Raw genomic sequence first — 57671 nt, forward strand, 5'->3', positions numbered from 1 at the left:
TTATGTGAAAACTTACCCCAAACTAATATGGCGCATTATGACGCCGATGGGGAGTGGAGAGAGTCCATTCCATTAATGAGTATAAACTCCAAAAAAAGGCCACATACTGGGCCTTTTGTTTTAATCGGACTAAGTTACGGGGCGCTGCACTTTGCGTAATCACTATGACGCGGTGAGCCTGAGTATAAGTGCATGTATAGCGTAAACTGATTTACATCACGCCAGATATTATTCGTCGCTGGTGGGCACAGAGATTGTTCTATGTAGCCTTTTAGCGCCTGCCCCGTTAATGCCAATTCTGAGGGAATGCGAATGAACACGTTTATGTCGTCTTTACTTATTTTCATATGCGAAAATTGCCAACTGCCTACCATGTATTGCTTAGTAAAGTAGCGATTGAGGCGTTTTTCTGATTCTTCACTCAGCACTAAGTTAGCGGGAGTAGCTGTATCTTTCAAAAGTGCCCACGCACTCAGCAATGAAATTGTCATCGCGAGCAAAAAAGTCAAAATCACCATAGGCGACAGCTTGGTCTTTGGCTTACTCTGTTGTTGCTGCTGTTTAGCTCTAGACTCGACAATTTTCAGCCAGTCAGCATGTTTAAGCGTCCGTTGTGTCATCGTTTCTCTCCGTTTTCATATGCTGATATTTAAGCGTTGTAATATGGAGTAAAGATGGAGTGAATAAACATCAGACCAGTGCCAATTGAGGGTATAAGATAGATCGAAAAATTCTTTATTGTGGGTGAAAGAATAATTTTAAAATTCGCGTCTTTTCTTACGAGAGTTACTTAATTTTAGGTTGGTATCGAATAAGTAAGTGCCAACATTTTAATCGTAAATCGGATGGTATTCGTATTCAGTCTTGATTTACTCCACTATTGACTAAATTAAGTACTAGTCGGTCTTTCACTGACTCTGCGTTCAACATATTCACGGGACAAACTATGCAATTTATTAATAACAAGCTAGACAGCGCTGTTCGCAAGCCAATCTCGTTGGCTGTCGGTGCCGCGCTTCTTTCAACTATTTCAATTCACGCACAGGCAGAAAGTAATAACACTGAAGCTAAAGACAGTGTTGAAGTTATAGAGATCACAGGTACCAGAAGAAGTCTGCGCAGTGTGGCTGAAAGTACCGTTCCGGTCGATGTCATTTCGCTAGATGATATGCAAAGTACAGGTCAGCTGGAGCTAAGCCAGGTACTCACGACGCTGGTGCCAAGTTTTAACTTTCCTAATTCAACACTCGCGGATGGTACTGATCACGCGCGTCCTGCTGTGCTTCGCGGGTTAGCACCAGACCATACTTTAGTACTTGTAAATGGTAAACGCCGCCACGCAGGTGCATTATTGAATTTAAATGGTACAGTTGGTCGTGGCTCAACAGCTGTGGATTTGAATACCATTCCTGCTGCCGCAATCAAACGTGTTGAGGTCTTACGTGATGGTGCTGCTGCACAGTACGGCTCAGATGCAATTGCGGGAGTGATTAACATCGTACTTAAAGATGCAGAAGAAGGCGGTAGTATAAGCGTTACCTATGGTGAACACGATACCCAGATGGCAGGTGTTCCTGACTTATTAGCCACCCGTACAGATGCTTCGGGCGATTTAGATTTTGTATTAGGTGATGACCGCAAACGCAATGACGGCGGCACCACAACCATTGGTGCTAATATTGGTTTTGCGCTAGGCAATGATGGCTTTATTAATCTTTCAGCCGAATATAGAGACAAAAAGCCAACGAATCGTTCGGGCTTTGATCCAAGAGAACAATATGCTCGTGACGACAACGGTCAATTGGACGCTCGAGAGTTTACTTTTGACCGCTACAATCATCGTTTTGGTAAAGCTGAAGTGGAAGACTTTGCGCTCTTTTTCAATGCTGGCTACAACTTAGATACTGATACAGAGCTTTATTCATTTGGTAGTTACTCAACACGAGAAGGTAACTCTGGTGGGTTTTATCGCCGTGCAAAAGACAGCCGTAATCTAACTGCGGTTTATCCAGACGGTTTCTTACCGCAAATTGTCAGTGATGTTGATGATTACTCATTCGCTATTGGCGTAAAAGGAACTCGCGGTGATTGGGACTATGATATTAGCAGCAACTATGGCGTGAATGACTTTGGTTTGGGAGTTGTAAACAGCCTAAACACCTCAATGGGCGTAACCAGTCCAACTGAATTTAATAATGGCGCGTTGATTTATTCACAGTGGTTAGTGAATGCGGACGCGAAAACAGCATTGGATTTGGGTTTACCAGACGATGTTTTTTTCACCGTTGGTGCTGAATATCGCCGTGAAAATTACGAAATTGAAGTTGGTGACGAGGCGTCTTATCTAACGGTGCTTGATGCCGAAGGTAATCCTGTGGCCGCTGGTGGTGCGCAAGTACTGGCCGGGTTTTCACCGGCAAGTGCGGTAGATGAATCTCGCCACAATATCGCTTTATTTGCAGAGTTCGATACGTATCTAACACAAGACTGGAATATCGTCTTGGCTGGTCGTTTCGAGGATTATAGCGACTTTGGCAGCACCTTTACTAGCAAACTTGCATCGCGCTATGTGGTTTCAGACAACCTATCGTTACGTGGTGCGATAAGTACCGGTTTCAGAGCACCTTCATTAGCTCAAACATCATATAAATCAGTAGCAACCGTATTTGAAAATGGCGTACCGAGTGAAGTTGGACATTTTCCGGTTGATACGCCTGCTGCTAAAGCACTCGGTGCTCGCGAGCTAGAAGCTGAAGAGTCAGTGAATGCTACTGTGGGTTTTGTGTACACACTTGATGCGTTCTCATTCACGGTAGATGCGTATCGAATTGATATTGATGACCGCATTGTACTCTCTGAGAATCTAAATGGTCCTGAGGTTATTGATATTTTACGCCAAGCAGGCGAGCTTAACACACAAAGTGTCAGGTACTTCACAAATGCCATCGACTCTCGCACTCAAGGTGTTGATATCGTTGCGACGTACAGCTTTGACCTCTCTGACTTTGGTGATTTGAGATTAAGTGCTGCGGTCAATATTAACGATACCGAAGTAACGGATGTCAAAGCGAACCCAGCAGAGCTAGAAGCCTTAGGTGACAGCTATGAATATTTTGCTCGTCGTGAAATAGCTCGATTTGAAGATGGTACACCAAAAGATAAATGGAACTTAGCAGCAATTTGGCAGTTTGGTGATTGGCAAACAACCCTACGCGCAACACGTTATGGTGAAACAACTGATTCTTCAAGCTCGGTTACAGGTGATGAAGTATTAGATGCCAAATGGATTACAGATTTGGAAGTGGCCTATAATTTAGGTGACAACTGGAAATTCGCCGTCGGCGCGAACAACCTGTTTGACCAGTATCCTCAAGATACGGTGAGTAATATTGGTTTTACAACATTTAACCAAATCTTCCCTTACTCAGCGTTCTCGGCATACAACACTGATGGCCGTTTCGTATATGGCAATATTAGCTATCGCTTTTAAATATGATTTGAAGTAATCAATGGCCAAGCAAACGCTTGGCCTTTTTTTATTTATAATTGCTATCTACCGCATGGGGAAGGTTTATTTGGATACACAGACCACCGAACTTTCCTGACTTAAGCCTAATTGTTCCATTCATTGCCTCTACTATGCTTTTACAAATAGAAAGACCTAGCCCTGATCCCCCTGTTGCCCGGCTTCTTGAAGCTTCAACACGGTACAGGCGTTCAAATAATTTGTTTTGCTCGCGCTCCAGTACCCCAGGTGAGCTATCATCAACTTGTAAGAAGAATCCAAATTTATTAACCACAGCTTTAAAGCGCACTTTGCCAGGGACATCTGTATATAAACAGGCATTTTTTGCTAGGTTATCAATCACTCGGTCTAGCTTTGGCTTATCGATATGAATATCCATATCGTCAACGTGAATGTCAGCAATAAATTGCAACTTATTACTAGTTACTAACCTCTCAACATCATACACATAGCTTTGTATTACAGTTTTGGCATCGTAAAGCTGAGGGTGGATCACTAAAGCATTATGATCTGCTTGGGAAAGCTGGTAGACATTAGATATCAGGTCGTTAAGTTGATTTATCTTATTGTTTATTTTTGCATAAGCGATGGTGCTGTCATCTATCAGGTTATGCTCCATGGCTTCAATGTGAAGTTTTAGTACACTTAAAGGCGTACGAAGCTCATGAGAAATATCAGCCAGCATTTTGTCTTTTTGTGCAATGTTTGATTGATACATTTTGGCTTTCAAAGTTGCACTTCTATGTTTTGCTATAAAAAAGCCGATAAAGAAAGTCCCCATTAAAAAAACGGCGATAGCAGTGACTAACCACATTTGTGTAGAAAGCTTAGCATTTTTAAGGTTAATTTCTGTTATAGCCTGCTTGGCCTGAGCTTTTTCAAGTTCCTGAGATTGGATTAAGGCATCAATACTAGCTTTGTAAGTACTTACCTGTTTTTGTAAGTAGTCAGCATGGATGTTCGATTGCAGCTCTGCAGCTGAATACATAAATTGGTACGCATCCGCAAAGTTGCCGTCAAGTGCTAAGGCTTGTGCTTTTAAATGGTGATATTTTTCTTGCAGTACTTCAGCTGCTTCAATTTTTATTAATTTATCGAGTGTGGGCAGTAATGTTTTTGCTTCTTTCAGTTCAGCTCTTGCAAGTCTGACTTCAAGCTCTGTAAGAAAGGCATAAAATTGTTGTAACGTGGAACTCGTTTGTGTTGCATATTCAATCGCAGATAGTGCCTCTGTTAATGCACTGTCTAGCTCAGATTTAGTAATATAAATCAATGCCGCGGTTCGATGTGCGCGACTGAGCGACACCCGAGCATCTAATTGGCGTAAAAGTTCGATGGCCTCGTTAATTTGAAGTAGTGCCTCATCAGCTTTACTGTTTTTGAATTTTAATTCCCCTAACCGCAGTGCTGTACCAGCAACATTACGTAGCTCCTTGGATGCTTTATCTGCTATCAACGCTTGTTGAAAGAAATACTCCGCATTTTCCTTGTCCCCCAAACGCACAGAAATATCTCCAAGGTTGTAAAAATTGGCACCTTGCTTTTCATACTGGTCTGTTCCTTTAAGCAGTTCATATGCCTTTAGATGATACTGCATTGATTGTGCGAGCAGGTTCCTGTGATCAGCGACAACTCCTAAGTTATTATAGGTTTGTGCAATCAAGTTTGGCTTGTTCATTGACTGTGCTGAGTCTAATGCTTTTAAATAAAAGTCTTCAGCAAGTGCTAATTTGCTGATGCTGCGATAGTTGATGCCGATCTCTCGGTATAGCTCATATTTTCTTATCTCAGTTAGGAAGAATTGCTTTTCAATAAAGTTAAGCGTTGATATCGATTTTTCGTATAAATCTTGCTTTCTATATATCATCGCTTGAAGAAAAATAGCTTGGTAGCGTGTTTCATCATTTTCGGTATTACTCAGCTCTTTGATTTTTTCAAGCGCTTCGGTGTACTGACCGGCAATTTCTAGTGCTTGTACTTCTTTTATCGTTATATTTTCAGCATTACAACTCAGCGCAAAAAATATAAGCACTGCAAGCGTGAGATTCTTAAATAGAGTCATCTTTTAAGTTCATATCGTTTTTGTCTGTCATGCAGCATTACACAAAAAAGTGAGGTAAATATGGAAAGTGTAAAGGGGGTTTACAGTGACAATTGATGTTTATCAATCATGCGCTAATAATATGATGAACAAGACTTGGAATATTCTCAGAACAAAATTTTACTAAGTAAGTTAGTAAAAATGTGACCTGTCGTAGATTTAGTTAGTAAAATTTTGGTTTGTAAAAGTGGCTTAAGTCAAAAGTGAGTATTTTTGAGCTAGGATCTTTGATCTTCATAAAAAGATCGGGATCGTTTGTTGTTGGGTTAATAAAATCCTGATCCAAATTTGATTGTTGTTAGTAAAAACATGATCTGTTTAGCAAGGGTTAGTAAATAGGTGATCTGAGACTGATAAGCTAGTAAAAACCTGATCTAATAATCTCAAGCTCTGAAAAGGGCCTTGCGGCCCTTACTGATTTTGGAACTAAATAAATCAAATGTTAGAACTGGTTCATAGTGTTGGCTTCACCGCCAGCTTTTAGTGCATTTTCGCCAGAGAAGTATTCTTTGTGAGTGTCACCTATATTAGAACCAGCTAAGTCTTGGTGTTTAACTGATGCTTGCTCGCGACGGATTTCTTGTCGTTGCACATCGCGTACATAGGCAAGCATACCCGCGTCACCAAAATAGCCCTCAGCCAGAATATCGGTGCTTAGCGCTGCTGTATGATAAGTTGGCAGTGTAATTAGATGGTGGAAAATCCCCGCTTCTCTTGCGGAATCCCGCTGGAAGTTTTGCACCAGTCTATCAGCTTCTGTAGCTAATTCGGTTGTGTCTAATTCTGGCGCCATCAATACCTTCGCATCTGTGCTTAGATCAGGGTATGCTGATAAGTCTTTACCTTGTTCTTGCCATTGCTGGTATACCTGCTCGCGGAATTTTAATGTCCAGTTGAACGATGGTGAGTTGTTGTACACAAGCTTAGCGTTAGGCACTTGCTCGCGAACTCGGTTAACCAGCTCGGCAATTTGCTCGATATTTGGTTTTTCGGTTTCAATCCATAATAGATCTGCACCTGATTGCAAGCTAGTTACACAGTCTAGGACCACACGATCTTTTTCTGTACCTGCTTTGAATTGATATAGGCCGTTATCCAAGCGAACCGGTTTTTGTAATTCGCCACCCAGCTTAATTGCCATTTCACCTTCTTGTAAATCAGCGGCTGAGGTCACAGGCGTTGTGTCTAAGTAGCTGGTGTATTGACTCGCAAGGTCGCCAGCAGCTTTTGAGACTGGTACTTTTTGCGTCAAGCTTGCACCCAATGAGTCGGTACGGGCAACGATCACGCCATCTTCAACACCAAGTTCAAGGAATGCGTATCGCACAGCGCTAATCTTAGCTAAAAAATCCTCATGGGGAACCGTTACTTTACCTGCTTGGTGGCCACACTGTTTTGCGTCCGATACTTGGTTTTCGATTTGAATAGCACAAGCACCCGCTTCAATCATTTGTTTAGCTAATAGGTAGGTTGCTTCTTCGTTACCAAAACCGGCATCAATATCTGCAATGATAGGCACTACATGGGTTTCGAAATTATCGATTTTGTTAAGGATCTCGGTTGTGTCTTGGCCTTTGGCTTTTGCTGCATCAAGCTCTTTGTAGAGATGGTCTAACTCTCGCGCATCGGCTTGCTTGAGGAAGGTGTAGATCTCTTCAATCAAAGCTGGAACTGCTGTTTTTTCGTGCATACTTTGGTCTGGCAGTGGGCCAAACTCTGAGCGCAGCGCAGCAACCATCCAGCCACTTAAGTATACGTAAGAGCGTTTCGTGGTTTTGTTGTGACGCTTTACTGCCATCATCATTTGTTGCGCTGTAAAGCCGTGCCAACAACCAAGGGATTGCGTATATTGGCTGCTATCAGCATCGTATGCTGCCATATCTTCACGCATCACCTTGGCTGTATATTTTGCGATGTCCAAACCGGTTTTGAAGCGGTTTTGTAGGTGCATACGGCTGGCATACTCAGGACTGATAGACTGCCAAGTTTTTCCTTGGCTTTGACATAGACTAGAGAAATGATCTAACTGAGTTTGATACTGAGACATAATTAGCTTCCTTCGAACGGGTACTATAAATCAAATTAAGTTCTGGTTGTTTGTTACACGAAGCCACCTGATGTGAGAGTGGTTGGCTGCGGGCTTAATTAAACACTAGGCCGATAAATTAGATTTTTTAAATTTATAGTTATTATTGCGAGTATATTTTTTGTGAATGAGGAAAGGGGTTCGTTTTTCCAAAAATTGTTTTATGTTTGATCTATCCCGTTCAAAAAATGTTAATCAAGGACTCTCCATGAGCAAGTATGTCACTTATTCAGGCTTCCAAATTGCGACTCCTCTGGCGCAGTTTGTCGAGCAATCTTTACTTCCCGGCACCGGGATAGCGGTCAATCAATTTTGGCAAGGTGTTGCGGATATTTTTTCGGCACTTGGTAAGCAAAACCAAGCGTTACTCAACAAGCGTGATACCCTGCAACAGCAAATTGACGATTACCACCTCTCTCACCCTGATTGGCAAGCTGCTGAATATCGGACATTTCTTGAATCAATTGGCTATTTGCAGCCAGAACCTGAAGATTTTGTCATTGAAACTAAACATGTAGAACCTGAAATTGCCAGTGCTGCAGGGCCGCAATTAGTGGTACCTGTGAGTAATGCTAGATTTGCGCTAAATGCAGCTAATGCCCGCTGGGGATCTTTGTATGATGCGCTCTATGGTACTGATGTTCTTAGCGAAGAGGATGGAGCTGAACGTACTCAAGACTATAATCCAACGCGTGGATTTAAAGTTATGGCTTATGCTAGGCAGTTTCTTGATAACGCGCTGCCGTTAGCAAAGGGCTCTCACATAGAAAGTACGAACTATGCAATTCTGGACGGAAACTTGGTGATCACGCTAAACGATAGCGCTCAAGTATCATTGCAGCAGCCTGAGCAGCTAGTGGGCTATCAGGGGGAGGCACAAAACCCAAGTGCAATATTGCTGCGTCATCATGATCTCCATATAGAGATCCAAATTGATCCACATCATCCGGTCGGGCAAGCTGACAAAGCAGGGATCAAAGATGTCGTTCTCGAATCTGCACTTACGACTATTATGGATTGTGAGGACTCTGTTGCGGCGGTGGATGCTAAAGACAAAGTCTTGGTATATCAAAATTGGTTAGGTCTGATGAAAGGGAGCTTGAGTGAGAGCTTCGAAAAGTCAGGGAAATCATTGACCAGGACGCTAAATACCGACCGAAGTTACGTAGATACACAAGGCCAGCGTATTACACTAAAAGGTCGCGCTATGATGTTTGTGCGTAACGTTGGCCACCTAATGACAACACCAGCAGTGCTGGACGCAGAAGGAAATGAGCAGTTTGAAGGGATCTTAGATGCCATCATGACAAGCACCGCAGCACTGCATGATTTGCAGGGAAATAGTCCGTTTAAAAACTCGACGGCAGCAAGTATCAATATCGTGAAGCCAAAGATGCATGGTCCTGAAGAGGTTGCCTTCACTGATACCTTGTTTAGTCGAGTAGAAGCATTACTTTCACTGCCAAAAAATACCATCAAGATGGGTATTATGGACGAAGAGCGTCGCACTTCAGTGAATTTAAAAGCTTGTATTGCTGCTGCAAAACAGCGTGTTGTATTTATAAATACCGGCTTTTTGGATAGAACCGGTGATGAAATTCATACCTCAATGTTAGCAGGCCCAGTATTACCAAAAACATTGATTAAAGGCCAGTCCTGGATAGCTGCTTATGAAGATCAAAATGTGGATATTGGTCTTAAAACCGGTTTTAGGAAAAAGGCACAAATCGGCAAAGGCATGTGGCCAATGCCAGATAAAATGGCGCTGATGATGGAGCAAAAGCAAGGTCATCCTGAGTCTGGTGCTAATACTGCGTGGGTGCCCTCTCCTACCGCAGCAACGCTCCATGCAATGCACTATCACTATGTAGATGTATTTGCACGTCAACTCGAGATAAAAACGCGCCAGCAGGCGTCGCTCGATAATCTACTGACACCGCCTCTGATGCTAGACCGCGAGCTGTCTGCTGAGGATATTCAAGCTGAATTAGACAACAACGCACAAGGTATTTTGGGCTATGTAGTGCGCTGGATAGATCAAGGTGTGGGTTGCTCCAAAGTGCCAGATATCAATCACGTTGGATTAATGGAAGATAGAGCAACACTTAGGATTTCAAGCCAGCATATTGCTAACTGGTTATATCATGGGATTTGTAGTGAAGAGCAGGTAGAAAAGACCTTTAGGCGAATGGCGGCTGTAGTAGATGGTCAAAACGAAGGTGACAAGCTGTACCAACCCATGCTCAATGAGCATCAGCCTCTGAGTGAAAACCTTGCATACAAAGCTGCATTATCTTTGGTATTTGAAGGCCGAGTACAACCCAATGGGTACACCGAGCCGCTGCTTCACACCTATCGGCAAGCTTATAAGCAGCAGGCGAATTAGTACCTTTTCATTTCGATGTCACTCAAATCAAGGATTGGTTAATCTGGCCTTTTTGGTTGTTATGCTTGTGTAGAGGTAAACCTCGATCTTCGTTTGGTTTGTAGGTCGTGATTTATCACTACGAGCTTCTGCTTATATTTAGTAGTGATAGACTACATTTGCGATACGGTGACAAAAGGTACTCGTGTTGAAACACCGCTGAGTGCAATTTTGTGGATCATTTCATCTGGGGCTGTGCAGCAATCACTGAGAATACAAACATTGTACTGCTCCGCCGATTTAGATAGCGCAGTATGTGTTACACAGTTTTGTGTCATCATGCCGCAGATATATAAAGTATCGATATCTTTAGATTGGAGCAAACCGTTTAATGAAGTTTGCTCAAAGCTATCAGCGTAGGACTTTACGATATGGTGGCCGTTTTCTTGTGCTTGGCGTAGGCAATTATGAAGTTCGACACCGCGAGTACCGGGATTGAAAAATGGTGCTTTTTCTTGTTCTGGATTAGCGATATGCTGGACATAAATGATCTCCATGCTTTGCTCTGCTGCTTTTTTGATAGCGCTGTTGATGTTTGCTAGTGTATTTTCGGTGTTCCATAACGGGAAAAGCCCTCCAGGAAAGTAATCATTTTGAATGTCGATCACCAATAGTGCACATTTGTTCATTTCTTTTACCTCGTTAGTTAATTTACAGAGGTATTGTGCTGGAGTTGTAACTTTGACTGCAGTGTCTAAAATGACATTTTTGAGTTTAAATTCGACAATACAGATGAAACTAATCAAAGTGGCGATTTGTCACTACCCTCATGTGATGAAGTCGGCTGTGTATGGTCTAGAAGAGCTGTTTTTTCTAGCTGATAGAATTTGTATCGAAGAGTCGCTGAATACCCGATTTACAACACATGTTGCCACCTTCAGTAGCGCTGTAAAGGGGGATTACAATATTGTGTTATTACCGCCGAGTGTTAGTTCTGATTTTTATCTTACACCTGACCCTCAATTACTTGCTTGGTTAAATAAGCAACATCGACAAGGTGCTGTTATTGCTTCTGCTTGTGCGGGAGCATTTATACTCGCTGCCTCGGGGCTAAGTCATCAGCGTTTGCTTACTACGCATTGGGGGTTAACTGAGGAATTTAAACGGCACTTTCCTAACCAGCCTGTTGATACGCGTAAAATTTTAATAGATCACAATGATATTATGTCTGCTGGTGGCATGATGTCATGGCTTGATCTTGGATTAGAGCTAGTCAAAAAATACAGCGGTCACTTAGTTATGCGTAAGTTAGGCAAAACGCTAGTGGTAGATACTGCTCAGCGGGAGCAGAGCTACTATCATCAATTTCAACCGAATTTTCAACATGGTGATGATGCTGTGCAGCGAGCTCAGCAATACATTAATATCCATTATGGCCACAATATTTCAATTGCAGATCTGGCTGATATTGCCCTACTAACGCAAAGAACCCTACAGCGACGTTTTGCTAAGGTACTCGGACTCAATCCTAATCAATATTTGCAACGGTTTCGGGTGCAAAAAATGTGTGATTTATTAGAAAGCACGAGCAAACCATTTGATTGGATTGCGCACCAGGTAGGATACGAAGATACGACGGCCTGCCGTAAGGTGTTTAATAAGTATATGGGCTTAACGCCAAGCGAGTTTCGAAAACGTTTCTAGTTATTTGAACTTTACCTGAAGCAAAAATACTTAGCCCTGAGTAAATTGAAGATAATATGGAAAGCAGCAACAAGATTAAAGCGTTTTTAGACTTGCAGAGTTTCCGTGATTTAACGATTACTATATCTTGTATTTATCTAGGTGAAATAACTGCGGCTACGGAGCCGTTAAGTCGAGCTCCGAGTTGGGTGTCAGGATTATTACTCAAGGTGATTGTTATTGCTATGGTGACATCTATTGTAGATCTGCTACTACTGCCCCCTGTTAGCGATAGAGATATGGATAAGCCGTTAGGTGAGCGGGAAAGTTGATTGCATTACCAGGGGGAAAATTTGCCTATTGGGTACTTTAGGTTGATGTGTGTATCTCGATTTTCCAGTATTCTGTTGAAGCGCAAAATTGGCCGCAAGCACTTCCATTTGAACTACTATTTGCACCACTTCATATTTTAGTGATTGCATTTCTGCTCGCTGAATTGGTCAGTTAAGGAAGGCTGCTCGTCAAAGATTGTTTGGGAGCTGTCTATGGCTGATTTACCAATAAAAAACAAAAGCAAAATGCTACGTTTTATGAGCGGAAGATGACACAAAAAGAACTTGCTAAGCGAATTGGGCGTTACGAAGCGAGCGGTTATGATCATTGAAGCTGTCAAGTATTCCCCTTCGTTTGAGGTCGCCTTTAGAATCGATCATCTATTTAATATCTATATTGCAGAGGTATGCGAATACCTGCCATGAGTTGCTAAAACATGCGCGATGTAACGGGGAGGTTACGTCACACTCTTTTGCTCCAGTGAGCATCGTTGTGTTTTTTGATTTAAATAGTTTAATAATCAGGCATTGTAATCTAGGCTTTAGGTAAATATATCGTTACTAACATCGATTGTGCCTATGTAATGAACGGAGTGTCATGCTATAAGGCCGATTGTCATAGACTTGCTCACGAGGTGCCATGGTTAAGCATTACATATCAGTGAATAACTTGATTGGCATGGCTACCTTGGTGTGGGGAGTGGTATTTACCCCTGCATATGCCAGTGAATGCAGCAAAACAGTTAATATCGGTGTTGTTGCAGATTGGCCACCGTTAACGGCTTTTGATCAGTTAGGGCCTTGGGGTCTGGATGTTGATATTGCTGAAATGGTGTTTCAACATGTCTCGATATGTACTAATTATATACGCTTGCCTTCAAGCGCTCGGACGTTTGAAGAAATGACAAAAGGGGTCATTGATGTTGCTGTGATGGTCAGCTATACCAAAGATAGGGAGCGCTACGGTGATTTTACCCTTCCCTACCGTTTTGAGCGAATGCGCTTATTCTCGTTGTCTCCTGCGATGGAAATTCCCAGTTTAGAGTCACTTGTCAAACAGACAAAAACGATTGGGTTAAGCATTGGCTCTTTCTATGGTCAAGAGCTTGCTACGTTAAAAAATGATACGCGCTACAAAGAACAGTTTGTTGGTATTGCTAGCGCGAAGCGCAGGATAGAAATGCTGATGAAGCGCCGAGTCGACTTTGTGGTTGATGATGTGATAACTGGTAGTTATTTTATTAATGAGCAGGGGTTAGACTCTGCAAAAGCTTGGCCGTACGTGGTACACGATAATCAAGTACATTTTTTGCTCAGAAATGGCGTTTTTAGCCCAAGATTAATCAGTAAAATTAACGATGCGATAGTGCAGTTAAAACCCAAAATAGAGCTATTAGTTAGTACCTACCAATCTAGTCTCATCCTTGATACAACGACAGAACCCAACCAATTTACTCATCTGTTGCCAGTGCAGTCGCATTAACACCATTAATACTTGTTCAATTTGAAGGGGCAACTCTGACGCTAACTGCGTTAAAAGTTTCTTATTCAAACCTCAGCTTAACTAACTTCTTATCCTGAGTTTGGGCTACGTACTCTTCAATACTTTGGTGAATAACGTATATGGACGGTGCTTATCCATATACGTTAAAAGGTTATATGACTTTTACTTTGCGGATCCTCACAATAGCTATCATTAACATCAGCGCTACCACTGCGGTGCTTAAAGGCAACTTCCATGAACCACCTTGCGCTACCATGGTCTGTGGTTCAAATTTTGGAAAGTCAGCGATATCTTGGCGACTTACCTGTTTATCAAAAAACAAAAAGTCGTAAAAATAATGGCGAATTGTTTGGTGATAATCAGCTATTTGTTGTTGGTATTTGATTTGAAAGTTGCCACTGGTTTTGGCCAGTTCATTCAACGAAAGCTGAAAAAACAGTGCAGGAGATAGCACACTGAGCTTTTGTAACTGATTTTGACGAGCTGCATTACTGCGCCTATATGCTTCCACTTGATCTTGAACGGCAATGTCACTCATGTGTTGCTGGGCATAGTACCACTTCCAATCAAATGCTTCCCCCAGTGGTGCTGTATTACTCCATTTGCTCTCTTTAGCCACAAAAGCATCTAACGTTGCTTGCTTGTCTTGATCCCAGCCATCATTGAGTGTCATACGCTGCTGTAGCGTGATTTCAAGAGGCGCATCACTGTGGTACTGATTTGACAAATATAAGTGCACAGCCCCTGGTAACAATAGCGCTAATACCACCCAACTGCTGAGGTAAGTTAGGCTATTGAACACACTATTTTTACCGAAGCTCATGATAATGGCTGCCAGTGCAAACCAAAACACCATATACAGACTAGTTGCACCAAGTACTGTCCAGAAGAAAATATCGAAAGGTAAAGACAATAATAGTGCTGCACTGATCAGTAACAGGGCAACCATGAACCAGATCACAACAAATCGTAATGCAATTTGTTTTCCCACTAATGAAAATACACTACGAGGCATGGCATTGAGTAAGCGCCAGCGCCCAGCATGTTGCTCATCAGAAATGAGTGTGACAGTGAGTATCCCTATCACCAAAGGTAAAAAGTAAACCAATACAAACCCCAAATCTAAGCCACCAGCGCGCTGTTGGCTTGGATTGACGATTTCACGGTTATATATTTGACTCTGTAATGCGGTGGCGCGGATCTTCGCTGCGACCATTGAAGAGGAAGTTTCCCCCACAAATAATGCAGCCCATGGACTTAGCTGCCATTGTGTTGGTGCGCTGGCGTAATAAGCCAAAGAGCCAGGCTCAGGCAAAGCTTCACGGCTACTGACATGCTCGCGCTCTTTTTGAAATACCACTGTCGATTTATATTGGTCAATACGTATAGACTTGTATCCCAATGCACCTTGGTAGATAGCAAAAATACCAGATAGGAGAAACAGTACGAGTACTAGTTTATTAACCGTACCTGCAAACAAGCGCTTACATTCGAGTTTAAACAGCAGCATAAATTCTCCTTTGCATCTTGTTGGAATTTAAGAAAGTAAATAGCAGCACAACAACAATGAGTGGCAAAAACCAAGATAAGGAAAATACCTTGAGAGACCAACTTAAGCGTGGTGTGGCATAGGTAAATGCTTCAAATGTTTGCCAGTAGGATTTATCAACCCGTTGTGCCCTGTCGTTGTGGTGGTGGATTTCATGAGTGTGCAACTGATTGAGCTTTTGAATACGGGCATATCTGTGGGCTTCAGCTTGTTGCTCAAAGTCCAGAAAATGACGTGTATCGGTACGTGTTAATGCCATCGAAAGGTCTCGAACAAACAGGTATGGATTTAACCAGTAGAATTGACTGACAAATTGTTGCTGTGACTCAAACTTTTCTATTTGTTGCTGATAATGCTTTTTGTAGATCTCAGCATTGAGCCTTTCTCCCTCTTGCATTACTAGCCCTTTGTAATTAATTGGCAGTTCTTCTACGGTTGATACGCCATATTTTTCCAGTGTATCTGCACGAAACTTACTGAAATAGGGATCATCTGGGTTATGACTGTTTCCGACTTTCCGGTTATCTAGTTTTACAGCAAGCTCGAAATCATTGCGCTTTTGATGTGGATATTGGTGATGTGCAAACTCAGCAAGCATTCTTGGCATAAGTATTGTGAGGATAAACCATATTGACGTAAGTAATAGCAATGCTTGTTTTGGTGCCTTTACCGTACTTGATACAAGCAAGGTAATAGCTATCCAGAACAGGCAGTATACAAGGTAAAGCGCAAAGAGTAGTAGCAGCCTAATTGGGGCTTCCGATGAAAACTGAGCGCCCGTACTGGCAGCAAGACCGAGTGCGAGCACAAACACTGGCAAGATAAAAATAACAGACAAGCATAAATAACTCAGGCTTTTGCCTGCGATCAGTGCCCGAAATGGCACACCCATTGACATTAATTGCCGAAGAGTACCGCTTTTTTTCTCTCCACTAACACTTGCAAAGCCCAGTGCAATAATCAGCAACGGCCAGATCAGCAATAAAATATTGGCACTACTTAGCTCAGAAAAACGCAGTAATGTTCCTCCATCCTGATCGGTGGCAAAATTGGCACTGTTTTGTTTATGTGCTTCTAAGAAGATACTGTCGCCTACCCAGGCATTAACACCTAGATCAAAGAAGCTAAGAGCGCTAGGTGGTCGAAATGCAAAGTGACCAAAATGCGCGACGCGATGTGGGTGCCGATCAGGTTGTGCATTCCATTGTTGCTCGACCAGCTGCTGCGCTTTGGTTTGCATATTCATGCTTTGTTGGTACTGCTGCCAACCAGTAAAAAGTGCAACAACCAGCAATAATTGGATCATCACAAATAATAACCATAAGATCGGACTTTTCCGCTTACTAGCCAACTCGTGACGACAAATTTGTATTATTTTATTATTCATAGACGGGACAATTCCTATTTAAAGACTAACTAGCTGCACGGATCGTCGCGGTTCCAGAGATAAGTTCGTGGTAAGTGGTTTCTAAACTACTTAGCGGTAGCTTTTTATTATCCAGTAGGGTCAGCAATTTTCCTTTATCCATAATGCCGATTTTATCTGCAAGCGTGTGTGCGCAATAAAAGTCATGAGTCACCATTAAAATAGCAGCTCCCTTATTTGCAAGCCTCTCGATGATGCGAATAAATTCAAGGGTTGCACTTGGATCTAGTCCTGAAGTAGGTTCATCTAATAACAGCACTTTTGCTTGGCGCATAATCGCAAACGCTATCCCTACTTTTTGTCTCATTCCTTTAGAATAGTTTTTTAAAGACTGTTTTCTTGCTTGTTGTTCAAGCCCTGTTTCATCTAACGCCGCATGAATTTGGGTTTCACTGACAGTTAGCCCAGCAAGGCTTGCCAAGTATTTGAGATTATCAATGGCATTAAACTCTTGATATAGGTTTACCTGCTCTGGTAGATACACCAACTTATCTTTGCTATTGGTATGCTGATTTACCTCCACACCATCAATCAGAGCCTGTCCACTATCGGGCTGTAAAAAGTTAAGAAAAATATTTAATGTTGTGCTTTTTCCCGCGCCGTTTGCACCTAACAAACACATGATCTCACCTTGCTCAACTTTAAAGCTCAGATCCGTGATCACCCGTTTTCCCGTAAAAGATTTTGTTAATTGTTTGGCTTCTAACACAAAAAACTCCCTGATGTGATTAAAACCACATGTGCAAAGTGATGCCTTGGGGGTAGGAATACAGAGCGCATGTGGTCAAATTGTAGAATGATATGTTTGGTTATAACATATCATCTTTTATCTAAATAGGAACAGTTTTTATTTGCTGCGTTAGCATATTGGTACCAGAAAGCTAGCCGTGCCCGCAAAAGCACCACCCTCTACACGGATCTGTGCATTTTTATAGTAAACAAGGTCGCTTGATAATTGTTTTTTGCAGTGTTTAGGAAAAAAACCCTCAAATTTGACGGCTTCAGTGGTATTGATGGTGCGTTTGAACTTAATGTCTAGATCTCTTAGGTAGACCTCTCCTACTTTTTCGGTTAGTTGGTTATCCCAACATCCATAAATAATACCGAGCTGAGAGATCCAAATCATGGCACTTTGTGCGCTGAAATGAAAACGACCATCTCCTGGCATTTGAAAGTGCTCAACATTAACGCGTCCCTCAATATATCCAGGTTCCAACGACACGGAACTGAAAGACATGCGCTCTTCACGCCAGCCATTTTCAAGATAGTCTGACATATAGGCTCGTTGCTGCGCTTGAGTAAGTTGAATCATGGTTAACCCTTACTTTGATGTAGATGGATTGGTTGTTTGAATGTGGTTGTTAACTTGGTGTGCAGACATAAACATAGTGTTAAGTAAAGCCGTGCCGACACCGATTATGATCAGGCTATACCAAGCGAGATAGTCGTGATGAGCCGTGTAATCAAAGGCTGCCCCTACTACACTGCTACCAATGATTAACCCTGCACCTGCAAATAAATAGAAAAATCCGTAATGTGTTGCGACCGACTTATCTTGTGCAAGTAAAGATATTTGACTCATGATAAATGGGAAACTCACCATAGTGCCGAGTGTAAATACAGTCGCTAATAGACTAAGTGGTAAGTAATACAATATGCCCGATTGATAAGGCCAATCTACAAGCAAGGTGGCAAATGATAATCCCATTAGTGCAATACCTATACTGATCCATTGACTCGGCGACAACCAGCGTTCACATAAACGGGTGACCGGGAACTGAAAGCAGATTGAGATCAGCGCGCATAATGTTAATACCCAAGCGACTTCTTTTGTTGTACCTGACTGACTTACAATGTGAAGCGGGATCGCAAACGAAATCTGATTTATTAACATAAAATAGCCAGACATGATCAGTGAGAACAGAATAAATGGGCGATTACTCAACACACCTTGGATCATTGCCCGTACACCCGTGCTATCTGCGTTAGGTTGTGCGGTTTCTTGGTGTTTGGTTGTGGATTTATCGTTTAGTAATACAGTAAAAATGAGCGCAAAGAGTGCAAAAGGCAGTGCTGACACTATACACAAGGTATCAAAGCTAACACTTATCAACATCAGACCACAGACTGGGCCGAGTAATTCTCCCCCATTTCTGGCAACACCAACCAGCGCAAACATTTGCGCGCGACTCAGCTCGGTTTGCTTTGAAAAGTAAGACTGTGCAGCAGGAGTGAATAACGCCCCTGCAAACCCGGTTAAAAAGGCAGCTAAGAAAAGCAGTTCAACAATATGAGAAAACAAAAACAGACAAAAACCGAGTGCTCGTAGGAGACACCCGACGACAATAAGCTTTTTCACTCCAAATAAATCAGCCAATAATCCGCCAACTAAAAATAGCCCTTGTTGGCAAAACGAGCGTACACCTAAAACCAAGCCAACCAGTGTCGCGCTTAGTAATAGATCTTGTTTTAGGTAGCCTGCTAAAAATGGAATTAGCATGTAAAAGCCAAGGTTGAATATAAAGGCTGCAAACAGCATCCAGCGGTATTCACTGCTAAGTTTGAGGTAGGTGTTAAACATAGAGATCATAGCTAAATCGGTTTTTGTGCAATCAAAATAGAATGGAAATTGTCAGCATAGGTTTGAATTTTTAGTTTCAGTTGAAACGGTGCTAACCCTGATTCATCAACACTTGGATATAACAATGTCCGTAAATTGAATGCTGTTCTTACCACGAGTTGTGCGCCGGGGCGCATTTGCTCAAATAAATGAGTGATGATGCTGTTTTTAATTTGCTCATCACCGACCAAAGCGGCGAGCCAGATCACATCGTATTTCGCCAAATTCTGTTGTTGACAAATATCATTGTGAATGAAATTCATTTCGTTGCCACTGGCAAGAGCATCACAAACCTGTTTGCCTAACAATAAGTCATCTTGTTGAATATCTAGGTTATCAACCTGTAAGCCCGCCTGATGTAGTGCCAGCGAAGTAAGTGGCAACGCGCCTGAGCCCACCATTAGTACATGCTCTATGGGCTGCTCTGCTAAAGATTTGACGGCGTTTATCTCAAGCCCTGTCGCACGCTGATAGTGATTAAAATAAGGATACTCTTCAATCAGGAGTTGTTGAGCTGCGGTACTAGCCACAAGGCGTTGTGCCCAGTGCTGTTCATATAAACTGGATGCCATACTAAACAGATGTTGGATTTGGGGCTTCACTGCTTCTATTTTGGCTTGTGCTAACACTTGTGTGGCAAATTCACTGCCATGTTCGTTCGATAACAACCCCAAAAATTGGTCAAACGTAGCCATTGTTTGCGCATTTATCGTCAACGATTCCATACTGTGAATATGCTCATACATTGCCACAATTTGTGAAGCATGGTCTTCAACGTGATTCATTAAAGTCATAAGTAAGTCACTACTATACTGTTCCTATTTTATGTTATAACATAACTCACTGGTTATTTATGTGTAAACAAAATTATTTAAAAATTTTTAGCTAAGTGAGAGGCTTAGTTAATTTAAAAACAAATAATTTACTATTTTCACAAGGCATCATGTTGAGAATTTTTGATGAAAGAAAATAAAAATAAGTCTCTTTATCATCAGTTTAGGGGGAGAGTATCTGCCCTAATACTCGTATTGTTGGTGGGGGTCACAGCTTGCTTTGCATTGTTTGGGGTGACAAAAGTACCTGCCAATACACACACATCGCAAGCGGTTTTTCCTTTGGTATCAAGTGTACCCATAGCTGTTACTGATCACCAAGTAAGCTTGTCACTATCGGGAATATTAAAGCCCGCAGAGCAAACAGATGTTGCATTTGAAGTTTCAGGAAAGGTTGTATGGCTGCATGAGGCGTTTGTTGTTGGGGGAATAGTTAAAAAAGGGGAGGTGCTGGCGCGACTAGACCCGTTTGATTATCAGACCCAACTTTTAAACAAGCAGGCTGAATTGGCATTGGCACAATCACACTTATCTGAACAGTTAGCACTGGCAAAGGTTGCAAAAAAAGAGTGGGAAAATAACCCTCATGTTACCGAGCTTGCGCTGAGAGAGCCTCAAGTATCCAGTGCTAGAGCACATCTTAAAGCGGCTGAAGCTGGACTTGCTCAGGCACAAAAGAATCTAGCTAGAACAAAGTATTACGCACCCTATGATGCGTTAATCACACGTCGTGATACTGGACTTGGGCAGGTGATTAACATCGGTCAGCAGCTCGGTATTGTGGTTAATCTGAGCTATGGAGAGCTGCACGTACCTATCGCTCAATTTGATTTGCCATTTTTGCCACCTTTGCCTGTATCTGAAGTGACAATTACAGCTGATGATATACAGCGTGTAGGCACACTAACACGCCATACAGGGCTATTAAGTGAGCGCACGAGAATGGCTTACTTTGTAATAAAAGTAGAAGATCCTTATGCCTTACACAGCACGTTACCCGCGATACACTTTGGTCAGTTCTTACAGGCACAAGTGCCTGGTAATATACTGAAAAATGTATTGAAAATTCCGCAGGAGTGGATAAAAAACGAAATGCTCTGGTTAGTGAGTCCAACGCAACAGCTAGTACAGTTTCCTGTTAATGTGCTACGCAGGGAGCACAATAGTGTATTGATAAGCGCACCATCGTATACCGACCACCAGCTGGTTACTCACTTACCTGACTATCCTCAAGCCGGCATGCAAGTTCGCACTAATTCGGCGCATACGCAATTGGCTGTTAAAGGAGATGAATAATGGGTTCGCAAGGTAAACTCATTAGCTATTTTGTACACCACCCTGTCGCGGCTAATTTGTTAATGCTGTTTATTGTTTGTATGGGGCTATTGAGCTATCAAGGGATCCAACGACAAACCTTTCCGGTATCTGAAAATAATAAAATCGTCGTTACAGCCACGTTATTGGGTGCACCTGCTAACGAAATTGAAGAAAACATACTGGTCAAAATAGAGCAAGCACTACAGTCACAGGTTGGTATTAAGCGTCTCACTAGTTTTGCTTCAGCTTCCAGAGCAAAGATAGAAATTGAATTAGAAAATGACCAAGATTTGGCGTATCGCCTAGACGAAATCAAGATGAAATTAGATGCTATCGCGACATTTCCTACCGCTATGGAACCGTTGCAGATTGTTGAAAGTGCTCAGCGTCAACGGGCATTAAGTGTTGTGTTATCTGGAGCTGATGACCCACTTGAGCTGAAAAAGCTTGGAAACGAGTTTAAACAGGAGCTGCTGCAACTAGAGGGAATATCACATGTAGAGGTATCAGCACTCCCTGATTATGAGGTAGCCATTGAGCTGACTCCACTCAAACTACAAAAATACGCGCTGAGCCTATCTGAGGTCGTACAGGCAATTCAAATGAATGCAGATAACTTATCAGCGGGTCAAATAAAAACGGCTAGAGGTAATATTTACCTGCGACTAGCACAGCGTGGTTATCAGGGTAATGATCTGAAAAACATACCCATTATTACAGGACCGTTGGGGGAAATTGTTCGACTTGGCGATATTGCAATTATCAAAGATGGTTTTCAAGAAACGTTAGATGCGGGGCGTTTTAATGGCCAACAAGCAGTTTACATCATGGTGCTTGGCGAAAAGGCGCAATCGCTCACCGATGTTGTTGCGCAAGTAAAAGCTTACATTGACTTCAAACGACAAGCTTTGCCTGAACATCTTCAAGTGTACGAGTTTGTTGATGTCACAGTGTACCTTGATGGTCGACTATCCATGATGCTGAATAATCTTGCGCAAGGTGCCCTTTTGGTATTTATTGTTTTGGCCGTGTTTTTACGCACCAAACTGGCTGTGTGGGTGATGTTAGGTCTACCTGTTGCGATGCTTGGCGCATTTTGGTTAATGCCGATATTTGGTATCACTATGAATTTAGTTTCATTATTTGCGTTTATCATGGTGCTGGGCATAGTGGTGGATGATGCTATTGTGATTGGAGAGAGTATCTGTGAGCAGACTGAATTAAACGGCCATTCTCCAGCACAAGTGGTACAAGGTGCAAAAAAAGTGGCAATGCCAGCTACTTTCGGCGTGCTCACGACAGTCGCTATTTTTATGCCGTTTATGTTCAGTAGTGGGCCGAACTCCGGACAGTTTATTGCTATCGCAGGGGTTTGTATTTTGTGCTTATTATTTAGCTTGATCGAATCTAAGCTGATCTTGCCCGCTCATCTAGCCTCAGTTCAACTCGCGCCAAAACCAAAGACGTATTGGCGTCAACGCTTTAATGACCGTTTTTATTCCCTATTGCACCACTATTATGCGCCCCTTCTGAGACGCTGTATTCACTATCGTTATGCTGTGATAGTAGGTTTTGTTTGCCTGTTAGTATTTTCTATTTGCTTATTAGCCAGTGGTTTACTGCGCTTTACTGCGGTACCAAAAGTACCACACGATTACCCTTCAATTAATATTCAGATGGATCACGCTGTATCTGAGGCGCAAACGCTTGCTGCGGTTGAACAAATTGAAGCTCTCATCGTGCAAGTTGAGCAGGATATTCAAGCCGAGACGGGCAAACCTATGATGGACGCAATGTATACCCGTATTGACCACCTAAAAGAGGCTGAGGTAGTAGTACCTCTAGTAGCCGAAGCGTTACGTCCCTTTGATACGTTTGAGCTGGCAAAGCGCTGGCGAGCGCAATTACCAGATATACCAGGGGTGAAAAAGCTGACAATAGAGTCTGACGTAATTGATATTGCTGAGAAAAGTGATATTGAATACCGTTTATATGCCCCTGACGCAAGCACATTGTATGCTGCCAGTCGTGACTTTGTTGATAGGCTTAATGGGACCGCTGGTGTTTATGGGGTTTACTCATCATTAGATAGTGCGCAGCTTGAATATCAAATCCAGCTAAAGCCACTCGCATATCAGTTACAGCTCAGTGCAAAAGAGGTGACACGACAAGTTGCTGCTCATTTTTATGGTATTGAGGTGCAGCGAGTAATGCGTGAAGGCCAAGAAGTTGTATTTAAAGTACGCGGAACAAAAGCCCAGCGTCATCAATTGAGCGCCCTTGCCTATACACTGATTACTTTAGATAACGGCGAACAGGTCTTTTTTGGTGATATTGCCAACACAGTAGCGGTGCCTGGCTTATCAGACATCACTCGGGAGCAAGGTTATCAAGTCGCAACAATCAGCGCAGACGTTGATGAGCAGCATAATACAATTAGTAAGGTGGTCGAACAGATTGAATCACAACTTTTACCTGCACTCAGTCAAGCACACAGTGGGCTTACCACTCAGCCTGGAATAGCACTTGAGGATCAGCGCCAAGAGCAAAGTGAGGTACTGACGTTTGGGCTGATTGGATTGTTGGTGGTTTACTGTTTATTGGCACTTCCTCTTAAAAGTTACCTTCAGCCAATAATCGTGATGTCTGTGATCCCCTTTGCTGCTGTGGGCGCATTGTGGGGGCATTACTTCCTTGGCTATAGCTTGAGTATGATGTCAGTCTTTGGCATCGTTGCTGCAGCTGGGGTGGTGATCAATGACTCTTTAGTCATGACCGATGTTGTGAACACGCAAAGATCCGTAGGTCAAAGTACTAAATCAGCGGTGCTCCAGGCTGGGATTGGTCGCTTTCGTGCCATTTTACTTACTTCATTGACAACCTTTCTGGGACTCGTCCCCATTATGTTTGAATCAAGCTTACAAGCTCAATTTGTGATCCCAACAGCGATTTCTTTGAGCTTTTCAGTATTATTTGCGACGGTTGTTACTTTAATAATGGTGCCGTGCTTGTACATGATGTTAGAAGATATTAAGCAGGTATTTCTCTATGGATTTAAAAAGTCTGTCGATGGCGCAGCTTAAGGACTCCAAGCTCTGCTTTTAGCGCATAAAAAAGCCCAAAATGTATTTGGGCTTGAGACTTAAAGGTCAGGCATGTGCCTTGTTGAAGTAAAAAGAGTGTGTCCAGTCAAGGGAGAGCGTGGACACACAAAATGGCGTTAATTAGAACTGATAAGACGTCGATAGCAGCACCTTACGAGGCTCACCAGGCTGTACCCACATCTGTGAATATGAATTAGTAAAATGCTCGCGGTCAAAGGCGTTATGTACCTGCGCTTTCACAGACCATCTGTCACTGATTGCATACTCTGCAAATAAATTGACTGTAACATAAGAAGGAAGGTAAAAATCGCTACCACGCTGGCCTAATCGCTCATCGACATATTGCGCACCAACACCTGCGGACAAAGTATTACCATACACGGTGTATTGCTGTCGTAATTGTATGCTCGCCGCATTTTCTGGAATATTAAGTAGATCATCACCCTTTCTGATGGCTACACCTAATCCTGTATCTATAGAATCTTTACTGACCTGAGCATCTAGATAGGTATACGAAAATTGAATTTGGGCATCAGCAGGCAATTGACCGATGATATCCAACTCAATCCCTTCACTTGTGGCTTCACCAATCGCCGCGCTATATCCAGGGTTTTGTACGTCCGCCACAATAATGTTGCTTTGTTCACTATCAAAGTATGTCAGTGTAATGTCGACATTGTTGTCTAATAATGACCACTTACTACCAACCTCTATTGATTCGCTTTGGTTTGGATCAAAGCCGTTTCCTTGATGATCAGTGCCAAAATTTAAGCGGTATCCTTCACCGTATGTTGAGTAGAGCGACCAGTTATCATTGAGCTGATATACCACACCCATCTGTGGGCTAAAGTGCTGTTCAGATTGATCTGCACTTTTCATGCTTATCTTGTCATCGGTGGTCTGTTTTAGCCAGTCGAAGCGACCACCAATGCGAATTTGCAGTGCCTCAGTCAGAGCGATTTGATCTTGAATATAGATACCTGTCGCCCATTGATTTTGCTGGCGAATAATGACTGGGCTTGGGGTTGGTGAAGGATATTGACCATACACTGGTTGATGGATGTTAATCGCATACAACTGTGCATCGGTTGGGTTAGTACTTAAAGCGGGAGCTCGAGCAACGCGATAATCACGGTCGAATTCAAAACGGTCATAATCTACACCAACAATGATATGATGCTTAATTGACCCTGTCACTAAATCTCCAGCGAGTTCGAAGCGTGCAACATATTGATCGGTATCGTAAGCACGTTGGCGATGTTGGCGTGTCAGCGTTTGAAAATCACGATACAGTTTTTGTCTTGACGGTGAAATATCGGCATCGCTCGATAGACTATCTAATTCTGTTTGTCTAAAAGCCAGTGCAGAGCTCAGTTGCCAGTCATTATTTAAATCATATAGCCATTGCAGTTGATGACCGTGCACCATTGTTGTGGTGGGGCCATCTCCTGGCTCACCAAGAAAGCGCTCGATTGGCATAAAATCAAAGTTGCCATTGGGTGCTATGATCCCGCGGTCAAACGGGATCTCTTGCTCTGCATACTCAAAATCGTACTGCCAGCTTGAGTCTGAGCTTTGATCAAACACAAACGATGCCATCATCCCGTGTTTTTGGGTTTCGATGGTATCACGAAAGCTGTCCTCTTCTTCGTAGAAACCAATGAAGCGACCTGCGACTGAATCAGAAAATACAGTATTTATGTCACCTTCTATTCTACGGTGAGCCCTGCTGCCTGCGGTGAGCTCTATTTCACTAGATGATTGGAAAGTTGGCTTTTTGGTAACAAGGTTAATTGAACCTCCTGGCTCACCACGACCAAATAAAGCCGCTTTTGGTCCTTTTAATACCTCAACTCGCTCGATACCAGAAACATCTCTTGGCCCTGAGAATCCTCGTCCAGCATTAAAGCCATTGACTAAATAACCACTTGGGACGTTTTCATCACCAAAAAAGCCTCGGATAGCAAAGCTGTCCCAAAGGCCACCAAGGCTATTTTGGCGACTTACAGAGGCTGACATGTCCAGTACCTGTGTTAAATCTGTGATACCCGTTTGTGCCATCAACTCAGCGTCAAATTCGAATATAGCCTCGGGAGACATTAGATGGGTAAAATCACCACGATAGGCTTGGCGTTCACCTGTAACTTCAATGGTTTCGATGCCATTATCGGCAGATACTGAGAATGCTGCCAGTAAAGACACGGCAATCACACTTAAACGGCAGGTAGAGTGAAAGGGAGTCATTATCAATCCTTCATTATGATATAATATAACGTTTGTTTGTGGTGACTGTACCATGAATGAGGTCAAGTGTTAAGCAGTAATCAATGTCGCGTATTCGTGATATAAGTATTGTGTCATTGTTGCTAAAAATAGTAATAAATGTGGGAATTTTATACAGTAAAGCGCATCGCTCTTCACGAAGAGAATTAGTTGTTAAAGCGATAAGTTATCGCAAATACCTGCAAAATATCAGATTTTTAAATTTTTTTTGAGATTTTTTGTAATCCTTCAAAACCCCTTAGCTATCATGGGATTAACCTAGGTACAAACGTCAAAAAATTGGCTTTTTACAAAAAGTCAACCTTGAAGTCTCATCTTGATCACCCTAAGCTTTATTTTAATTGAACGGTCAATTAATAAAAGCTATGCCAAAAGTCGGAATGGAACCTGTTCGTCGTCAGCAGCTAATTGACGCCACGCTAGAGTCAGTTGCCGAGTTAGGATTACAAGCAACCACAATTAATAGTATCAGCAAAAGAGCGGGGCTCTCTTCGGGGATAATCAGCCACTATTTTGGTGGTAAACAAGGCTTAATTGAAGCAACCGTACGCTACTTATTAAACAGTCTAAAATATAGTTTGTTAGATAAAACCTATGGCGGTTGTAGTGCTGAACAGCGATTGATGTACATCGTGGAAGCTAACTTTGCCATGGTGCAGCAGCAGTCCAACACGACGCGTACTTGGTTAAGCTTTTGGGCCCAATCTATGCACGATAATGAATTACACCGACTACAGCACGTCAACAGTCGCCGATTGCAAAGTAACTTAGCAGTGTCATTGGCTGCTTTTATGCCAAGAGCTGAGGCAAAAGAAGCGGCAGAACTTGCCGCAGGCATGATTGACGGGCTATGGCTTAGAGCCGTATTAAGTAAAGCCGACCATCACGCGTTTCATCACAGCGAAACGCTCGCAAAACGCTACATTCAATCACTTATTAAGCAGTTTGGAGGATAATGTGACAGTCCCTGTATATCAAAATTTTATTCATGGCCAATTTTTGGCGAACCACTCAGGCGAAAAGTTTGCAGTAAAAAATCCAGCAACGGATGAAGTGATCTACGAAGTAGAAGTTGCTGATAGCCATATTCAGCAAGCTGCAATTGAAAGTGCCAAAGCAGGTTTTGCCCTTTGGTCGGCAATGACGCCAATTGAGCGCAGCCGCATCTTACATAAGGCTGTGTCGTTATTACGTGAGCGTAATGATGAACTTGCCAAAATTGAAGTGTTGGATACAGGTAAACCTTGGCAAGAGGCTGAATGTGTAGACATTCAAACTGGCGCTGACGTGATTGAATATTTTGCAGGGTTGGCACCCGCTCAGACTGGAAGCCAGCAACCTGTCGGCGGTGATTTTTTCTATACTCGTAAAGAGCCATTAGGTATCTGTGCCGGCATCGGAGCGTGGAACTACCCGCTGCAAATTGCATGCTGGAAGTCAGGCCCTGCGCTGGCAGCTGGTAATGCACTGATTTTTAAACCGTCTGAAGAAACGCCGCTTGGCGCGGTAAAGTTGGCTGAAATATTTATCGAAGCAGGTGTCCCTGCGGGCGTATTCAATGTAGTGCAAGGTGCCGCTGAAGTGGGTCAATGGCTCACAACACACCCTGATATTGAAAAAGTCTCTTTTACCGGTGAAGTTGGCACGGGTAAAAAAGTCATGCAAAGCGCATCGAGCAACTTAAAAGAAGTTACCATGGAGCTTGGTGGCAAATCACCGCTTATCGTCTTTGAAGATGCAGATATTTCTCAAGCTATCAGTGCTGCAATGTTGGGCAACTTCTACACTCAAGGTGAAGTGTGTACTAACTGTACGCGCGTATTTGTACATCGCAGTGTATATGATGCCTTCTTGGCAGAGCTAAAACAGCGCACTGAGCAAAATATCATTGCCGGTGATCCACTCGATCCAAACGTTAACCTTGGTGCGTTAATCTCAAAACAACATCAAACCTTGGTGATGGACTATATCGCAAAAGGTAAAGCCGAAGGGGCAACTGTACTGACAGGCGGTGAAGCCATCAGTCCTGCATCTGCACCAAACGGCTACTTTGTTGCGCCGACGATATTTATCGACTGTCATGATGAGATGACTATTGTTAAAGAAGAAATCTTTGGTCCAGTGATGTCTGTATTGGTATTCGATGACGAGGAAGAAGTCATTCAGCGTGCGAACAACACCCACTTAGGTCTGGCTGCGGGTGTATTTAGTAAAGATATTAAACGTGCACACCGTGTGATCCACCAGCTAGAGGCTGGTATTTGTTGGATCAATAGCTATGGTAACTCGCCCGCTGAAATGCCAGTTGGTGGCTATAAGCAGTCTGGGATCGGTCGTGAAAATGGCGTAGAGACACTAGACCAATATACCCAGACAAAATCTGTGTATGTAGGTATGAGTGATATTGAAAGCCCATTTTAATCGAGGAGTACTATGACTGATTTTGATTATATTATCGTAGGTGCGGGTTCTGCCGGTTGTGTGCTTGCAAACCGATTGTCAGAAAACCCCGCGCACAAAGTATTGTTACTCGAAACGGGTGGTAGTGATAAGAGCATTTTTATTCAGATGCCAACCGCGCTATCTATTCCAATGAATACCGATAAATATGCTTGGCAGTTCCATACAGAGCCTGAACCGCATTTAGACAACCGCGTTATGCATTGCCCTCGCGGCAAGGTGCTTGGCGGCTCATCGTCAATCAATGGCATGGTGTATGTGCGTGGTCACGCAAAAGATTTTGATGAGTGGCAAGACCACGGTGCACAAGGCTGGGATTATCAGGCTTGCTTACCTTATTTCAAGCGCGCTGAGTCTTGGTATTTAGGTGGCGATCAGTACCGTGGTGAACAAGGTCCGCTTGGCACCAATAATGGTAATGAAATGGCAAATCCGCTCTATCGCGCGTTTATCAGTGCAGGAGAGCAAGCAGGTTATGCCTTTACCAAAGACTACAATGGTAAGCAGCAAGAAGGTTTTGGCCCAATGCACATGACCGTCAAAGACGGTAAACGCTGCTCATCAAGCAGAGCTTATTTGGACCCTATCAAGCATCGTAGCAATCTGACGATTGTAACGGGAGCACTGGTACAAAAAGTGTTGCTAGAGGACAAAGTTGCAACGGGTGTCGAATATAGCGTGAAGGGCAGCCTGAAAACCGCGAATGCGGCGAAGGAAGTGATCTTGAGCGCAGGTTCAATTGGCTCACCACATTTACTACAACTATCTGGCATTGGTGATAAAGACGCGTTGACTGCCGCAGGCGTTGAAGTGAAACATCACTTACCAGGTGTGGGTAAAAACCTACAAGATCACCTAGAATTCTATTTTCAATATAAGTGTAAGCAGCCGATCACCTTAAATGGTAAGTTGGGACTGATTTCTAAAGGCTTAATTGGTGCCAGGTGGTTGCTTGATAAGTCAGGTCTAGGTGCAACTAACCACTTTGAATCTTGTGCCTTTATTCGTTCGAAAGCGGGCGTTGAGTGGCCGGATCTTCAGTACCACTTTTTACCTGCTGCTATTCGCTATGATGGAAAAAGTGCATTTGATGGTCATGGTTTTCAAGTTCATGTTGGCCACAATAAACCAAAGAGCCGTGGTGAAGTCACGATTAAATCGGCGGATCCAAGGGTTGCACCGAAAATACAGTTTAACTATTTAGCTGAGCAAGAGGATATCGAAGGCTTTAGAGCTTGTGTTAGGTTGACTCGTGAAATCATTGAGCAAAGTGCATTTGATGATTTTAGACAAAGCGAGATCCAACCTGGTGAGCATATCCAAACCGATGAAGAGATTGATGCCTTTGTGCGTCAAGCGGTAGAAAGTGCCTACCACCCTTCTTGTTCATGCAAAATGGGAGAAGATGAAATGGCCGTTGTAGACTCGCAAACTCGCGTTCACGGTGTACAGGGTTTACGCGTTGTCGACTCTTCTATTTTCCCAACAATTCCCAACGGTAACCTCAATGCGCCAACCATTATGGTCGCGGAAAAGGCTGCGGATATGATCCTTGGTAATCCGCCATTAGCCCTTGAGGAAGCAGAGGTTGTCATGACACAGAACTGGCAACAAGTTCAACGTAGTTCGGAGATGTAGTTTCGCCACTCGTATGGGAAAGTTCGTGCCCCATATGAGGCCTGCAGTGGCATACAGTGCAAGTAGTTTGCACTGTATTAATGCGGGAATAACGTACATAAAAACAACGGAGAAAAAAATGAGTTACTTCTATCTATTTTGGGAGGGTGACAATGACAGTATGGCTTAGTGCAGGCATCATTTTCACCCTATTAGCAGTCGCCTTTATCTTATTAAAATGGGGAAATGTTCAGTGCGTTGGTGTTACACCAGTTAAAACGTTCACTTTTATTGCTATTTTATTTACTTCTGGCCTCGATGTTGGCCTGATCATGTTTCCGCTTACGGAGTTTGCGGGTTACGCAGACATAAAAGCAAGCCCAGAGTACGCATTTACAAATCCTCTGGCCATAGAGTTTGGCTTTTGGGGGTTTTTAATCTGGGGGTTCTACTTTCTTACGTGTTTTTATTTCTGCGTAATAGAGCCCAAAGTGAAGTTCTTTGAAATTCCTTGGGTTAAATTCATTAATAACATCGTTATTATTGGAACTTGCGCGTTTACCGCTTTCTTATTGTTGTCTAATCTACCTTGGTATTTACCTAGCTTAGGAGATGGCGAGTCAATTATTCCGAGTTTCTATTTAATCGTGTTTGCAGCGATCGCCTTTGCCGTTTACTCAAGTACCAGCCTTAAATACGTGCGCTTTTTAAGCATCACGACGACCTGGGTATTTATTGGCCTGATCGCCTTTATGTGGGCATCAGCGTTTGTTTTTGGTGACAGTGCAATGTCGAGTTATACCAATAATCTGGCGCTCATCGGTGGATACTTTGCCAATATTGATCAGTTCATATTACCACTTAATGATTATCATGAATTTTATCTATTTTGGTGGTTTGCTTGGAGTATCATGATAGGGCAATTTACATCGCGTTTTGTTGGCGGCTTGAAGACGTATCAAGTGTTGGCGGCGATGCTTATATTCCCTTCTATTCCTATCGCAGCATGGTTTAGTGTGCTTTATCACTATCATGAGGCTGGGATCCCAACTGCTGGCATTAAGAACTTTGCAATGGTGTTTGTGGGTATCGTGTTTGTGATCAACTCACTTGACTCACTGATCCGTTTATATACTGATAATTTGAATTTAACAGTTAGTCGCCTTGGTAAAAGGAACTATATTTTACTTAACATAGTTGCACTATCGCTGCTTACCTTGTTATTTAAACTAAACTTTTTGCAGATCCAATGGGTTGGTGCGCTGGTCATTGGCTTGTTCTTCTCGTGTTTTGCGTACATTGCTTATAGCAAATTCAAAACCGTGAGCAAGATTGATAGCTCACCAAAAGACAACCTTATCGACTTTAGAAAAATTGAATCTGTAAATTAGGGATACAACGATATGACAACTTTAAAGAAAACGCTTTGTGCAATACCACTTGTATTTGCATCCAATTGTGCACTGGCTGATTGGTCAGCAACACTAACAGGTGTGTCTGATTATACTTTTAACGGTGTGAGTCAAACTCAGAGCGACCCTGCGCTACAAGGCAGCATTGATAAAGCGTTTGCCAACGGTGTATATGCTGGAAGCTGGGCGTCTAATGTCGATTTTGGTGGTGACACTGATGTAGAGTGGGATTTTTATGTTGGTCGCTTCGTCGAGTTGAACCAAAGCTGGAGTGTTGATTATGGCATTGCCTATTACTCATATCATGGTGGTGATGATTCGAGTGACGGCAACTATCCTGAGATTTACACAAAATTTGGTTACAGCAGTGAGTTTGGCCAAACAGAATTTAACTTTTGGTATAGCTGGGATTACTTTGGTACTGAGGCGGGTCATACTATTGCGATGGTGGCGCATACTTTTGAAATTGCACCAGGCCATGCGTTAAGAGCTAGCTTTGATGTGTCCAACTCCCTTGATGGAGATAAGTATAGTTGGGATGGCACTGGTAAGTCATACAACCATTATCGATTAGCTTATCAAACGGCATTGCAAGGTTTTAACATTGAAGTAGCAGCAGAGAATACCAGTCTAGACTGGGATACCGCTGACGAGCGTATCGTTTTGTCCTTATCAAGGACCTTCGATTTATAAGGCTTTGTAAGCGTCACTTGATGATGACCGAAATACCAGCCTAATTTAGGCTGGTATTTTTTTTGGCTATCGACACGGTTTTCTCGCCTCAAAATAGACCACTTAATTAAGATAATTGGTATAAGTAACTGGTATGACTAAAAGAGTGACGGGAAAGTTGGCTGGATTTTTTGGTGTAGTGGAAAAGTGAAGTGCAGAAAACGATATTGTTTATTTAATGTTAAATATTGTTTTACAAACATTGTTAAATTGTGTAACTTTATTGGTGACTGTACAACTGGGTAATAAATCCGAGTGGAGTCACTTAGTTAGGTGGTGAGATGTGCGCCCCTGATTGCTTGTTTCGACATACTGAGAACAATATATTGAACATTTTTATTAATCAAGTTGTACCATTCTCCCAATTTGCCGCGACCAGATAAACGGACGTGCTGTTGCGGCAAATTATTTCTCGATCGTTGACTAGGTAACCTAAGCTTAGGAGAATTAATGTCTTACTAGGTCTTGGTGCTGGCGCAAATATGCTGTATTTATAGTGGATAAGTATCAGGGCGGTAGCAAAACGCAAGTGCCACTAAGTTATCCAAACTTCAGGTTAAGTACAATATGAACTTTCTTAAAGATATTCCTGCTGATTTAACTGAAGAAGTTTTTGAAATGGTACTCTCTCATCCAAACATCCGAATTGAACGAATAGTATCAAACGGTCATACCTCCCCAAGCTCTGGATACTACGACCAAGACGAAAATGAATGGGTATTGGTATTACAGGGCTGTGGTGAATTAACTTTTGAAGGCGATAGCAAGGTAACCTTAAAGGCTGGTGATAGCCTTAATATTCCCGCACATCAAAAGCATAAAGTGAGCTACACCGACACTTCAGAGCCCACTATTTGGCTCGCTATTTTTTATTAAAATGGCATTTACCTCAACTCAGTCTAAATGAAATTAAAGTCGCCAACGAACACTTGGCTATCGTTGGATACTTCAGTAAACCACTCTTTTAGACTCTCAATTGCTGCGGTCGTTTTTGCTGCGACCGTATCGCGGTGCGGTGTCACTGCATACACACTATATTCCCTTAGCGACCAGTCAGGACACAGTCTTTTTAGCCTGCCTGATGAGAGGTGATGCCTAATTTCTGGCTCTGGTAATACGCCATAACCGATGCCATCTAAGGTAAGCTGAATGCAAGCCTGCATATTGTTTACCATAAATCGTGCAGCAGGTAGCGCTACTTGCTGGTGGGTTTGTAGATGGCTTAAATGGTAAGGATTCTGTTTGCTACTAGTATGGCCGATGAGCGCATGTGGCGCTAAGCTATCGGGATGTTCAATATTGAGTTTTGATAAAGGATGATGGCAACTTACGCATGGAATTAGCTGCCAGTCAGCAAGATGACGGGCGATAAGGTTTGAGTCCTGTAAAGGGCCTATACAAATAGCTAAGTCGACGCCTTCAGTGATGATGTCGATGGGCTCGTCGGTTAGGATCAAATCAACTTTGATTTGTGGAAACTGTTCACTTAAGTAACGCAGCGGCTTACTGAGTAGCCCTCCTCCAAACCCGATAGGGGCAGAAATTTTCAATATGCCAGATGGCGTATGTTGTAATAACTCGAGTTCATGCTCCGCTTGCTTCGCAGTTTGCAGTATTTGTATCGCGGATTTGTAATAGATAGAGCCCGCTTCGGTGAGCGTGAGGTTACGAGTATTTCGATTAAATAAGCTCAGACCTATGTCTTGCTCTAATTTGCTGATCTGCTGGCTGACAGCCGAGGTGGTCATATGCAATAAGTCAGCGGCTTTACTCATACTGCCAGCTTCTACCGTTTTGGCGAACACTTTGAGTCCGCGAGTCAATTTCTGATTCATTGTTAAGACCTGCTTAAAATACCTTTAAGAAAAACCGCATTGCTCCAAAATACGCAATCATCATACCATTACAAATGAAAATAATTGTTATTTATCTTGTATTCTATCATGGAGGTTTCTCGATGTTGATGGCCTGTCGTAGTTTGGCGCCACTCTCTTTAGCTGTTGCAGCTGCCCTGCCTTTTTCCTCACTTGCACAAAGTGATGCAAAATCAGAAATAAAAGAAGAGGTGGAAGTGATCGTCGTATCCGCTTCTGGATTTGAGCAACTGCTAAAAAATGCGCCGGCGTCCGTTAGCGTTATCAATCAAGAAGCGCTTCAGCAGCGCTTTTATCGAGATCTTACTGATGCCATGACAGATGTTCCCGGAGTTGTAGTAACTGGAGGCGGAGACAGGGAAGATATTAGCCTTCGCGGCATGGGCAGTCAGTACACGCTTATTTTAGTCGACGGGCAAAGACAAAGTTCGCGTGAGACTCGGCCAAATAGTGACGGCCCTGGTGTTGAAGGTGCATGGACGCCTCCTGTTGCTGCCATCGATCGTATCGAAGTGGTACGCGGGCCTATGTCTTCGCTGTATGGCTCTGATGCAATTGGTGGTGTAATTAACATTATCACTAAAAAAACGCCTGAACAGTGGCATGGAGAAGTCAGAGTTGATGCAACCAGCCAGGAGAGCAGCCGCTCAGGTGATATATATCAGGCTAATTTTTTTGCTGCAGGCTCGCTAATCAAAGATACCTTAGGGGTACAAATCTACGGCCAAACTACGCACAGAGACGAAGACGCAATCGTGTCTGGCTTTAGAGGTCGCGATGCCGACACGCTGAAGGTAAAGCTGGCCTACACCCCATCAGATGAACACGAATGGTTATTGGATTATGGCATTGCCTCACAAACGCTTGATGCAACACTCGGTAAAACGGTTGCACCACTTGCACCAGGTGAGTCGTGTGGCCGCCGTGGTTGTCCTGAGTCCACTACAACCGAATACGATAGTGAGTCAATCTCTTTGACGCATAACGGTTACTGGTCATTTGGTAGTTCTCGTAGTTATTTAAAACATGAAGAGTTTGACAATAAATCCCGCGAGATGACGGTTAAAAACCTAGATTTCCAGTCTCTTTGGACGTTACCGCTTGGTGAGTCTCATACCAGCTCAATCGGTGTTGCTTATCTTAATGAAGATTTGACCGACAAAACCAGTAATCGCATTAGTGATTTGCAGCAAGTCGACAACGATCAGTGGTCGGTATTTGCTGAGGATGAGTGGCGTATCGTTGAATCATTTGCCCTGACTATGGGACTACGCTACGACAAAGACGGTAACTTTGGCGGCCATCTCAGCCCGCGTTTATACGGTGTTTATACTGCATCAGACGCGGTGACGGTTAAAGGAGGGATCTCAACCGGCTTTAGAGCGCCGAACTTGCGTCAAAGTACGGCGGCGTGGGGTCAAGTGAGCCGTGGTGGCAATATTTACGGTAATCCAGATTTAAACCCTGAAACTTCGATTAACTATGAGCTAGGTGTGTACGTTGAGCTTGCTAAAGGGGTTAGCACCTCCGCAACGGTATTTTATAACGAGTTTGACGATAAAATTTCACGGGTGTCGTGTCCACTAACTCAATGTACGGACGGCCCTAACGAGTTTGGCTCGTTACCGACAACTTATGTCAACGTTGATGAAGCCGTGACCCAAGGGGGTGAAATTAGCTTCTCGGGTCAATTGACGGAAAAACTAACGCTTAGCGCAAACTATACCTACACAGATTCGGAGCAAAAAACCGGAGTGTACGCTGGTAGCCCATTAAATCAGTTACCTAAACATCTGTTCCAAACGTCGCTTAATTATCAGTATTCGGATGAGCTAAACACGTGGTTACGCTTTCATTATCGTGGTGAAGAAAGCCAGCCGGTAACAGGGCCTTCGCAAAGTAGCTTAGTCGCACCTTCGTACAACCTAACCGATTTAGGTGCAAATTATCAGCTGAACGAAGCGATCAAGCTTGGGTTTGGGATTTACAACCTCTTCGATGAAGAAATTACTGAAGCAGAATACGGCTACTTTGAAGACGGTCGTCGCTATTGGGCTTCATTGGCGTGGAGCTTTTAATGACACGAGTTCGCTCAGTGGCTAAGTCGTCGAATCGACGACTTAAAAAGCTGTTTGATTGGCGCACTTGGCATTGGATGAGCTCTGCCGTGTGTTTGGTGGGAATGCTGCTATTTGCCGTGACTGGGATCACCTTAAATCACGCAAGCCAGATAGAAGCTGCACCTACCACATATGCTAAAGAAGCGGTGCTGCCAAGTGCTCTGTTGACCCAGCTTAACGCGGCAGCAGAGCAAACAGCGCTGCCACGCAGCTTTCAATCTTGGTATCAGTCACACACAGGTACGGCGTTACCTGCACTACAGCAAGTGCAGTGGAGCGAGTACGAATTGTATGTTGCGCTGCCAAGAGCTGGTGGTGATGGCTGGTTTAGCGTCGCCCTTGATAGCGGTGAGTTTTATCAAGAGATCACAGATCGTGGTTGGGTATCATACCTTAACGATCTTCACAAAGGACGTAATACAGGATTTGCATGGCGTATGTTTATTGATGTGTTTTCAGTAGCTTGTATAGTGTTTTCGCTTACAGGATTATGGCTTTTATACAAGCATTCACGAGGAAGAAAGTCGACTTGGCCGCTCGTCGCAGCAGGCTTTGTATTACCTGTTCTAGTGCTGATGGTACCCGTGCACGCTAAAGCTGATGAAGTTGAAATCACTATCCCGCGTTTAAACGTCGCGGAATATCACCCACCTTATATAGCAGTATGGCTGGCGAACAGCAAACAACAGCGAGTTGCCGATATTGCCGTTTGGTATGACGTAAACATGGCGGATAAAGAAGGTGAAAAGTGGCTAAAAGACTTACGCCTATGGTGGCGTAGAAGCGGCCGTAGCCTATCCATGCCTGTAGATGGCGTGACTGGTGCGACAAGGCGTCCAGGTACGGCAAAGATTGATTTAGCCCCTTGGCGCAACGAGTTTAAAGCTTTACCTGCGGGTGAATACACGCTGTTTGTCGAGGCTGCTCGTGAGCTTGGAGGTCGTGAAGTATTGAAACTGCCAGTGACCTTACCTATCACTGCACCTGTCACTGTGATTGCAGAAGGTAAATCTGAACTCGCTACAACAATTTTAACAATGGAGCCTTAATCGTGAAAATTTCAACGTTAGTTTCTGGTGTCTTAGTTGCCTTAGCCGCATATAGCCCGTTAAGTGAAGCGCACCGAGTATGGATCAAGCCAAGTACCACCGTGGTGTCTGGTGACAGCGAATGGATCACGTTTGATGCTGCCATCGCCAATGGGATCTTTAACCCAGATCATTATGCTTATCCACTAGAGCGTCTATCTGCACTGTCTCCCTCTGGTAGCAAGGTCGAACTTAAGAACGCCGCAAAACTTAAGTATCGCAGTGTATTTGACATTGAGCTCAATCAGCAAGGCACTTACAAAGTGTTTAATCAAAGTCGCTCGCTGGTGGCGCGCTGGACTGATGAAAACGGTAAAAAGCACTACTGGCCAGGGCGCGGAAAAACTGGCTCAGTAGAGGCCTTTAATAAAGAAGTACCAAAAACGGCAAAAGATTTAAGTGTGGCCGACGTTGCAAGACGATTAGAAGTATTTGTAACTTTGGGGGCACCCAATAACACTGCGCTTGAGCCAACGGGCAAAGGGCTAGAACTAAACCCGGTAACTCACCCTAATGACTTGTACACCGGTGAACCCATTACCTTGCAATATACGATGGATGGTGAACCTGCAAAGGGTGCTGAAGTGATAGTGGTACGCCAAGATGAAAAGTACCGTGATAACAGTCAACCAAGCAAATATACAACGAATGCCAAAGGTGAAGTGACGCTAACACTATCTGAGCCAGGCATGTATTGGTTTGAAGTGGAATATGAAGACGACAAAGCACAACTACCTGCTACAAAGCGTACCGGCAGCTATGTCACTACCCTTGAGGTATTACCGCTTTAGCTAACCGTCCCCATGTGGTTTGAGACGTGCAGTCGTCTCAGCCCATTTTATTTAGTGGTCATAACAGAGACGCCACTAAGTGCCCAAAGGGGGAGGCGTTCCTTCCTCCCCCTTTTCTTTCTTAGTTGACTATTGCTCACACAGCGGTAGTGCTCTTATGTTGGTAAGTTGACTGCAAAAATGCTCATTGTGAGAGACCAGTATAAATCCACAAGGAAGCTGATTGAGCATGGTAGCCAGCTCCTGCTGTGCTTCTAAGTCGAGGTGATTGTCGGGTTCATCAAGTAGTAAAAAACCTTGCAGTTGCACTACTAACACAATCGCGGCTTTCATTTTTTCACCACCACTTAGTTTCATGATAGGCGAAGATATTTTATCTAATTTAAGACCAACGCTTGCAAAACTGGTGATGATATTATGATGTGGTGTATCAAGTAAGCGCACGGCAATGTCTAAAATACTATTGCCTTGCTCAAGCCAAGCACAATGCTGATCTAAGTAAATACATGTTGTGGGGCGCTGAATTTCTCCACGCTTTAACTCTAGCTTACCGGCAAGGGTTTTAAGCAAAGTGGATTTTCCGATGCCGTTATCTCCTGTTACTCTGAGTTTTTGTGTTGTATCCGCAAAAAGGTTTAGTGTCTTTTCTGGTCCAAAGCACAGTTTGGCTTCACATAAGCGGATTTTTTCTTTCGCTCTAGTAGTGGTATTAAAGTGAAACTGCTGTTTGTCTTCTCGATAATACACTGCACTTTCTTTCACTCTATCTTGAGCTTGCTGAATTTTATGGGTTTGTCCGGCATGACGCTTACTTCCTCTGTCTGACTTAAAGTCAGCAACCAGTTTACTTTGGCTACCAGCGCGCACTTGTGCTTTCCCTTTATTGGCTTGCCTTTGATATTGTAAACCCACTGCAATCAAAGCATGTTTAAGTGCTTTTTGCTCTGCGCGATTTGCTAAATGCTGTTGTTTTTGTCGGGTCTGGGTTTGAAGTAACGCCTCTTTAAAAGCGTTAAATCCATGTGAGTGATGAGTTAGTTCCCCCTGTTTTAGGTGAAGTATATGGTCGGCTTCATCCAATAAAATGGGATCGTGTGTGACGACAACCACACCATGTTTGTGGTGCTTTAGCTGTTCAGCTAACCAGTGCTTATTGTTGCTGTCCATATGATTGCTCGGCTCATCCAGTAATAGAATTGCTGGCTGGGATTGTAATACTTCGATATAGGCTCGCATTTTTGCCCCTGGACTTAGCTGCGTAAAGGGGGTTTCCAAAGTGAGTTCTAGCGGCGCAAGTGCTGCTTGCCAAGTTGATTCTAGCTGCCAATCATCTGCGATTAAGTCAAAATCGTGCTCAGAGGCTAACCCCTGATGGGCGCGATGCAGTGCTGCTAATTTTTCTTCAAGCCCAAGTAGCTCTGAAACGTAACTAAAACGGGTATTCGAATCTTGTGGAAGATAAAAGGACTCCCCCTGAGTCAGGCGCTCGCCCGAGGTTAGAGGCTGTTCACCGGATAGGGCTTTGAGTAAGTGTGATTTGCCCGCCCCATTAGGGCCTGTTATCGCAATAAATTGTCGCTCTATTGTTAAGTCGACATCGCAAAATAAACATTGGCCATTTGCAAGGATAAAACTTGCCTGCTTTAACTGTATCCAAGGCATAATTACTGCTCCTAGTTGCAGCAGTGCAAAAGGCTAAAGGCACAAAGACTCGTAAAAGCCATAAACAGTAAAATAGAAAATGAGAGTCTATAGATTAGTCTGAGAAGCCTCAACGATAACCATAAGCCTTGCACTGAAAATTAATAATAAGTTCGTCAGTTACAAAGGGCTTAGTTGTTCATTGTAATGGCAGCTCCTAATAAGGGGAAAGTGGACGAATATAAATAGTACTCAAACGATATTTTGCAGACACTTAGATAAATGTCAAGAGCTTGATAGTATGCCTAGTCAAAAGGTTGTGATATTACACAGTAAGGCGCTTGCAGACACTACCTGATGTTAATAGTTTGTATTTCCCTTTTGACTAATTAGTAGGAACTGTATATTTTAAATTGATTGCTAATATGGAGAAGGGATCTGATGAAAGCAATTGCAGGAAAGGAAAGTGCTGTGAGCTTTATCGAAAATTATGAATTTGATGAGGCTGTGCTCGCGTGGTTTGATTGGCATGTGGAAACTCATTTTGGGCAAAGGTTATCTGAAAAGGAAATACAAGTAGTTGTTGAAGGGTTAAAAGACTACTTGATATTTACCATCATTTCGCCTCATAAAGTGGCCGCTGCAAGCAAGCTGGTTGACGAACTGTTTCATGCTTTTATTTTACATACACATCAATACGCGTCCTTTTGCGAGGGGGTTGGGCAGTTTATTCACCACTACCCAGTGCGCAAGCGCGAAGTACGTGGTCATCAAACTCCATTAGAAAATATCGAATATAACGAGCATTATCAGGCAATTATTAGAACATACTGTCTTGCTTGTCAGGCTTCAGACCTAGATCCCCTCACAACAACGCAAGTCCCTTATTTATTTCAAGTTGACTCACTGTTACCAAAAGAACATGCGGTCTTGTTTGATATTCAGTTTTTTCAATCTGTGCTACCAAAACTTGGGGCGCACCATTTTATGATCAACGAGTAAAGGAGATATACATGTCATATTTAAAAAATCGAGCAAAAAGTAACAAAGCGGCTCATGCTCAAGTAGTGATAGAATTAGTAAAAGCTGAGAAGTTTGCAGACGTTTGTTTAGCTGGTGTATGGCCTAGAAAGTAAACGCTTTGAGTTTAAAGCAAGCTTATTTTTATGGACATACTCGAAAAAATTGTAGCCCTAGAACAAGGGCTACATACACCGCAAATGCGCAGTGATATTGAACGGATCTCGGATTATATTCACGATGAATTTTATGAAGATGGCCTATTTAGCAAAGGGATGACCAAAGCTGATATTCTAACGGGGTTAAAGCATGAAGACCTTAGCAAGCATAAAATAGTCAGTGAGGATTATAAATTGGTGTCTCAGAGTCGTACACAGGTGATCATTACATACATCTCAGCACTTGAGAGTGCTCTAGGTGAGAGATCATACCATGCCCAGAGGCACTCTACTTGGTGTCGCTGCAGTGATGATAAGTGGCGTCTGATAAGCCATAGTGCAACATTGATATAGTCACATAATGTGTTCATCTAATACCAATTAGCCTTAATACTTGCTGCGTTTGAAGGAGTAAAGTTGATGCTAACAGCGTTAAAAATTTCTTATTTAAACTGAGTTCTGTTTAATCAATAACTGGAGTATAAAAATGAGCAAAGTAGCTAAATATAAGCGCTTTAGGCAAGAGCTGGGGCAATTGCTTGCACAATACAAAGGCTATGGGTTTGTACTTGGTTTTCTGCTAAACCTCAGTATTTGGCATATCGCATCTCAGTTTGTTGCTGCTCCCTTTGTCTCCAACTTTTGGAATCAAGTGTTTGTTTCCTTGCTCTTTTCTGCGGTTTTTTGCCTGCGTGCAGAGCGAAAACTAACTTAATTTGTTTACCGAAAAGAAAGGCACAACACTCATGTGCCTTTTTACTACAGCGCGGCTACAAACAATATTGTGAAATGATCTTATACACTTGGTTGATATTGTCGCCAGCTTTAAATTCTTTACTAATTGGTGTTGGATCTGAGCCGATCCAAATTTTTAATTCCGCATCAAGGTCGAAGTGACCCGCAGATTCCTTGCTGTACTTCGTAATTTTGCTATACGGAATGCTGAGCATTTCTACTTTGCTACCAGTCATGCCTTGTTTGTCGATTAAAATTAGGCGTTTATTGGTAAAAATAAATAAGTCGCGGATCACCTTGTAAGCTTGTGCAACTTCTTCTCCGGTGATAAGTGTATCTTCTAATAACTTATCAACTTCGTTACTGTCTACTTCGCTCGCATTACCAAGTAAACCACTTAATAGTCCCATTATTCTTCTCCGTTTGATTTAAATTGCTCTTAGGCTGAACACACAATAGTTATCATTGCTAAGTGAATTAATGATGAAAGTGACAAAACCAGCATAGAAAAGCACGCTGATTTTGCCAAATTAATAACCCGAGTTTAGCGTAATAAGTTAGCTTATATCTCTTATCAAACAAATTTTGCCATCGCGAAAAGCAAACTCTGAGCGGCCTTGCAAGGAAATGCTTTGCCCTGCTTTCATGCCATTGGCTAAGTCTTGGGCTAATTTTGCTTTGTAGGTCACATCAACAATAAACAGATCGTTGTCTTGCGTGGCGGCGGTTAAAGATTGAGTGCGTTCAGAAAATACCTTTGCGGACTGATTTGCTAAGTCAGCAAACTCCATTTTACTGGTTGTACGTGTTGTAATTTCACCATTGGCGAGGTTTTCAAACACAACATCATCGGTGAGCAGGGTTAACATTCCCTCTATATCAAATTGATTGTAGGCTGAGATATAGTTTTTAACTAAGGTTTCCATCGTTCCTCCTTGATATATCAGGATAATAACTCAGTTATAATAACTTAGATCGGTTTGTTCAATTTCGCACACTCTTTTTACCACTTTGTGCTGTGCCATCAGCCGCATAAATCGTCCCAAATTAACATAGTCCTTTGGCGCGGTATTGAATCCACTTGCCCAATGAGCCAACATAAATAAATAATAATCACAAAGCGTGAGCTGCTCACCAACTAAGTAGGTATGTGTTGCTAACTGCTTGTCGATGAGTGCAAACATGTCGCCGACTCGTTGCTCAGCGACTTGAGACATAGTCTTATTGTTCTTTGGTGACAGCTGATACTTTTCAGGATAAAAATACAGCATGAGCTCTGGCTGAACTGTGGTGGTTAAATAAAAAAGCCACTGATAAAATGTGGCTCGCTGTGAGGTTGGGATGAGCTGGCCTTCAGGGTGCTTTTCGCATAAATGCAAACAAATTGCTGCACTTTCAATGATGACCTCATCGCCGTCGACTAATGTTGGGATCCGTCCTGTTGGGTTGAGTTCTAAATAGGTCGTAGACTTGTGTTGTTGTGTTTTTCTATCGACTAAGAGCAGTTTTTTCTCTAGTTGTAGGTGCTCAAGTACAAGGTGTGGTGCCCAACTGGCATTACGCGGATAGTAAAATAACTGATGCATCTTTTGCTATTCCTTGACGCTACTTTTTATTTGCGTGTGGCTGGTTTTCATCCCGATAGTTACAACTTTTACAGAGGCTGTAAACCATTATTTTGCTTTTAGCAGGGAGAATTAAAAATGTATATTGGCAAGCTGTCTGAGCTAACTGGGCTGTCAGTCAAAGCTATTCGCTTTTACGAAGAGAAAGGGCTTATTCCTACGCCTGAGCGAGTTGGTAAGTATCGTGTTTATTCGCAAGTGGATGTCGACCTGCTGTTGTTAATAAAAGAAGCGAAGTTGCTTGGGGTGTCGATTAAGCAATTACAGCAGGTGATTAAAATTACAGGGCGGCAAGTTAACTGGGTCGAAATCAACACATTTCTAGTCGAACTTAAAGCTGCTTTCATAGAGCAAATTACAGAGCTTCAGCAAAAGATACAGCGTATTGAACATTGCATCGCATCGCTCGATGAATGTCCACAGTTAACACCATGACAGCCACAGGTAGAGTAACTTGACTCTCCCGTTAAGGGGAGACAGTACAATCGTTTCTTAGCCACTGGATAAGGAAGCGAAAATGAAAAAGATACTGTTACTGAATGGTAATCCCAAAAACAAAAGCCTGTGTCATGCGATCACTACAAGTTACGCGAAAGCAGCAAGTACTCAACATCAAGTACGTAGAATGGACCTCCATGAGATGCACTTCGAAGTCAATTTGATGTATGGCTATGAAGCGAACCAAGTTGTAGAGCCATGCCTACAGCAATTCCAACAAAACCTACTGTGGGCAGAGCATATTGTAATAGTAAGCCCTCTTTGGTGGCTGGCGTTACCAGCTAAGCTTAAAGGGCTAATCGATAGGACATTACTCCCCGGGTTTGCTTTTAAATACAGTGAAACAGGTACTGAAGTTGAAAAGCTTTTACCGAATAAAACAGCAAGAGTTATTCTAACCTCTGACGCGCCGCAAACGCATTTGGAACAGGCTGCTGAAGGACTAATTACTCAGCTTACACATGGAACGCTCGGGTTTTGTGGCATAGCACCAACGCAATACACGTTATTTGGCCCTGCCCATTTGGCAACTTCAGAGGTCATTGATAACTGGCTAAGTGAAGTGACAAGCATAGCCGTACGGGGGGAGTGAATAAGAAAACATAACTTCTATTACTAAGCTTATTTTAAATCAAAATTTGCAACGCCGAATGTTGCTATCTTTTACATTAAGATGGCAACTTGGGCGAAGTGTATGCGAATTTGGAGTTTATTGCTTTTTGCGTTTCCATTATTGGGAATTGCAAATGAACCAATTTTGCCACTTGAGCCTACAACGGGGCTTAATGCGGATAAAGTAAGCTTAGGTAGAGCGCTTTTTTTTGATAAGCGACTTTCTCGAGGAGATCAAGTTAGTTGTGCATCATGCCACCAATTGCCCAGTCATGGTGCAGATGTAAAGCCCCTTTCCAGAGGAGTTAATAACGCGCTCGGTGAGCTAAAAACTCCCACTGTTTACAATGCCGCTTTAAATATTCGCCAAGCGTGGGATGGCCGCGCACAATCGCTGTATGATCAGGTTGACTCTCCTATCTTAAACCCAAAAGAACATGATATGACTTGGCCAGAAGTCGTCGCTAAGTTAAATCAAGATAAAGTGTTGGTCGCACAGTTTGCTAAAGTGTACTCGCGAGGAATAACCCCGCACACAGTAAAAGATGCGATAGCGACTTTTGAAGAGTCGTTAATTACGCTCAATGCACCGTTCGATTTATGGCTCAAAGATAGCAGCGTAAAATTACCTGAGTCGGTAATCGCGGGCTACGAGCTATTTAAGCGCTATGGTTGTATTAGTTGTCATCAGGGACGTAATGTTGGCGGTAATATGTTTGCCAGAATGGGTACGTTTGGTGATTATTTTGGCGATAGGAATACACCAATTAAAAAAGCGGATTTTGGCCGTTTTAACGTTACTGGAAATGAGCAAGATCGCTTTGTGTTTAAGGTGCCGAGCTTGCGACTCGCGAGCAAACAAGCGTACTTTTTTCATGACGGTAGTCATACAAGTTTAGAGTCGGCAATCGAGGCAATGGCCAGGTACCAGCTTGGCAGAAAAATCCCTGACACAGACATGCAGAAGTTAGTTGCATTCATTAATAGTTTAGCTGGACATCATCACGAAATGGATTTGGAAAGACAAAATGAGGAATAAAGCTTTTATTGGTGTACAAGCATTATTGCTGTGTGCACCGATTGCGCTTTTTGCGTATTTTTACTCGCAACAAGAAATAAATAGTCATGTGCATCAAGCTCGAGTTTCACTATTGATTGAAGCAAAAAGCATAGATGCCAAACTTGATGCAGCGGTACTGCAAATGTTGAGTGCGCAGCTCAATCAATATGATGAGTTAGCGCAACTTGCACACGCCATTGATGAGCTAAACACAACCCAGAAGCATGAGCTATTTAACCATACAGATCCAGATGTACTGCGGCAATATGAAGCGTATCGGGCGTTATTGAGTGAAAAAGTATTACAAGTTGAGTCAATAAAAACAGCTGCTGCCAGTATTAAAAACAGCTTGCTCTACCTTCCTGAGTTAGTGAAAGAGCTCGAACAAAGCGACCCCGAACTTGCAACAAAGGCTAATCGAGCGCTTGCAAATTTAATGCTTGGGCAGCTATATGAATTTGCTATTGAATCTATCCCACATATTCCATCTGAAAGTGACGTAGCAAAGCTAATTTATCAGCATTTTAATGTCGCGGTGACAAGGAGTGTAGAGTTAAAGCAGGCAAGGCAACGGTTTCTCAATTTACCCAGTAGCGATACTTTCACTGCGCTTTACAGTAGTTACAATCGTTACCATAGCCAGACATTAGAAAAAGCCAAACAACAAAATGAACTACTATTGACGCTGGCAATTGTGCTGTTCTTATTGCTTATTGTGTTTGCAAATCGTTTATATGCAGCTAAAAATAAAATTCTAAGCACCAGCAGAACATTATCTGACGCTGTTGCGCGCCTGACGGAGGGGTTTGCATTATTTAGCCGCTCTGGCAATTTACTGCTTTGTAATAGCGCTTGGTGTGAACACTTTGCTGTTGAAGACCAATCTTCCATGCCCCGTAAACTAGAACAATGGCAGCATCAATTTGGTGACATATTCAACGCTGACTCCAATTTACATCAAACAGCTTTGGGTACTTGGCTTCAAATAAAGCAAACAAAGACGCACAATAATGGGCAAGTATTTGTCAGTGTTAATGTATCCCCCTTTAAACAAGCTGAAGAAGAGCTAAGAAAGTGGGGCCATGCAATTGAACAAAGTCCTGCTTCTATCATTATTACCGATCCAAGAGCTCGAATTGAGTATGTGAACCCCAAGTTTGAGCAAGTAACAGGTTACTCACTTGCGGAAATAAAAGGTCAGACACCGAAGGTGTTGGGGTCTAAACAAGGCTTTACAGACTACAAAGCACTATGGCGAACTATCAAGCAAGGTAAAGTTTGGCGCGGAGAGTTTTTTAATCGTCGTAAGTCAGGTGACTATTATTGGGAATATGCGTCAATTTCTCCGATTAAGAATCAGCAAGGGGAAATAATTAATTTTATCGCGATTAAAGAAGACATAACCGCACAGAAAAGTGCAAGCGCACAGCTCAAAACTGCGGCAGCGGTTTTCAATGCGACGCAAGAAGGGATCATGACAACAAATGCCAAGTTGGAGATCACAGCCGTCAACCCCGCATTCACCAAAATCACAGGATACGAAGAACATGAAGTATTAGGCCAACGGCCAAATATTCTGAGCTCAGGAAAGCATGACAGACATTTTTATGACCAAATGTGGAGTACGCTGAATACCCAAGGTCAGTGGGCAAGCGAAATATGGAATAAGCGCAAAGATGGTACTTTGTATCCAGAATGGTTAGCGATTAGTGTGGTTTATGACGATAAAGGATTGGTACAGCAGTATGTGGCTATTTTGTCTGATATGACAGAGCGTAAAGCCCAAGAAGAACAGATTGAATACCAAGCTTATTATGATGTGCTAACCGGATTGCCAAATCGAACGTTGTTACTTGAACGAATTGAGCAAGACATCAAAAGAATGAGTCGCACAAAACATCAAAGTGCGGTGCTATTTATTGATTTAGATAGATTTAAACGCGTCAACGATACCATGGGGCACGAAGCGGGTGATGTATTGCTTATCTCTGTTGCAAAACGGTTAAATGAATTACTGCGCAAAAGCGACACACTAAGCCGCTTTGGCGGTGATGAATTTGTGCTGCTGCTTAGCCAAATTACACATCCAGATCACGCTGCACAAGTTGCCGACAAAATCGTCAAAGCATTGAGTGAGCCCTTTGTCATTAATGGGTTTGAGGTTTTCACCGGTGCAAGTATTGGGATCGCAATTTTACCAGGTGATGCAAAAGATCAAAAAGAGCTGTTAAGACTGGCAGATTTAGCGATGTATAAAGCCAAAGAGGCTGGGCGGAATCAGTACCATTTCTTTGCACAAGAGATGCAGCAGCAGGTTAATCGCCGAGTTGAATTAGAACAACACCTGCGAGTGGCGTTAGAACATAAAAAGATAACCGTACATTATCAACCCATAATAGATATTGTGACAGGCCAACTATATGGCGTAGAGGCCTTAATGCGTTGGCCGACTGATTTTGGTCAATATATCTCACCCGCAGAATTTATTCCTGTGGCTGAAGAAAGTGGTCTGATAGCACCTTTGGGGGAGTGGCTATTAGGACAGGCCTGTGGAGATATTCGTAGGCTTAATAAAGCCATCGGACTCAATTGCTACCTGACGGTAAATGTATCGAGTCAACAATATCGGTTAGGCTTTAATGCCACTATCATTAAGCAAATTATGCAGCAATCAGGGTTTCATCCTGAAAATCTGACCCTTGAAATTACCGAAAGCATATTATTAGAAGACGATAAAGCGGTTACTGAGTGGTTACAAAGCTTGCGAGCAACAGGCGTGAATTTAGCCATTGATGATTTTGGAACGGGTTATTCTTCGCTGAGTTACCTCAAACGCTTTCCAATCAATACATTAAAGATAGACAGAGGGTTTATTCAAGATATTGATCAAAACCAAGATGCAGCGGTTTTAGTCAATGCAATATTGTCTATGGCAAAAAGTCTTTCATTAAAGGTGATTGCAGAAGGTGTAGAGCAGCAAGGTCAGCTGGACAGTCTAAAAAACTTGGGGTGTCAGTATGTTCAAGGGTATTTATATGCAAAACCAATGGCAATTGAGGGCTTGATCGAATGGGTTGAACGCTTCACGCTGATTTCAGAGCGAACCTGCCATAAGTTGTGGTTGGATTAAGAGGTTTTATTGGGGGAAGTATTTATATTATTAAACGTCAATTGAGCAAGCTTTAAAGTTGTGGCCAATTTCATTTGGCTACTGCACCTTTCATAGCTGCTCACTTGTAATAAAGTGTAATGGATGGTCAGTTGTATGCGTGCTAGCTTTAGGGGTTCTTGTGAAAGGGTCACTTTCACAAATTAAACCATTGTTGAAAGGAGAGTTAATATGTGTATAGAACCAGAAGAAATAGAGAAAGGGCTTAAGGAGTTAAAGAAAGTTGATGGGCTCATAAGCTCTGTGTTCCACAAATCCAAAGTAACCGATAAGCTGGATAGTGAGTGCTCCACGACATTAGTAAATAAAACTGGGTTTAAGCTTGTTCTGGCAGGCTCCCATAGAAATCAAGTTATTCCCGCTGACAAAAGGGATGATGACGACCGATTAATGAAGGAGCAAAAAGAAAATTCCTCACTTTATTTAATCGGGAACCCCGCTAAATTTGAAATACCTTCTCAGTTACAAATCTTAAATGCTTCTGGATTTTTTTCCAATGATATTCACCAGAAAGAGCAGCAAGCAATTATCGAGCGCATTAATTCTTCAATGTATTCCAGCACGTGGTCGTACTATTATTCTTTCGATGACGGGTTTGACTCAACAGTTGAATATAAATTTGTTCCACTAAGCGGTAATGCGAAACCGATAACACAAGACTCTCAGTTGGACATTGATGAAAAAAGCTGGGATCATCACTCCTTGAGTATTAAAACGTCACATTATCAATATGATAATTGTATAATGCAGAAGGATAGTGCAGGAAATAGCTCAAAAACGCACGAGATAAGCAAAATAGATAAACCGTTTAAAGTCTATATTTCCTCATCGGAACAACATAGCTTTTACCCTAAATGGGTCGATCAAAAAAAGCTCCTGTTTAAATACTTTCTTGATGGAAAAACTCGGGCTGTTTACCTTTCTTGTGTCGGAGCGATTGACGCGGTATTTGAGCTCACAGATGAGATATGTCCTGAATCATAATTTATCTACGAGTTACCCCAAGGGAGCATGCTTCGTTAACAACGATATTTTGCAAGGCTACTCACCCAAAGCTAGTGTACAGGTGTCATGGGCAGGTTCAATATGAATCTGCCAAGACAGATATGTATCAGATAACTCACATACCTTATTGAAAATTGCGCGTTTGAGTATGGCTTCTTACTCAAAGCCAGATTTCTTTATCTGATTATTGAGCTGTGTATATTGCTTTTTGGCGTTTCGCCCTAATTAACTATGGCGACAATCCAATTACAAGGAGTAATTCAAATATGGAAAAAAACAGCCTTATCACGTTGGTGAAAGCCTACTTTGAAAAGATAGATGCTGGAGATCCGACCTATATAGACCTGTTTCACGACGAAGTTACATTCTTTTTCCCCAAATTTGGCGATGCGGTTGGCAAACAAGCATTACTAGAGTTTGGTGACAAGATAGGGAGCTCACTCAATAGTATTTGGCATGATATTGAGCAATTTAACTTTATTGTCTCTGGGAATACTGTTGTGGTAGAAGGGCAAGAGGGCGGAGTTATGCGCGATGGCACAAAGTGGCCGGATAATCATATATCATCAGGGCGCTTTTGTAGTGTATTTGAATGTAATGATAATTTGATAGCTAGAATGTACATTTACGTAGACCCAGACTTTCCAAGTCGTGATTCTGAAAGAATAGCCACGCTGTCTAGAGTGACACTCTAATGCAACAAGAGCTACGATAAAAATATAAACTTTAGACTAAACAGTTTGATAAGTAAGTGTGATTACCAAGCCACTTTGACGTCGTCACACTTCCAGTGTTGTCTATGAACAGCAGTCTGTGTCAATCTTATTGTGATAGTGTTCATTCAGTCAAAGAGCGGAAAGAGCTTGCATGTATTTCTACCCTTTTCTCAAATTTGAGTAGCCAGACACTTGTTATTACTCTAGATGCAGGCTAGGTGTTTCTCGGTGCTTTAGCGACAATGAAAAGTCGCTTAGCGTTAGCAGACTCAACTGTAGTCGTTTATTCCTAAGCTCATAGTAGAGGTTTGTATGTTATCTGGTTGGTAGCTGTAGGTGAGAAACGCCAATTGTAGACAGTAAATTCATTTTATTATTTAATATACTTTTCAATATGTTAAATTAGAATTGATGTTGGGTTTACAAAGCCTCACCTGCAAATTGTTATACGCAGTGGAAAGTTTATCGGTGGAGGGAAATGTGGAAAAAATAATGAAGTTAGCATAGTTGAATGTAGCATTGGCGAGGTACCCATCGGGTCCCCCGGAAATCAAAGATTTTGTTGATAATCTGGATCTGGTTGATGGTATAGCAGAGGAAAGTCATGTTCTCTGGTGGGTTAACCGAGGAAGTACTTGAGCGATCGGAGTGTCTTTGGAAGAGTAGCAACAGCCCGTACGAGTTTCCTTTTAAAAGGATTTGTACACCTGATGATGTATAAGCGTCTGTGTAAAACACGGATAACAAATCACCCATGTAGGCAGCTAATTTTCAGCGACTAGGGGTCGGCTGAATTTAGTCATTACACATACTTTATTTGAATATAGTAGTAACTCGCTATTACTTAACAAAGCGTTATGTATACAAGGATTTAGATGCGCATTTTCGGTGAGATAGATGGAATTAGTCCAGGTGATCTCTTTGATGATAGAAAATCTTTAGCTAGAGCTAAAGTTCATTCCCCTTTAGTTGCCGGAATAAGTGGCGGAAAAAACGAGGGAGCAGACTCTATAGTGCTATCAGGGGGATATGAAGATGACGAAGATTTTGGTGACGTTATCATTTATACAGGTGCTGGCGGCCAAAAAAATGGTAAACAAATTTCAGATCAAAAACTAGATGGCGTAAATTTAGCCTTAGCTAAAAACAAAATAGAAAACCTTCCGGTCCGAGTAACCCGAGGACACAAACATAAACATGAATTAAGCCCCATAAAAGGTTACCTCTATGTAGGACTCTATAGCGTAGAAAGCTTTTGGTACGAAACAGGAAAATCAGGTTATAAAGTGTGGAGGTACAGGTTAATCGCTCAGGGGCCTTTATCTACTGGCAACATAGTGAAAGAGCCTGCTAATCCATATAACGCACCAGATAGAAAACCATCAACCGTAAATCGCATTGTAAGAAACTATCAAAAAGCTAAAAATGTGAAGTCTTGGTATAATTACAAATGCCAAGTATGTGGGACTGCAATTGAAACAAGCGCAGGTTTGTATGCTGAAGCAGCCCATATAAAGCCTTTGGGTGAGCCACATAATGGGCCTGATATAGAAAGCAATCTCTTGTGTCTATGCCCTAACCATCATGTTATGTTTGATAATGGTGGATTTACTATAAGTGATAAATTAGAACTTATTGGTGGTATTGAGGGTAAACTTAGGGTGGTAAAAAAGCATCATATTAATTTGGAGTTTATCAAGTACCATCGAAGACATTATCTAAAAGATACCTAACAAAAGACTTCTGCATCAATAACCAGTCTTAAGTTTACACTTGAAATTAGCGCTGGCACTCGTTGCAGCCCAGAACAACTCAACTTATATTTTGCCATTTTTCTGTTATTGGTACTTAGCCGAACTTTGGCTAAGTACTAGTATCAGTTAAAAGCCCATATCTGCCGAATAATTGTATTAAAGGCGTGATAACGAGCGGGCAATGCTCTGTTTTTTTTACAGACTAAATATAAACTTTCCATTACTGGCTGTGTTGGCCGCAAAACTTGTAAATGCTCAGGGCTATGAAAGCCGCCGACAGCACTTTTTGGTAGCACAGTAAAGCCCACACCTTGAGCGATTGGCTCTAAGATTTGACTAATTTGGTTAATTGAACCAACGATAGGGATTTTACTAACATCTAGTTGTGTTAGTTCTTGCTCTTTGGATTGCTTAAAATACAAAGATAAATAATGCTCGGCATCTGGGTGATTGATTAGTCCTAACTCTAAAAGTAAGGGCGCGTATCGATCACTAGTATTGGCCTGTTGTGGTAAAATCAAGCAGAGCTCTTCTTGACCAAGCGTTTCAAAATCAAAGAAACTCTCATTGGGTATATCGGTTACAATTCCTTGATCAATCTGGCCGTTTTTGATGTCAGTCAAAATTTGATGATTTGGTGCTGCTTTAATATTAATATGAATATTGGGGTGTTGAACTTGAAGTTGTAATAACTTTGGGTAAAGCAATAAGGCTACTGAGCCAGAACATGCTAAAGTACACTCTCCTGATAAAGGGTCGTCAAAATTTAATTGCTCAAAGAGCAGCTTTTCCTCCCTGATCAATGCTTTGGCATAGTTGTACACTAACCGACCTTGCTCGGTAACCGCGAATGACTTCTTATCTCTTCTAATTAAATTATATCCACACGATTCCTCAAGTTTGCTGATATGCTGGCTAACTCCCGGTTGAGTCATATACAGCTTCTCGGCGGTTTTTGTAAAATGCCCCGTATCAACTAAGGTAATAAATGTTTCTAACCAAACTGGATTGAGCACAAACAAAGCCATAACAATAATTTATTGAATTAATAATAATTGATAATTTCATATAATCAATGTCTCGCCATAGAATTTACTGACTAAGTCGAGTTGCTATTGAAAAATGTTGGAGAAATTTATGAAAATGAATCATGTCGGTATTATGGTTGGCAATATGGACAAAGCGGTTGAGTTTTACACCAAAGCGCTAGGCCTCAGAATAGTAATGAATAACACCAAGGTGATAGAAGAGCGAGAATCAGCGATTGGTCGCATGTGTATTGCGGTATTCGGTGAGGGCTTCAAAGGCTTCAATATTGCTCACTTAGTCACTTCTGATGGTATTGGTGTTGAGCTTTTTGAAATGGTTGAGCGCGAAGATCGCCATCACGTTGATTTTTCTCGCCTTGGTATCTTTCATTTTTGTTTACAGCTGCCAAAAGAGCAGTTTGATACTGCGATTAAACGTGTTGAAGAGTATGGTGGCAAAGTTCGTATGGATATTCATCGTTACCACCCTGAAGATGAACTCAAGCAAGCGCAAATGGTTTATTTAGAAGACCCATTTGGTAACCTATTCGAGTTTTACTCTCACTCTTATGAAGATACTTACGCATCAGACTACGAATAAAACAAAGGAGTAGAAGTTGTCTACCCTTTTGCTTGTCACATTTATGGGAGATTCACCCTTCCTAATATCAATGATTGTTAATACATTGCTCATTGTGAAGGAGCAAATCAGACACTAGCTGCGTTGAATTCACTCCCAATAACCGGCTATTGGTGCGTAAATTCGCTTTGCCTACAGGATGCAGCTACCCTGGCGATAGCAGGACGTGTTCGCGGTTTATCGACAAGATTTTATCGCCTCAAAATAACGCACTGAATTAGGCGAGTAGGTATAACTCAAAAATCAAAGGCATCTATTAGACGCTCTTGGCATATAGACACTTAATACAAAAAAACCAGCTAATGACTTTAGCTGGCTTTTTAAAATTCATGAAAATAATACTAGAGATGGAAAATAAGCATACCCTGCTCGCTCACGAGCATCTCTCCTTGTTCATCAGCGCGCAATTGTACTTGTTGCCCATCGTGAAGTAATTGATAACGTTGACCTGCGGCTAATCCATTAATATGGACCGTTGCCCCAGACTCGACAGGCTGAGTGAAATAAATATCTTGTGCGTATGGAGATAACAATTCTTTGCTGAATAAGACTATCTCATCTACCCTTCCAGCAGCTTGCACATACACCCCTAAATGAGAAGGCGATACTTCATCAAGTTCTTGTACATTAACTTCAGGCACCTCACCTACATCTGCAAAACTTAACACTGACAGCAGTTCATTATTGACTTGGGGGGTATTTGCTTCTAATTGAGTATGCCATTTACGCTGGTTCAATGGAGCCTGATAGGTCAGTACATCTTGATAATACTGAGTCTCGTCAACTATCGATAAAGTATAGTCTTTAGGTAAAATGGGCTGATAGATAAACTCTTTCCCGTCATTTATGCTCGACACCCTATCACCATCGAATATAGGTTGTGCTAAAAAGCGTTGATTTTGCTTCACGCTGCGCACGTACTGATCACCTGCCTGTAATCCAAGTTCTTGATGATATTGCATTAAGTCACGGATCACACTTGGCTCAGTTTCAATGCTATCGTAAACCAGAACGATATTGGGCTTTAAAAAAACCAGTTGTCTTGCGATTTTTTTCGCGTAACTTGCTTGCCAATAACCCAACATATTATAGGTTTGTTCGGCACGTGCTGCGATGAAGCTCATTTTAGGACTATCGTATAAAGTAACATATTGACCACGACCAGCCGCTCTGTGTGCTGGATTAGAAGAGCCATCATGAGTGGCATTCTCAATTAAGATGGTATTATGGGCTGTTGAGTTAATAGCAAACTTACCATACCCGGTCATCTCTTTGGTTATCCATTTTCCAGCATGAGCTATATCAAATGAGAGTGTATCGAAATGTTGATGGTCTACAATCGCCGGGCTATTCAAAAAATACAAGTTGGTTGCTGAACGAGACCAATCAGAACGTGATGCGACTAGCCCTGTTCCAGGCGCATAAAAAAATGTGCCGGGCTGCTGTGGTGCCTCACTGATTGGTTCTTCTGGTTCGAATAACACGCGCTCTAATCCCGTGTCCATTGAGCCGTTTGGATAGCCCTCTTTTTCGATGACTTGTTCAAGCCAAGCTTGAGCCTGAATTCGGCGCTCTGGATTTTCGACCATAGCGATTAAGTGCAGCATCATGGCATAGCGATGATCACCTGAGAGAGGCACGTAATCATCAACATGCTCCTGATCACCATAAAAGTACATACCTGTGCCACCAGCCAAGGTTTGATGGAGATAAGCCAGTACTACCTGCTCTGCGTAATCGTTTGGATAATCAATATTACGTAGCTCTTTATTGTACATGTACAAGCGCATCCAGTGCATCATAGTACCAGGGCTATAATCAATACCCTCAGCCCATACGCCGCCAGCCATAACATCATCCATAAACTTATCGACAACGTATTCTTTTAACAATCGATCTCCGGCGTTTAAGTACTGTGTGCTTTTCTCCCGGATCTGAGGATCATGAGCGTTTTGTAGCGTCATACCCAGTAAAGAAAGGTTTTCCGCTAGCGAGGTGACTTCATCTGTGTCCTGCCAGCGCATTTTCGAAAAGTCATCACTATAGCCCAAGTAATCAAGCCAGTAGTCGCCCCATAACGCAAAGATCGCTTCAATATCCCGTTGCTGTTGTTCACTAAACATGGTCTTCGCCCATGCGTACGTATACTGCGACCAACGGGCCTGTGAGCGAAACAAGTTTCGATTGCTGTAATACTGCCACCCTACGATCGGCTCACTTACGTATCGCTCTAAAAATAGCTGCTTGGCTTTTGTGCCATGTATTTTATTTCCTGTTATTCGATAGCTTAGCGCGTACGCGCCAGCGTAGTCCCAAGTATTATATATACGCTCTTTTGCAAGGTTGGCAGCAAGCTTACTCTGGAAAGTTTGCCAAGCTGGGGTTTCTTTCTGAGCGGCTTGAGCAAGCCGAGCTATTCTATCAGCGGGGAGCAAATAACTTGGCTCTAAACTGGGGTTATTATGTATACCGTCATCAATATCTGAGGCACATGCTTCGTTTGGCAAATTAGGGGTTAATGTCACATCATCAAGCAACACCTCTGCTGTACCTCCTTGCAACGCTAAGGCGATAGAGTATCCTGTAACTTGTTCATCTTCAGGCAATATGATGGGCTGACAAATTGTTTGAATTTGCTCTGTGAACGGATTCAAATTGATACTGTCTTGAATATGTTGACCACTGTTCACCTTCACTAAACTGCGAAGCTGTAATGTTCCACCTTGAACTGGGTTAAGTAGCTTCACTTTTGCCCTGAGCGTCACGCCTAAAAGCGTTGGTGCTTGCCCCCAAGGATAGAAATAGCTGTAGCTACCGCTACTCCAGTTAGTTAACGAGAGCTGCAAACTTTGTAGCCCAGAGATAGGTTCAATTTGGTTTAAAGTTAATTGCGCTGTTTGTGGGTTAGAGGCCGTAAATTCGTTATAGCCTTGTTCAAAATCCGCATTGACTAAATGCGACTGATCGGCCAATGCGTGCATACTTATGCTATTAGCCAATACAATAGAAAGTAAATGGGTTCTCATATTAATCTCCTTATGACCTGAGTAATTATCTTAATTCAGAACTGAATTATCAATATGGTATTTGTGTTGGATTTTATACTTAAATAAACACTATGATATATGGCAACGAAATAGCAAAGTGAAACGACTAAGCAACGTCGCTGATAACCCCTTTAAATTTG

The 57671-nt window shown here is 42.5% G+C and carries 46 protein-coding genes; 28 read left to right on the plus strand and 18 right to left on the minus strand.

Annotated elements, in window-relative coordinates; all coding sequences use genetic code 11:
* Positions 1 to 134: 134 nt before the first annotated feature.
* Entirely contained in the window at positions 135 to 620 is a 486-nt protein-coding gene (locus HUZ36_RS08735) for a hypothetical protein (protein WP_128730445.1), read from the minus strand.
* Positions 621 to 946: 326 nt separating this feature from the next.
* Between HUZ36_RS08735 and HUZ36_RS08740 the strand changes: the two genes are divergently transcribed.
* Positions 947 to 3490, plus strand: coding sequence for a TonB-dependent receptor plug domain-containing protein (locus HUZ36_RS08740; RefSeq protein ID WP_176032603.1), 2544 nt, complete (start codon positions 947 to 949; stop codon positions 3488 to 3490).
* A 46-nt stretch (positions 3491 to 3536) separates the two neighbouring features.
* Here the strand turns inward: HUZ36_RS08740 and HUZ36_RS08745 are convergent, their stop codons facing one another.
* Both HUZ36_RS08745 and HUZ36_RS08750 read right to left on the minus strand, forming a co-directional pair.
* Positions 3537 to 5588: an ATP-binding protein gene (locus HUZ36_RS08745; protein ID WP_147389154.1), complete on the minus strand. Its 2052-nt coding sequence runs from the start codon at positions 5586 to 5588 to the stop codon at positions 3537 to 3539.
* Between the two features lie 481 nt (positions 5589 to 6069).
* Complete coding sequence (locus tag HUZ36_RS08750; RefSeq protein ID WP_176032604.1) at positions 6070 to 7674, minus strand: isocitrate lyase; 1605 nt, start codon at positions 7672 to 7674, stop codon at positions 6070 to 6072.
* A 247-nt stretch (positions 7675 to 7921) separates the two neighbouring features.
* On the opposite strand from HUZ36_RS08750, the gene HUZ36_RS08755 reads away from it, so the two are divergent.
* Positions 7922 to 10099, plus strand: coding sequence for a malate synthase G (locus HUZ36_RS08755; protein WP_176032605.1), 2178 nt, complete (start codon positions 7922 to 7924; stop codon positions 10097 to 10099).
* Positions 10100 to 10251: 152 nt separating this feature from the next.
* Here HUZ36_RS08755 and HUZ36_RS08760 read toward each other — a convergent pair whose 3' ends face one another.
* Positions 10252 to 10767, minus strand: a complete 516-nt coding sequence (locus HUZ36_RS08760) for a cysteine hydrolase family protein (RefSeq protein WP_147389156.1) — start codon at positions 10765 to 10767, stop codon at positions 10252 to 10254.
* A 103-nt stretch (positions 10768 to 10870) separates the two neighbouring features.
* Here HUZ36_RS08760 and HUZ36_RS08765 point away from each other — a divergent pair, with 103 nt between their 5' ends.
* The 3 genes from HUZ36_RS08765 (at position 10871) to HUZ36_RS08775 (ending at position 13576) form a co-directional block, all read left to right on the plus strand.
* The gene (locus HUZ36_RS08765) at positions 10871 to 11782 is read left to right on the plus strand and encodes a GlxA family transcriptional regulator (protein WP_176032606.1); all 912 of its coding nucleotides are present in this window, start codon (positions 10871 to 10873) and stop codon (positions 11780 to 11782) included.
* 56 nt (positions 11783 to 11838) lie between these two features.
* On the plus strand, positions 11839 to 12093 hold the full coding sequence (locus HUZ36_RS21715) for a hypothetical protein (RefSeq protein WP_252095777.1): 255 nt from the start codon (positions 11839 to 11841) through the stop codon (positions 12091 to 12093).
* A gap of 640 nt (positions 12094 to 12733) precedes the next feature.
* A complete protein-coding gene (locus HUZ36_RS08775) occupies positions 12734 to 13576 on the plus strand; it encodes a substrate-binding periplasmic protein (RefSeq protein WP_176032607.1) in 843 nt (280 codons plus the stop codon).
* A 172-nt stretch (positions 13577 to 13748) separates the two neighbouring features.
* Here the strand turns inward: HUZ36_RS08775 and HUZ36_RS08780 are convergent, their stop codons facing one another.
* From HUZ36_RS08780 to HUZ36_RS08805, 6 genes are all read right to left on the minus strand, one after another.
* Entirely contained in the window at positions 13749 to 15107 is a 1359-nt protein-coding gene (locus tag HUZ36_RS08780) for a DUF3526 domain-containing protein (RefSeq protein ID WP_128730440.1), read from the minus strand.
* Positions 15094 to 16533, minus strand: a complete 1440-nt coding sequence (locus tag HUZ36_RS08785) for an ABC transporter permease (RefSeq protein WP_176032608.1) — start codon at positions 16531 to 16533, stop codon at positions 15094 to 15096. The genes HUZ36_RS08780 and HUZ36_RS08785 overlap by 14 nt, the downstream gene beginning before the upstream one ends.
* 25 nt (positions 16534 to 16558) lie before the next feature.
* A complete protein-coding gene (locus HUZ36_RS08790; RefSeq protein WP_125251268.1) occupies positions 16559 to 17281 on the minus strand; it encodes an ABC transporter ATP-binding protein in 723 nt (240 codons plus the stop codon).
* Between the two features lie 150 nt (positions 17282 to 17431).
* Positions 17432 to 17884, minus strand: a complete 453-nt coding sequence (locus HUZ36_RS08795; RefSeq protein WP_176032609.1) for a hypothetical protein — start codon at positions 17882 to 17884, stop codon at positions 17432 to 17434.
* A gap of 9 nt (positions 17885 to 17893) precedes the next feature.
* Positions 17894 to 19153 carry an MDR family MFS transporter gene (locus HUZ36_RS08800; protein ID WP_225740825.1) on the minus strand — a complete coding sequence of 420 codons (1260 nt, stop codon included), beginning with the start codon at positions 19151 to 19153 and terminating at the stop codon, positions 17894 to 17896.
* An 11-nt stretch (positions 19154 to 19164) separates the two neighbouring features.
* Positions 19165 to 19986 (minus strand): nicotianamine synthase family protein, encoded by an 822-nt coding sequence (locus tag HUZ36_RS08805; protein ID WP_147389162.1) that lies wholly within the window; start codon positions 19984 to 19986, stop codon positions 19165 to 19167.
* 165 nt (positions 19987 to 20151) lie between these two features.
* Between HUZ36_RS08805 and HUZ36_RS08810 the strand changes: the two genes are divergently transcribed.
* Positions 20152 to 21321: an efflux RND transporter periplasmic adaptor subunit gene (locus HUZ36_RS08810; RefSeq protein WP_176032610.1), complete on the plus strand. Its 1170-nt coding sequence runs from the start codon at positions 20152 to 20154 to the stop codon at positions 21319 to 21321.
* A complete protein-coding gene (locus tag HUZ36_RS08815) occupies positions 21321 to 24425 on the plus strand; it encodes an efflux RND transporter permease subunit (protein WP_176032611.1) in 3105 nt (1034 codons plus the stop codon). The genes HUZ36_RS08810 and HUZ36_RS08815 overlap by 1 nt, the downstream gene beginning before the upstream one ends.
* 141 nt (positions 24426 to 24566) lie before the next feature.
* On the opposite strand, the gene HUZ36_RS08820 is transcribed toward HUZ36_RS08815, so the two are convergent.
* Positions 24567 to 26690, minus strand: a complete 2124-nt coding sequence (locus HUZ36_RS08820; RefSeq protein ID WP_176032612.1) for a TonB-dependent siderophore receptor — start codon at positions 26688 to 26690, stop codon at positions 24567 to 24569.
* A gap of 404 nt (positions 26691 to 27094) precedes the next feature.
* Here HUZ36_RS08820 and betI point away from each other — a divergent pair, with 404 nt between their 5' ends.
* The 6 genes from betI (at position 27095) to HUZ36_RS08850 (ending at position 33826) form a co-directional block, all read left to right on the plus strand.
* Complete coding sequence (gene betI, locus HUZ36_RS08825; RefSeq protein ID WP_147389166.1) at positions 27095 to 27685, plus strand: transcriptional regulator BetI; 591 nt, start codon at positions 27095 to 27097, stop codon at positions 27683 to 27685.
* Between the two features lies 1 nt (position 27686).
* Positions 27687 to 29150, plus strand: a complete 1464-nt coding sequence (gene betB, locus HUZ36_RS08830) for a betaine-aldehyde dehydrogenase (protein ID WP_176032613.1) — start codon at positions 27687 to 27689, stop codon at positions 29148 to 29150.
* Between the two features lie 12 nt (positions 29151 to 29162).
* Positions 29163 to 30827 (plus strand): choline dehydrogenase, encoded by a 1665-nt coding sequence (betA, locus tag HUZ36_RS08835; protein WP_176032614.1) that lies wholly within the window; start codon positions 29163 to 29165, stop codon positions 30825 to 30827.
* A gap of 152 nt (positions 30828 to 30979) precedes the next feature.
* The gene (locus HUZ36_RS08840; RefSeq protein WP_128730428.1) at positions 30980 to 32197 is read left to right on the plus strand and encodes a BCCT family transporter; all 1218 of its coding nucleotides are present in this window, start codon (positions 30980 to 30982) and stop codon (positions 32195 to 32197) included.
* Between the two features lie 12 nt (positions 32198 to 32209).
* A complete protein-coding gene (locus HUZ36_RS08845; protein WP_176032615.1) occupies positions 32210 to 32911 on the plus strand; it encodes a TorF family putative porin in 702 nt (233 codons plus the stop codon).
* A gap of 606 nt (positions 32912 to 33517) precedes the next feature.
* A complete protein-coding gene (locus tag HUZ36_RS08850) occupies positions 33518 to 33826 on the plus strand; it encodes a cupin domain-containing protein (protein WP_176032616.1) in 309 nt (102 codons plus the stop codon).
* 23 nt (positions 33827 to 33849) lie between these two features.
* Here the strand turns inward: HUZ36_RS08850 and HUZ36_RS08855 are convergent, their stop codons facing one another.
* Positions 33850 to 34785 carry a LysR family transcriptional regulator gene (locus tag HUZ36_RS08855; protein ID WP_176032617.1) on the minus strand — a complete coding sequence of 312 codons (936 nt, stop codon included), beginning with the start codon at positions 34783 to 34785 and terminating at the stop codon, positions 33850 to 33852.
* 122 nt (positions 34786 to 34907) lie between these two features.
* On the opposite strand from HUZ36_RS08855, the gene HUZ36_RS08860 reads away from it, so the two are divergent.
* Genes HUZ36_RS08860 through HUZ36_RS08870 form a run of 3 tightly spaced genes read left to right on the plus strand, consistent with a single transcriptional unit; the run spans position 34908 to position 38823 of the window.
* A complete protein-coding gene (locus tag HUZ36_RS08860) occupies positions 34908 to 36902 on the plus strand; it encodes a ligand-gated channel protein (RefSeq protein WP_176032618.1) in 1995 nt (664 codons plus the stop codon).
* On the plus strand, positions 36902 to 37993 hold the full coding sequence (locus tag HUZ36_RS08865) for a PepSY-associated TM helix domain-containing protein (RefSeq protein ID WP_176032619.1): 1092 nt from the start codon (positions 36902 to 36904) through the stop codon (positions 37991 to 37993). Before HUZ36_RS08860 ends, HUZ36_RS08865 begins: the two co-directional genes overlap by 1 nt.
* Positions 37994 to 37995: 2 nt before the next feature.
* Entirely contained in the window at positions 37996 to 38823 is an 828-nt protein-coding gene (locus tag HUZ36_RS08870) for a DUF4198 domain-containing protein (RefSeq protein ID WP_128732360.1), read from the plus strand.
* Between the two features lie 129 nt (positions 38824 to 38952).
* Here HUZ36_RS08870 and HUZ36_RS08875 read toward each other — a convergent pair whose 3' ends face one another.
* Positions 38953 to 40485: an ATP-binding cassette domain-containing protein gene (locus HUZ36_RS08875; protein ID WP_176032620.1), complete on the minus strand. Its 1533-nt coding sequence runs from the start codon at positions 40483 to 40485 to the stop codon at positions 38953 to 38955.
* 420 nt (positions 40486 to 40905) lie between these two features.
* On the opposite strand from HUZ36_RS08875, the gene HUZ36_RS08880 reads away from it, so the two are divergent.
* The 4 genes from HUZ36_RS08880 to HUZ36_RS08890 all read left to right on the plus strand — a co-directional run bounded on the left by HUZ36_RS08880 (position 40906) and on the right by HUZ36_RS08890 (position 42357).
* Entirely contained in the window at positions 40906 to 41466 is a 561-nt protein-coding gene (locus tag HUZ36_RS08880; RefSeq protein WP_147389174.1) for a hypothetical protein, read from the plus strand.
* A gap of 11 nt (positions 41467 to 41477) precedes the next feature.
* Positions 41478 to 41600 carry a hypothetical protein gene (locus HUZ36_RS21845; protein WP_263972643.1) on the plus strand — a complete coding sequence of 41 codons (123 nt, stop codon included), beginning with the start codon at positions 41478 to 41480 and terminating at the stop codon, positions 41598 to 41600.
* 30 nt (positions 41601 to 41630) lie between these two features.
* Positions 41631 to 41996 carry a nuclear transport factor 2 family protein gene (locus tag HUZ36_RS08885; RefSeq protein ID WP_211091672.1) on the plus strand — a complete coding sequence of 122 codons (366 nt, stop codon included), beginning with the start codon at positions 41631 to 41633 and terminating at the stop codon, positions 41994 to 41996.
* A 133-nt stretch (positions 41997 to 42129) separates the two neighbouring features.
* Entirely contained in the window at positions 42130 to 42357 is a 228-nt protein-coding gene (locus HUZ36_RS08890; protein ID WP_125251250.1) for a hypothetical protein, read from the plus strand.
* Positions 42358 to 42412: 55 nt separating this feature from the next.
* Here HUZ36_RS08890 and HUZ36_RS08895 read toward each other — a convergent pair whose 3' ends face one another.
* The 3 genes from HUZ36_RS08895 to HUZ36_RS08905 all read right to left on the minus strand — a co-directional run bounded on the left by HUZ36_RS08895 (position 42413) and on the right by HUZ36_RS08905 (position 43963).
* Positions 42413 to 42787: a PH domain-containing protein gene (locus HUZ36_RS08895; RefSeq protein WP_125251249.1), complete on the minus strand. Its 375-nt coding sequence runs from the start codon at positions 42785 to 42787 to the stop codon at positions 42413 to 42415.
* Between the two features lie 147 nt (positions 42788 to 42934).
* Positions 42935 to 43303, minus strand: coding sequence for a nuclear transport factor 2 family protein (locus HUZ36_RS08900; RefSeq protein ID WP_125251248.1), 369 nt, complete (start codon positions 43301 to 43303; stop codon positions 42935 to 42937).
* A 30-nt stretch (positions 43304 to 43333) separates the two neighbouring features.
* On the minus strand, positions 43334 to 43963 hold the full coding sequence (locus HUZ36_RS08905; protein ID WP_176032621.1) for a glutathione S-transferase family protein: 630 nt from the start codon (positions 43961 to 43963) through the stop codon (positions 43334 to 43336).
* Positions 43964 to 44080: 117 nt separating this feature from the next.
* Here HUZ36_RS08905 and HUZ36_RS08910 point away from each other — a divergent pair, with 117 nt between their 5' ends.
* From HUZ36_RS08910 to HUZ36_RS08940, 7 genes are all read left to right on the plus strand, one after another.
* Positions 44081 to 44437 (plus strand): MerR family transcriptional regulator, encoded by a 357-nt coding sequence (locus HUZ36_RS08910; RefSeq protein ID WP_176032622.1) that lies wholly within the window; start codon positions 44081 to 44083, stop codon positions 44435 to 44437.
* Positions 44438 to 44519: 82 nt separating this feature from the next.
* Positions 44520 to 45092 carry an NAD(P)H-dependent oxidoreductase gene (locus HUZ36_RS08915; protein WP_176032623.1) on the plus strand — a complete coding sequence of 191 codons (573 nt, stop codon included), beginning with the start codon at positions 44520 to 44522 and terminating at the stop codon, positions 45090 to 45092.
* Between the two features lie 102 nt (positions 45093 to 45194).
* Entirely contained in the window at positions 45195 to 46151 is a 957-nt protein-coding gene (locus HUZ36_RS08920) for a cytochrome-c peroxidase (RefSeq protein WP_176032624.1), read from the plus strand.
* The gene (locus tag HUZ36_RS08925; RefSeq protein WP_176032625.1) at positions 46141 to 49302 is read left to right on the plus strand and encodes an EAL domain-containing protein; all 3162 of its coding nucleotides are present in this window, start codon (positions 46141 to 46143) and stop codon (positions 49300 to 49302) included. The genes HUZ36_RS08920 and HUZ36_RS08925 overlap by 11 nt, the downstream gene beginning before the upstream one ends.
* A gap of 210 nt (positions 49303 to 49512) precedes the next feature.
* Complete coding sequence (locus HUZ36_RS08930; protein WP_176032626.1) at positions 49513 to 50325, plus strand: hypothetical protein; 813 nt, start codon at positions 49513 to 49515, stop codon at positions 50323 to 50325.
* A gap of 287 nt (positions 50326 to 50612) precedes the next feature.
* Complete coding sequence (locus tag HUZ36_RS08935; protein ID WP_128732368.1) at positions 50613 to 51041, plus strand: nuclear transport factor 2 family protein; 429 nt, start codon at positions 50613 to 50615, stop codon at positions 51039 to 51041.
* A gap of 896 nt (positions 51042 to 51937) precedes the next feature.
* Positions 51938 to 52795, plus strand: coding sequence for a YDG/SRA domain-containing protein (locus HUZ36_RS08940; RefSeq protein WP_176032627.1), 858 nt, complete (start codon positions 51938 to 51940; stop codon positions 52793 to 52795).
* A gap of 143 nt (positions 52796 to 52938) precedes the next feature.
* Here HUZ36_RS08940 and HUZ36_RS08945 read toward each other — a convergent pair whose 3' ends face one another.
* Positions 52939 to 53832: a LysR family transcriptional regulator gene (locus HUZ36_RS08945; RefSeq protein ID WP_176032628.1), complete on the minus strand. Its 894-nt coding sequence runs from the start codon at positions 53830 to 53832 to the stop codon at positions 52939 to 52941.
* A 121-nt stretch (positions 53833 to 53953) separates the two neighbouring features.
* Between HUZ36_RS08945 and HUZ36_RS08950 the strand changes: the two genes are divergently transcribed.
* The gene (locus HUZ36_RS08950) at positions 53954 to 54445 is read left to right on the plus strand and encodes a VOC family protein (protein WP_176032629.1); all 492 of its coding nucleotides are present in this window, start codon (positions 53954 to 53956) and stop codon (positions 54443 to 54445) included.
* 380 nt (positions 54446 to 54825) lie between these two features.
* Here the strand turns inward: HUZ36_RS08950 and HUZ36_RS08955 are convergent, their stop codons facing one another.
* Positions 54826 to 57510, minus strand: a complete 2685-nt coding sequence (locus HUZ36_RS08955) for a heparinase II/III family protein (RefSeq protein ID WP_176032630.1) — start codon at positions 57508 to 57510, stop codon at positions 54826 to 54828.
* Between the last annotated feature and the right edge of the window lie 161 nt (positions 57511 to 57671).

The sequence above is a fragment of the Pseudoalteromonas sp. McH1-7 genome (assembly GCF_013366255.1).
GTDB classification, from domain to species: Bacteria; Pseudomonadota; Gammaproteobacteria; order Enterobacterales; family Alteromonadaceae; genus Pseudoalteromonas; species Pseudoalteromonas peptidolytica.

What these genes read in the sequence shown, in the direction of transcription:
- HUZ36_RS08735 (WP_128730445.1), bottom strand. Translation starts at nt 620, where the DNA reads ATGACACAACGGACGCTTAAACATGCTGACTGGCTGAAAATTGTCGAG.
- HUZ36_RS08740 (WP_176032603.1), top strand. Translation starts at nt 947, where the DNA reads ATGCAATTTATTAATAACAAGCTAGACAGCGCTGTTCGCAAGCCAATC.
- HUZ36_RS08745 (WP_147389154.1), bottom strand. Translation starts at nt 5,588, where the DNA reads ATGACTCTATTTAAGAATCTCACGCTTGCAGTGCTTATATTTTTTGCG.
- HUZ36_RS08750 (WP_176032604.1), bottom strand. Translation starts at nt 7,674, where the DNA reads ATGTCTCAGTATCAAACTCAGTTAGATCATTTCTCTAGTCTATGTCAA.
- HUZ36_RS08755 (WP_176032605.1), top strand. Translation starts at nt 7,922, where the DNA reads ATGAGCAAGTATGTCACTTATTCAGGCTTCCAAATTGCGACTCCTCTG.
- HUZ36_RS08760 (WP_147389156.1), bottom strand. Translation starts at nt 10,767, where the DNA reads ATGAACAAATGTGCACTATTGGTGATCGACATTCAAAATGATTACTTT.
- HUZ36_RS08765 (WP_176032606.1), top strand. Translation starts at nt 10,871, where the DNA reads ATGAAACTAATCAAAGTGGCGATTTGTCACTACCCTCATGTGATGAAG.
- HUZ36_RS21715 (WP_252095777.1), top strand. Translation starts at nt 11,839, where the DNA reads ATGGAAAGCAGCAACAAGATTAAAGCGTTTTTAGACTTGCAGAGTTTC.
- HUZ36_RS08775 (WP_176032607.1), top strand. Translation starts at nt 12,734, where the DNA reads ATGGTTAAGCATTACATATCAGTGAATAACTTGATTGGCATGGCTACC.
- HUZ36_RS08780 (WP_128730440.1), bottom strand. Translation starts at nt 15,107, where the DNA reads ATGCTGCTGTTTAAACTCGAATGTAAGCGCTTGTTTGCAGGTACGGTT.
- HUZ36_RS08785 (WP_176032608.1), bottom strand. Translation starts at nt 16,533, where the DNA reads ATGAATAATAAAATAATACAAATTTGTCGTCACGAGTTGGCTAGTAAG.
- HUZ36_RS08795 (WP_176032609.1), bottom strand. Translation starts at nt 17,884, where the DNA reads ATGATTCAACTTACTCAAGCGCAGCAACGAGCCTATATGTCAGACTAT.
- HUZ36_RS08800 (WP_225740825.1), bottom strand. Translation starts at nt 19,153, where the DNA reads ATGTTTAACACCTACCTCAAACTTAGCAGTGAATACCGCTGGATGCTG.
- HUZ36_RS08805 (WP_147389162.1), bottom strand. Translation starts at nt 19,986, where the DNA reads ATGACTTTAATGAATCACGTTGAAGACCATGCTTCACAAATTGTGGCA.
- HUZ36_RS08810 (WP_176032610.1), top strand. Translation starts at nt 20,152, where the DNA reads ATGAAAGAAAATAAAAATAAGTCTCTTTATCATCAGTTTAGGGGGAGA.
- HUZ36_RS08815 (WP_176032611.1), top strand. Translation starts at nt 21,321, where the DNA reads ATGGGTTCGCAAGGTAAACTCATTAGCTATTTTGTACACCACCCTGTC.
- HUZ36_RS08820 (WP_176032612.1), bottom strand. Translation starts at nt 26,690, where the DNA reads ATGACTCCCTTTCACTCTACCTGCCGTTTAAGTGTGATTGCCGTGTCT.
- betI (WP_147389166.1), top strand. Translation starts at nt 27,095, where the DNA reads ATGCCAAAAGTCGGAATGGAACCTGTTCGTCGTCAGCAGCTAATTGAC.
- betA (WP_176032614.1), top strand. Translation starts at nt 29,163, where the DNA reads ATGACTGATTTTGATTATATTATCGTAGGTGCGGGTTCTGCCGGTTGT.
- HUZ36_RS08840 (WP_128730428.1), top strand. Translation starts at nt 30,980, where the DNA reads ATGACAGTATGGCTTAGTGCAGGCATCATTTTCACCCTATTAGCAGTC.
- HUZ36_RS08845 (WP_176032615.1), top strand. Translation starts at nt 32,210, where the DNA reads ATGACAACTTTAAAGAAAACGCTTTGTGCAATACCACTTGTATTTGCA.
- HUZ36_RS08850 (WP_176032616.1), top strand. Translation starts at nt 33,518, where the DNA reads ATGAACTTTCTTAAAGATATTCCTGCTGATTTAACTGAAGAAGTTTTT.
- HUZ36_RS08855 (WP_176032617.1), bottom strand. Translation starts at nt 34,785, where the DNA reads ATGAATCAGAAATTGACTCGCGGACTCAAAGTGTTCGCCAAAACGGTA.
- HUZ36_RS08860 (WP_176032618.1), top strand. Translation starts at nt 34,908, where the DNA reads ATGTTGATGGCCTGTCGTAGTTTGGCGCCACTCTCTTTAGCTGTTGCA.
- HUZ36_RS08865 (WP_176032619.1), top strand. Translation starts at nt 36,902, where the DNA reads ATGACACGAGTTCGCTCAGTGGCTAAGTCGTCGAATCGACGACTTAAA.
- HUZ36_RS08875 (WP_176032620.1), bottom strand. Translation starts at nt 40,485, where the DNA reads ATGCCTTGGATACAGTTAAAGCAGGCAAGTTTTATCCTTGCAAATGGC.
- HUZ36_RS08880 (WP_147389174.1), top strand. Translation starts at nt 40,906, where the DNA reads ATGAAAGCAATTGCAGGAAAGGAAAGTGCTGTGAGCTTTATCGAAAAT.
- HUZ36_RS21845 (WP_263972643.1), top strand. Translation starts at nt 41,478, where the DNA reads ATGTCATATTTAAAAAATCGAGCAAAAAGTAACAAAGCGGCTCATGCT.
- HUZ36_RS08885 (WP_211091672.1), top strand. Translation starts at nt 41,631, where the DNA reads ATGGACATACTCGAAAAAATTGTAGCCCTAGAACAAGGGCTACATACA.
- HUZ36_RS08890 (WP_125251250.1), top strand. Translation starts at nt 42,130, where the DNA reads ATGAGCAAAGTAGCTAAATATAAGCGCTTTAGGCAAGAGCTGGGGCAA.
- HUZ36_RS08895 (WP_125251249.1), bottom strand. Translation starts at nt 42,787, where the DNA reads ATGGGACTATTAAGTGGTTTACTTGGTAATGCGAGCGAAGTAGACAGT.
- HUZ36_RS08900 (WP_125251248.1), bottom strand. Translation starts at nt 43,303, where the DNA reads ATGGAAACCTTAGTTAAAAACTATATCTCAGCCTACAATCAATTTGAT.
- HUZ36_RS08905 (WP_176032621.1), bottom strand. Translation starts at nt 43,963, where the DNA reads ATGCATCAGTTATTTTACTATCCGCGTAATGCCAGTTGGGCACCACAC.
- HUZ36_RS08910 (WP_176032622.1), top strand. Translation starts at nt 44,081, where the DNA reads ATGTATATTGGCAAGCTGTCTGAGCTAACTGGGCTGTCAGTCAAAGCT.
- HUZ36_RS08915 (WP_176032623.1), top strand. Translation starts at nt 44,520, where the DNA reads ATGAAAAAGATACTGTTACTGAATGGTAATCCCAAAAACAAAAGCCTG.
- HUZ36_RS08920 (WP_176032624.1), top strand. Translation starts at nt 45,195, where the DNA reads ATGCGAATTTGGAGTTTATTGCTTTTTGCGTTTCCATTATTGGGAATT.
- HUZ36_RS08925 (WP_176032625.1), top strand. Translation starts at nt 46,141, where the DNA reads ATGAGGAATAAAGCTTTTATTGGTGTACAAGCATTATTGCTGTGTGCA.
- HUZ36_RS08930 (WP_176032626.1), top strand. Translation starts at nt 49,513, where the DNA reads ATGTGTATAGAACCAGAAGAAATAGAGAAAGGGCTTAAGGAGTTAAAG.
- HUZ36_RS08935 (WP_128732368.1), top strand. Translation starts at nt 50,613, where the DNA reads ATGGAAAAAAACAGCCTTATCACGTTGGTGAAAGCCTACTTTGAAAAG.
- HUZ36_RS08940 (WP_176032627.1), top strand. Translation starts at nt 51,938, where the DNA reads ATGCGCATTTTCGGTGAGATAGATGGAATTAGTCCAGGTGATCTCTTT.
- HUZ36_RS08950 (WP_176032629.1), top strand. Translation starts at nt 53,954, where the DNA reads ATGAAAATGAATCATGTCGGTATTATGGTTGGCAATATGGACAAAGCG.
- HUZ36_RS08955 (WP_176032630.1), bottom strand. Translation starts at nt 57,510, where the DNA reads ATGAGAACCCATTTACTTTCTATTGTATTGGCTAATAGCATAAGTATG.